52 protein-coding genes, 2 pseudogenes and 1 riboswitch (2 of these 55 only partly in view) are annotated in these 56,197 nt (G+C 65.7%); of the genes and pseudogenes, 22 read left to right on the forward strand and 32 right to left on the reverse strand.

From position 1 onward, the window contains the following. The 4 genes from F7R19_RS17305 to pdhA all read right to left on the reverse strand — a co-directional run. Positions 1–323: the start of a peroxiredoxin gene (locus tag F7R19_RS17305; RefSeq protein ID WP_061956963.1), read on the reverse strand. It extends 331 nt beyond the left edge of the window; 323 of the gene's 654 nt are visible here — the first part of the coding sequence; its start codon is at positions 321–323; the stop codon falls past the left edge of the window. A gap of 144 nt (positions 324–467) precedes the next feature. Beyond that, positions 468–1,601 carry a dihydrolipoamide acetyltransferase family protein gene (locus tag F7R19_RS17310; RefSeq protein ID WP_150981404.1) on the reverse strand — a complete coding sequence of 378 codons (1,134 nt, stop codon included), beginning with the start codon at positions 1,599–1,601 and terminating at the stop codon, positions 468–470. Positions 1,602–1,664: 63 nt separating this feature from the next. After that, positions 1,665–2,645: an alpha-ketoacid dehydrogenase subunit beta gene (locus F7R19_RS17315; RefSeq protein WP_061956961.1), complete on the reverse strand. Its 981-nt coding sequence runs from the start codon at positions 2,643–2,645 to the stop codon at positions 1,665–1,667. Further along, positions 2,638–3,729 (reverse strand): pyruvate dehydrogenase (acetyl-transferring) E1 component subunit alpha, encoded by a 1,092-nt coding sequence (pdhA, locus tag F7R19_RS17320; RefSeq protein ID WP_061957020.1) that lies wholly within the window; start codon positions 3,727–3,729, stop codon positions 2,638–2,640. Before pdhA ends, F7R19_RS17315 begins: the two co-directional genes overlap by 8 nt. A 240-nt stretch (positions 3,730–3,969) precedes the next feature. Here pdhA and F7R19_RS17325 point away from each other — a divergent pair, with 240 nt between their 5' ends. From F7R19_RS17325 to F7R19_RS17345, 5 genes are all read left to right on the forward strand, one after another. Then, positions 3,970–4,848 (forward strand): TauD/TfdA dioxygenase family protein, encoded by an 879-nt coding sequence (locus F7R19_RS17325; protein WP_223506197.1) that lies wholly within the window; start codon positions 3,970–3,972, stop codon positions 4,846–4,848. 66 nt (positions 4,849–4,914) lie between these two features. Further along, a complete protein-coding gene (locus F7R19_RS17330; RefSeq protein WP_223506195.1) occupies positions 4,915–5,949 on the forward strand; it encodes an ABC transporter substrate-binding protein in 1,035 nt (344 codons plus the stop codon). 1 nt (position 5,950) lies between these two features. After that, positions 5,951–6,838, forward strand: coding sequence for an ABC transporter ATP-binding protein (locus F7R19_RS17335; protein ID WP_150981406.1), 888 nt, complete (start codon positions 5,951–5,953; stop codon positions 6,836–6,838). Further along, positions 6,835–7,704, forward strand: a complete 870-nt coding sequence (locus F7R19_RS17340; RefSeq protein WP_061956957.1) for an ABC transporter permease — start codon at positions 6,835–6,837, stop codon at positions 7,702–7,704. Before F7R19_RS17335 ends, F7R19_RS17340 begins: the two co-directional genes overlap by 4 nt. A 72-nt stretch (positions 7,705–7,776) precedes the next feature. Further along, entirely contained in the window at positions 7,777–8,544 is a 768-nt protein-coding gene (locus F7R19_RS17345) for a class I SAM-dependent methyltransferase (RefSeq protein ID WP_150981407.1), read from the forward strand. A 16-nt stretch (positions 8,545–8,560) separates the two neighbouring features. Here the strand turns inward: F7R19_RS17345 and F7R19_RS17350 are convergent, their stop codons facing one another. Next, complete coding sequence (locus tag F7R19_RS17350) at positions 8,561–9,787, reverse strand: MFS transporter (RefSeq protein ID WP_061957102.1); 1,227 nt, start codon at positions 9,785–9,787, stop codon at positions 8,561–8,563. 207 nt (positions 9,788–9,994) lie between these two features. Here F7R19_RS17350 and F7R19_RS17355 point away from each other — a divergent pair, with 207 nt between their 5' ends. Both F7R19_RS17355 and F7R19_RS17360 read left to right on the forward strand, forming a co-directional pair. After that, positions 9,995–10,801 carry an IclR family transcriptional regulator gene (locus tag F7R19_RS17355; protein WP_061957101.1) on the forward strand — a complete coding sequence of 269 codons (807 nt, stop codon included), beginning with the start codon at positions 9,995–9,997 and terminating at the stop codon, positions 10,799–10,801. A gap of 255 nt (positions 10,802–11,056) precedes the next feature. After that, a complete protein-coding gene (locus F7R19_RS17360; RefSeq protein WP_061957100.1) occupies positions 11,057–12,283 on the forward strand; it encodes a GGDEF domain-containing protein in 1,227 nt (408 codons plus the stop codon). Between the two features lie 43 nt (positions 12,284–12,326). Here the strand turns inward: F7R19_RS17360 and F7R19_RS17365 are convergent, their stop codons facing one another. Continuing rightward, positions 12,327–13,748, reverse strand: coding sequence for an aldehyde dehydrogenase family protein (locus tag F7R19_RS17365; protein WP_150981408.1), 1,422 nt, complete (start codon positions 13,746–13,748; stop codon positions 12,327–12,329). A 111-nt stretch (positions 13,749–13,859) separates the two neighbouring features. Between F7R19_RS17365 and F7R19_RS17370 the strand changes: the two genes are divergently transcribed. Continuing rightward, complete coding sequence (locus F7R19_RS17370) at positions 13,860–14,819, forward strand: LysR family transcriptional regulator (RefSeq protein WP_150981409.1); 960 nt, start codon at positions 13,860–13,862, stop codon at positions 14,817–14,819. Positions 14,820–14,874: 55 nt separating this feature from the next. On the opposite strand, the gene F7R19_RS17375 is transcribed toward F7R19_RS17370, so the two are convergent. Together F7R19_RS17375 and F7R19_RS17380 are read right to left on the reverse strand one after the other, a co-directional pair. Next, positions 14,875–17,217, reverse strand: coding sequence for a cytochrome P450/oxidoreductase (locus F7R19_RS17375; protein WP_150981410.1), 2,343 nt, complete (start codon positions 17,215–17,217; stop codon positions 14,875–14,877). A 68-nt stretch (positions 17,218–17,285) separates the two neighbouring features. Then, positions 17,286–18,266: a Bug family tripartite tricarboxylate transporter substrate binding protein gene (locus F7R19_RS17380; RefSeq protein ID WP_150981411.1), complete on the reverse strand. Its 981-nt coding sequence runs from the start codon at positions 18,264–18,266 to the stop codon at positions 17,286–17,288. Positions 18,267–18,367: 101 nt separating this feature from the next. Here F7R19_RS17380 and F7R19_RS17385 point away from each other — a divergent pair, with 101 nt between their 5' ends. After that, on the forward strand, positions 18,368–19,189 hold the full coding sequence (locus F7R19_RS17385) for an IclR family transcriptional regulator (protein ID WP_150981412.1): 822 nt from the start codon (positions 18,368–18,370) through the stop codon (positions 19,187–19,189). 38 nt (positions 19,190–19,227) lie between these two features. On the opposite strand, the gene F7R19_RS17390 is transcribed toward F7R19_RS17385, so the two are convergent. Beyond that, a complete protein-coding gene (locus F7R19_RS17390) occupies positions 19,228–19,935 on the reverse strand; it encodes a glutathione S-transferase N-terminal domain-containing protein (RefSeq protein ID WP_150981413.1) in 708 nt (235 codons plus the stop codon). Positions 19,936–20,110: 175 nt separating this feature from the next. Between F7R19_RS17390 and F7R19_RS17395 the strand changes: the two are divergent. Next, positions 20,111–20,993: pseudogene (locus F7R19_RS17395) on the forward strand (isocitrate lyase/PEP mutase family protein). A 76-nt stretch (positions 20,994–21,069) separates the two neighbouring features. Here the strand turns inward: F7R19_RS17395 and F7R19_RS17400 are convergent. After that, entirely contained in the window at positions 21,070–21,549 is a 480-nt protein-coding gene (locus tag F7R19_RS17400) for a VOC family protein (protein WP_061957093.1), read from the reverse strand. 276 nt (positions 21,550–21,825) lie between these two features. On the opposite strand from F7R19_RS17400, the gene F7R19_RS29785 reads away from it, so the two are divergent. After that, positions 21,826–22,002, forward strand: a complete 177-nt coding sequence (locus tag F7R19_RS29785) for a hypothetical protein (RefSeq protein ID WP_167585461.1) — start codon at positions 21,826–21,828, stop codon at positions 22,000–22,002. A 19-nt stretch (positions 22,003–22,021) separates the two neighbouring features. On the opposite strand, the gene cobW is transcribed toward F7R19_RS29785, so the two are convergent. The 3 genes from cobW to F7R19_RS17415 all read right to left on the reverse strand — a co-directional run bounded on the left by cobW (position 22,022) and on the right by F7R19_RS17415 (position 26,556). Beyond that, entirely contained in the window at positions 22,022–23,086 is a 1,065-nt protein-coding gene (gene cobW, locus F7R19_RS17405; RefSeq protein WP_150981414.1) for a cobalamin biosynthesis protein CobW, read from the reverse strand. A gap of 64 nt (positions 23,087–23,150) precedes the next feature. Then, on the reverse strand, positions 23,151–25,364 hold the full coding sequence (locus F7R19_RS17410; RefSeq protein ID WP_150981415.1) for a TonB-dependent receptor: 2,214 nt from the start codon (positions 25,362–25,364) through the stop codon (positions 23,151–23,153). 33 nt (positions 25,365–25,397) lie between these two features. After that, a riboswitch (cobalamin riboswitch) is annotated at positions 25,398–25,637 on the reverse strand. An 82-nt stretch (positions 25,638–25,719) separates the two neighbouring features. After that, entirely contained in the window at positions 25,720–26,556 is an 837-nt protein-coding gene (locus F7R19_RS17415; protein ID WP_150981416.1) for an amidohydrolase family protein, read from the reverse strand. 101 nt (positions 26,557–26,657) lie between these two features. On the opposite strand from F7R19_RS17415, the gene F7R19_RS17420 reads away from it, so the two are divergent. From F7R19_RS17420 to F7R19_RS17430, 3 genes are all read left to right on the forward strand, one after another. Next, positions 26,658–27,419, forward strand: a complete 762-nt coding sequence (locus F7R19_RS17420; RefSeq protein WP_061957090.1) for a GntR family transcriptional regulator — start codon at positions 26,658–26,660, stop codon at positions 27,417–27,419. Between the two features lie 45 nt (positions 27,420–27,464). Then, a complete protein-coding gene (locus tag F7R19_RS17425) occupies positions 27,465–28,439 on the forward strand; it encodes a tripartite tricarboxylate transporter substrate binding protein (protein WP_150981417.1) in 975 nt (324 codons plus the stop codon). Between the two features lie 191 nt (positions 28,440–28,630). Next, on the forward strand, positions 28,631–29,629 hold the full coding sequence (locus tag F7R19_RS17430; protein WP_150981418.1) for a Bug family tripartite tricarboxylate transporter substrate binding protein: 999 nt from the start codon (positions 28,631–28,633) through the stop codon (positions 29,627–29,629). Between the two features lie 118 nt (positions 29,630–29,747). Here F7R19_RS17430 and F7R19_RS17435 read toward each other — a convergent pair whose 3' ends face one another. After that, positions 29,748–30,212, reverse strand: a complete 465-nt coding sequence (locus tag F7R19_RS17435) for a type II 3-dehydroquinate dehydratase (protein ID WP_150981419.1) — start codon at positions 30,210–30,212, stop codon at positions 29,748–29,750. A 35-nt stretch (positions 30,213–30,247) separates the two neighbouring features. After that, positions 30,248–31,537 carry an MFS transporter gene (locus tag F7R19_RS17440; RefSeq protein ID WP_150981448.1) on the reverse strand — a complete coding sequence of 430 codons (1,290 nt, stop codon included), beginning with the start codon at positions 31,535–31,537 and terminating at the stop codon, positions 30,248–30,250. Between the two features lie 181 nt (positions 31,538–31,718). Between F7R19_RS17440 and F7R19_RS17445 the strand changes: the two genes are divergently transcribed. Continuing rightward, positions 31,719–32,504 (forward strand): IclR family transcriptional regulator, encoded by a 786-nt coding sequence (locus F7R19_RS17445; RefSeq protein ID WP_150981420.1) that lies wholly within the window; start codon positions 31,719–31,721, stop codon positions 32,502–32,504. A 192-nt stretch (positions 32,505–32,696) separates the two neighbouring features. On the opposite strand, the gene F7R19_RS17450 is transcribed toward F7R19_RS17445, so the two are convergent. The 3 genes from F7R19_RS17450 to hppD form a co-directional block, all read right to left on the reverse strand. After that, the gene (locus tag F7R19_RS17450; protein WP_061957085.1) at positions 32,697–33,893 is read right to left on the reverse strand and encodes an amino acid aminotransferase; all 1,197 of its coding nucleotides are present in this window, start codon (positions 33,891–33,893) and stop codon (positions 32,697–32,699) included. 98 nt (positions 33,894–33,991) lie between these two features. Next, positions 33,992–35,380, reverse strand: a complete 1,389-nt coding sequence (locus F7R19_RS17455) for an amino acid permease (RefSeq protein ID WP_150981421.1) — start codon at positions 35,378–35,380, stop codon at positions 33,992–33,994. A 199-nt stretch (positions 35,381–35,579) separates the two neighbouring features. Then, complete coding sequence (hppD, locus tag F7R19_RS17460) at positions 35,580–36,653, reverse strand: 4-hydroxyphenylpyruvate dioxygenase (RefSeq protein ID WP_061957105.1); 1,074 nt, start codon at positions 36,651–36,653, stop codon at positions 35,580–35,582. 203 nt (positions 36,654–36,856) lie between these two features. On the opposite strand from hppD, the gene F7R19_RS17465 reads away from it, so the two are divergent. Beyond that, positions 36,857–37,330, forward strand: a complete 474-nt coding sequence (locus F7R19_RS17465; protein ID WP_061957083.1) for an Lrp/AsnC family transcriptional regulator — start codon at positions 36,857–36,859, stop codon at positions 37,328–37,330. A gap of 99 nt (positions 37,331–37,429) precedes the next feature. Here F7R19_RS17465 and F7R19_RS17470 read toward each other — a convergent pair whose 3' ends face one another. Together F7R19_RS17470 and F7R19_RS17475 are read right to left on the reverse strand one after the other, a co-directional pair. Next, positions 37,430–37,756 (reverse strand): thioredoxin family protein, encoded by a 327-nt coding sequence (locus F7R19_RS17470; protein WP_061957082.1) that lies wholly within the window; start codon positions 37,754–37,756, stop codon positions 37,430–37,432. Between the two features lie 80 nt (positions 37,757–37,836). Next, positions 37,837–40,176, reverse strand: a complete 2,340-nt coding sequence (locus tag F7R19_RS17475; RefSeq protein ID WP_223506193.1) for an ATP-dependent DNA helicase — start codon at positions 40,174–40,176, stop codon at positions 37,837–37,839. A 115-nt stretch (positions 40,177–40,291) separates the two neighbouring features. Here F7R19_RS17475 and xth point away from each other — a divergent pair. Then, positions 40,292–41,071, forward strand: a pseudogene (gene xth / locus F7R19_RS17480) (exodeoxyribonuclease III); the annotation flags it as partial. Positions 41,072–41,412: 341 nt separating this feature from the next. Here xth and F7R19_RS17485 read toward each other — a convergent pair. The 4 genes from F7R19_RS17485 to F7R19_RS17500 all read right to left on the reverse strand — a co-directional run bounded on the left by F7R19_RS17485 (position 41,413) and on the right by F7R19_RS17500 (position 44,288). Continuing rightward, complete coding sequence (locus F7R19_RS17485; RefSeq protein WP_061957079.1) at positions 41,413–42,018, reverse strand: TetR/AcrR family transcriptional regulator; 606 nt, start codon at positions 42,016–42,018, stop codon at positions 41,413–41,415. A 219-nt stretch (positions 42,019–42,237) separates the two neighbouring features. Beyond that, the gene (locus F7R19_RS17490) at positions 42,238–42,699 is read right to left on the reverse strand and encodes a copper resistance protein CopQ (RefSeq protein ID WP_150981424.1); all 462 of its coding nucleotides are present in this window, start codon (positions 42,697–42,699) and stop codon (positions 42,238–42,240) included. Positions 42,700–43,121: 422 nt separating this feature from the next. Next, on the reverse strand, positions 43,122–43,817 hold the full coding sequence (locus F7R19_RS17495; protein ID WP_150981425.1) for a fumarylacetoacetate hydrolase family protein: 696 nt from the start codon (positions 43,815–43,817) through the stop codon (positions 43,122–43,124). Between the two features lie 48 nt (positions 43,818–43,865). Further along, entirely contained in the window at positions 43,866–44,288 is a 423-nt protein-coding gene (locus tag F7R19_RS17500) for a VOC family protein (protein WP_061957076.1), read from the reverse strand. A 183-nt stretch (positions 44,289–44,471) separates the two neighbouring features. Between F7R19_RS17500 and F7R19_RS17505 the strand changes: the two genes are divergently transcribed. Beyond that, positions 44,472–45,389 (forward strand): LysR family transcriptional regulator, encoded by a 918-nt coding sequence (locus tag F7R19_RS17505; protein WP_150981449.1) that lies wholly within the window; start codon positions 44,472–44,474, stop codon positions 45,387–45,389. Here F7R19_RS17505 and F7R19_RS17510 read toward each other — a convergent pair. Together F7R19_RS17510 and F7R19_RS17515 are read right to left on the reverse strand one after the other, a co-directional pair. Next, positions 45,340–46,659, reverse strand: a complete 1,320-nt coding sequence (locus tag F7R19_RS17510) for an MFS transporter (RefSeq protein ID WP_061957074.1) — start codon at positions 46,657–46,659, stop codon at positions 45,340–45,342. The genes F7R19_RS17505 and F7R19_RS17510 overlap by 50 nt on opposite strands. 53 nt (positions 46,660–46,712) lie before the next feature. After that, a complete protein-coding gene (locus tag F7R19_RS17515) occupies positions 46,713–47,372 on the reverse strand; it encodes a TetR/AcrR family transcriptional regulator (RefSeq protein WP_150981426.1) in 660 nt (219 codons plus the stop codon). A gap of 165 nt (positions 47,373–47,537) precedes the next feature. Here F7R19_RS17515 and F7R19_RS17520 point away from each other — a divergent pair, with 165 nt between their 5' ends. Both F7R19_RS17520 and F7R19_RS17525 read left to right on the forward strand, forming a co-directional pair. Beyond that, positions 47,538–48,302 carry an SDR family NAD(P)-dependent oxidoreductase gene (locus tag F7R19_RS17520; RefSeq protein ID WP_150981427.1) on the forward strand — a complete coding sequence of 255 codons (765 nt, stop codon included), beginning with the start codon at positions 47,538–47,540 and terminating at the stop codon, positions 48,300–48,302. A gap of 194 nt (positions 48,303–48,496) precedes the next feature. Then, the gene (locus F7R19_RS17525) at positions 48,497–50,440 is read left to right on the forward strand and encodes a methyl-accepting chemotaxis protein (RefSeq protein WP_223506191.1); all 1,944 of its coding nucleotides are present in this window, start codon (positions 48,497–48,499) and stop codon (positions 50,438–50,440) included. Between the two features lie 140 nt (positions 50,441–50,580). Here F7R19_RS17525 and F7R19_RS17530 read toward each other — a convergent pair whose 3' ends face one another. The 6 genes from F7R19_RS17530 to F7R19_RS17555 all read right to left on the reverse strand — a co-directional run bounded on the left by F7R19_RS17530 (position 50,581) and on the right by F7R19_RS17555 (position 55,290). Further along, positions 50,581–51,711 (reverse strand): BON domain-containing protein, encoded by a 1,131-nt coding sequence (locus tag F7R19_RS17530; RefSeq protein ID WP_150981428.1) that lies wholly within the window; start codon positions 51,709–51,711, stop codon positions 50,581–50,583. A 290-nt stretch (positions 51,712–52,001) separates the two neighbouring features. Next, positions 52,002–52,373: a hypothetical protein gene (locus F7R19_RS17535; RefSeq protein WP_150981429.1), complete on the reverse strand. Its 372-nt coding sequence runs from the start codon at positions 52,371–52,373 to the stop codon at positions 52,002–52,004. 267 nt (positions 52,374–52,640) lie between these two features. Continuing rightward, positions 52,641–53,594 (reverse strand): patatin-like phospholipase family protein, encoded by a 954-nt coding sequence (locus F7R19_RS17540; RefSeq protein ID WP_061957069.1) that lies wholly within the window; start codon positions 53,592–53,594, stop codon positions 52,641–52,643. Positions 53,595–53,724: 130 nt separating this feature from the next. Continuing rightward, entirely contained in the window at positions 53,725–53,964 is a 240-nt protein-coding gene (locus F7R19_RS17545) for a DUF2789 domain-containing protein (protein ID WP_061957068.1), read from the reverse strand. A 61-nt stretch (positions 53,965–54,025) separates the two neighbouring features. After that, positions 54,026–54,241 carry a hypothetical protein gene (locus tag F7R19_RS17550; protein ID WP_061957067.1) on the reverse strand — a complete coding sequence of 72 codons (216 nt, stop codon included), beginning with the start codon at positions 54,239–54,241 and terminating at the stop codon, positions 54,026–54,028. A gap of 158 nt (positions 54,242–54,399) precedes the next feature. Next, positions 54,400–55,290, reverse strand: a complete 891-nt coding sequence (locus F7R19_RS17555; RefSeq protein ID WP_061957066.1) for a LysR substrate-binding domain-containing protein — start codon at positions 55,288–55,290, stop codon at positions 54,400–54,402. Between the two features lie 89 nt (positions 55,291–55,379). On the opposite strand from F7R19_RS17555, the gene F7R19_RS17560 reads away from it, so the two are divergent. Then, positions 55,380–56,147: a sulfite exporter TauE/SafE family protein gene (locus tag F7R19_RS17560; protein WP_150981430.1), complete on the forward strand. Its 768-nt coding sequence runs from the start codon at positions 55,380–55,382 to the stop codon at positions 56,145–56,147. A 41-nt stretch (positions 56,148–56,188) separates the two neighbouring features. Then, a protein-coding gene (locus F7R19_RS30490; protein ID WP_263289909.1) for a hypothetical protein crosses the window boundary here: on the forward strand, positions 56,189–56,197 show its start. The gene runs 117 nt beyond the window's last position; 9 of the gene's 126 nt are visible here — the first part of the coding sequence; it begins with the start codon at positions 56,189–56,191; the stop codon falls past the right edge of the window.

A 56,197-nucleotide genomic window follows, 5' to 3' on the forward strand; every position in this document is an offset into this window, starting at 1 on the left:
TAGAGCTTGGCGACCTTGAGATCGGCGTCCCCAATCATCGGGTAGTTGATGGCGGTGCCCTGGGTTTCCTCGATGTCCTTGGCCCAGCGCGCGTGGTCGTCCACGGGGTCGATCGACAAGCCGATGATCTTGGTATTGCGCTTGTCGAACTCGGGCTTCAGCTTGGCCATGTAGCCAAGTTCGGTGGTGCACACGGGCGTGAAATCCTTCGGGTGCGAGAACAGGATGGCCCAGCTGTCGCCAATCCATTCATGAAAGTTGATCTTGCCCTCGGTGGTGTCCGCGGTGAAATCGGGGGCGGTTTCGCCAAGTCGAATGGCCATGGTCAGGCTCCTTCGGTAGGGTGCGTGGTGGTCGATCGGAGAGGTTCGGGTCTGGCGCATCCAGTATAGGAACGGAATGCGCGGGCGGTGGTTCATGCGCTTGGATGAGCCACGCGTCGATGCCGGTAGCGTGCGAATCACTTGCTAGTCCGGGCGCTCCAGATCCGCGATGACCGCGCGCAGGAAGCGAGCGGCCTCGCCGCCCGTAACCACGCGGTGATCGAATGTGAGCGATAGCGGCATGACGCGATGCACGGCTGGCGCACCGCCGAAGGCCACCACTTCGTCGCGAATGCGCCCCGCGCCCAGAATCGCAACGGTAGGCGGCACCACGATCGGCGCCGCGTAGCGCCCCGCGATCATGCCGAAGTTGGAAAGCGTGATGGTATTGCCGCGCATTTCCTCCGGCGCGATCGTGCGGGCCAGCACATCGGCGCGCATGCGGTCCAGCCCCGCGCGCAGGTCCGCCGCGTCGCGCTTGCCCACGTTTCGCAGCACGGGCACGAATAGTCCCTCGGGCAGGTCCGCGGCGATGCCCACGTCGATTCTCTCCAGCACATGACGCCGCCCGGTCTGGCCCTCGTACCACGCGTTGAGCACAGGCTCGGCGCGCACACCGGCCACCAGCGCGCGCACCAGGCGGATCGTGATGTCGTGGCCGCCTGCCGATGCGCCCACGGATTGCCAGGCGTGCAGGTCGGCGTCATCCATCACGGTGGCCGCGGCCACTTCGCTTTGCGCGCGCGCCATGTTCTGCGCCATCGCGCGACGCACGCCGCGAATGACTTCGGCCGGACCGTTTTCCGTAAGCGCGGTGGCCACGCGCTGCACGTCGGTCGCGGTGATCACGCCGTCGTGGCCCGATGGCGTCACCATCGCCAGATCCACGGACAGCTTGCGCGCCAGCGCGCGCACCGCAGGCGTGGCCTTGATGCCGTGCCCGCCCTGGATGCCCGATGCGCCGATGCGCGCTTGCTCATCCCTGATCACATGGGTGCCGACCGTGACCGAACCGACCACGGTACCCGCATCGTCAGAAGCGCCCGCCCCCTCGAAGCCGACCAGCGGCGCACCAAGATGCACGATATCGCCGGGCTGCGCGAACAGGCGCGCCACCTGGCCTGCGAACGGCGACGGGATCTCGACGATCGCCTTCGCGGTCTCTACCGACAGCAGCGGCTGGTCGGCGTCGATGCTGTCGCCAGGTTTGACATGCCACGTGACGATTTCCGCTTCCTGCAGGCCTTCGCCAAGGTCGGGCAGCTTGAAGATCCGCATCGTTGTCTCCTGTTGCCAGCAATCGCCAATCCTGTTTCGGGTGGGGTGGCGCGTGGCGAACCCTCACGACGCCGCCAGCGCCCGATGCGCCGCGTCGACGATGCGCGCCACCGATGGCAGGTAACTATGCTCCAGCCGCGCCAGCGGCACCACGGTGTCGTATCCGGTGACGCGCTGCACGGGCGCACTCAGCGAGTAGAGCCCGGCATCGGCCAGGTTGGCGGCGATCTCCGCGCCGACGCCTGCCGTGCGCGGCGCTTCGTGCACGATCACGCAGCGACCGCTCTGCGCCACTGATTCCAGGATCGTTTCCATATCGAGCGGCTTGAGCGTCGCCACATCGATCACGCTGGCGGACACGCCCTCGTCGGCCAACTGGTCCGCCGCGGCGAGCGTTTCCTGGATCATTGCGCCCCAGCTCACCAGCGTGATATCGGTGCCATCGCGCAGCGTGAAGCAGACGTCGAGCGGCAGGGCCTCACCGGTGTCCTCGACGGGCTGGCGGAACAAGCGGTACAGCCGTGTGGGTTCGAAGAAGATCACCGGATCGGGATCGCGGATCGCCGCGAGCAGCAGCCCGTAGGCGCGCGCCGGCGATGACGGCATGACCACGCGCAGTCCGGGGATATGCGCGAACAGTGCTTCGGGGCTGTCCGAATGATGTTCCGGAGCATGAATGCCGGCGCCGCTTGGCGCGCGCACCACCAGCGGACAGCCAAGTCGCCCGCGCGTGCGATGCCGCATATGGCCGGCGTGATTGAGGATGTTGTCGAGCGCCGGATAGATAAAACCGGCGAACTGGATCTCCGCCACCGGCTTGAGTCCCATCGCTGCCATGCCGATCGCCGCGCCGACGATGCCGCCTTCGGTCAGCGGCGTGTCGATGACGCGCGCTTCGCCAAAGCGCGCCTGCAGGCCGACCGTGGCGCGGAACACGCCACCGTTCACGCCGATGTCCTCGCCGAGCAGCAGCACGTCGGCGTCGTTGGCCAGCGCATGCGCCAGCGCCAGGTTGACCGCTTCCACCATGTGCAGTTCAGCCATGATGCGTCTCCGGTGCGCCGGCCGCATAGCGCTGCGCGGTGTCGAGCTGATCCGCCATGGCGGCGGGCAGCGTTTCATACAGGCAATCGAACATCGCCGACACGTTGGGCAGCGGCGTCTTGAGGTAAGCGTCCACCGCGGCGCCGACGGCCTGCTGGCATTCGCGCACCAGCGCTTCCTCGCGCGCGGCGTCCCACGCATCGAGGCTTGCCAGATAGCTGCGCAGCCGTGTGATCGGCTCGTGCCGCCAGGCTTCCTTCACGGCCGCTTCGTCGCGGTAGCGCGATGCATCGTCGGCCGTGGTGTGGTCGCTCAGCCGGTACGTGACCGCTTCGATCAGCGTGGGGCCTGAGCCGCTGCGCGCGCGCTCGATCGCCTCGCCCACGCGATGCCGCACCGCGACGATATCGTTGCCATCGACCTGTTCGCCCGGAATGCCTGCGGCGATGGCCTTCTGCGCGAGCGTGGGCGCGGCGGTCTGCCGCGCGCGCGGCATCGAGATCGCCCACTGGTTGTTGTTGACGACGATGACCAGCGGCACCTGCCACGCACCGGCCATGTTCATGCCTTCGTAGAAATCGCCGGTCGACGTGCCGCCATCGCCGAGGATGCACACGGCCACGCGCGCCTCGCCGCGCAGCTTGCAGGCATAGGCCACGCCCGCGGCGTGTCCTACCTGCGTGCCAATCGGCACGCAGTTGCCGAAGTCGTGCGGCGCTGCGGAAAAAGCGCTGCCGCGTTCGTCGCCGCCCCAGTACAGCAGGCTTTCGGTCATCGTGACGCCCCGCACAAATTGCGCGGCGTGGTCGCGGTACGACGGCACCAGCACATCTTCCGCGCGCATCGCGCTGGCCACGCCAACGCCGATCGCTTCTTGTCCCAATGCCGATGCGAACGTGCCGATCTGCCCGGTGCGCTGCATCGCAATTGCCTTGAGGTCGAATTGCCGCGTCAATACCATGGCGCGGTACAGCGGCAGCAGTGCGGCCGGATCGCGGGCAAATTCGGGGAGATCGGGCGCGGCGGCGCCCTCGGCGGACAGATAGCGGGTAAAGCCGATTTCAAAGCGCGCAACAGTGCCCATGTGGAAGTCCCCTTGTGGTTCGCTGTGTCCTGTGCGGCGCAGCATCTTGTGGACGCTGCTGCATGCAATATAGGGCACGCCAACGCGGAACGGGCGTGCGGTGCCGCACGCCGACGCGGGGCGCGGTGCACGCAGCCATATACGCACAGCGCATAACGGCGCGCGATTTGATTCGTTGCACGAGCGATGCGGCGTCCATACAGTGCAAGGCTTGTGCTTCCCCCAGAGCCTGTGACTGTCATGACTTTTGCCGCTGCAGATACCGTTCAGGATTTCGAGATCCGTCCATTCGACGCCGCGCTTGGCGCGGAAGTGGTCGGCCTCGATCTGAATCAGCCCCTTTCCTCCGCAGATTTCCAGCGCATTCATCGCGCGCATCTGGATCACCATGTGGTCGTGTTCCGCGACCAGCGCATCACGCCCGCGCAGCAGGTGGCGTTCAGCCGGCGCTTCGGGCCATTGCAGATTCACGTGCTGCACCAGTTCCAGCTGGCCAACCATCCGGAGATCCTGATCGTCTCCAACGTGGTCGAGAACGGCAAACCAATCGGGCTCGGCGATGCCGGACATTTCTGGCACTCGGATCTTTCGTACAAGGAAAAGCCGAGCCTGGGGTCGCTGCTGCACGCGATCGAACTGCCGGTGCAGGGCGGCGACACGTTGTTTGCCAACATGCACACCGCATGGGACACGCTGCCGCCGGCGCTGCAACGCAAGGTGGAAGGCTTGCGCGCCGAGCATACCTATCTGGCGCGCTACGCGGAGCTGCAAAAGCGCAGTCCGTGGCGTCCGAACCTGACGCCGGAGCAGATTGCGCAGGTCAAGCCAGTGGTGCATCCCGTGGTGCACACCCATCCGGAAACGGGCCGCAAGGCGCTGTTTGTCAGCGAGCATTTCACCACCCGCATCCTCGGCCTGCCCGACGATGAAAGCCGCGCGCTGCTGGACGAACTGTTTGCGCACAGCGTGAAGCCCGCGCACGTCTACCGGCATCAATGGCGCGAACACGATCTGGTGTTCTGGGACAACCGCTCGCTGCTGCATCTTGCCGGCGGCACACCCGATGATCTGCGCCGCGTGATGTACCGCACGACGATCGAGGGCGATACGCCGTTCTAAGGCCCGCCCTCGGCGGCCACGCCCGCAATTTTCTGCATACCGACTGATTCGCACCGGAGCTACTGCATGCCCCTGTTTTCGTTCGCCAACACGGCCAACACCTTTGCCCGCCGCGCCACGCTGGCAGTTCTGACCGCTGGCCTCGCGCTGAGCGGCGCCGCCCATGCCGAAGGCAGGCTGCGCATTGCCGAGCAGTTCGGCGTGGTCTATCTGCTGCTCAACGTGGCGCGCGACCAGCAACTGATCGAAAAGCACGGCAAGCAGCAGGGCGTCGATATTAAGGTGGAGTGGACGCAGCTGTCGGGCGGCGCGGCGGTCAACGATGCACTGCTGTCGGGCTCGATCGATATCGCCGGCGCCGGCGTCGGCCCGTTGCTCACGCTGTGGGACCGCACGCGCGGGCGTCAGAACGTCAAGGGCGTGGCGTCGCTTGGCAACTATCCGTACTACCTCGTCAGCAATAATCTCAAGGTGAAATCGATTGCCGATTTCACCGAGAAGGACCGCATCGCATTGCCGGCGGTCGGCGTGTCGGTGCAATCGCGCGTGCTCCAGCTGGCCGCCGCCAAGCAGTGGGGCGACAAGGAGTTCAATCGTCTCGACAAATGGACCGTGGCGGTGCCGCATCCCGACGCGGCGGCGGCAGTGATCGCGGGGGGCACGGAAATCACCGCGCATTTCGGTAATCCGCCGTTCCAGGAACAGGAGCTTGCGGGAAATCCGAACGCGCATATCGTGCTCAATTCTTACGATGTGCTTGGCGGTCCCAGCTCGGCAACGGTGCTCTACGCCACCGAGAAATTCCGCAATGACAATCCGAAGACGTACCGCGCATTCGTCGATGCGCTGGCCGAGGCCGCGCAATTTGCGAGCAAGAATCCCGAAGCGGCGGCCGATCTCTATATCCGCGTCAACCAGGCAAAAATCGATCGCACGTTGCTGGTGAAAGTGCTGAAGAATCCGCAGGTCCAGTTCAAGGTGGCGCCGCAGAACACCTATCCGCTCGCGGAATTCATGCATCGCGTCGGCGCGATCAAGAACCAGCCGAAATCCTGGCAGGACTATTTCTTCCAGGATCCCGTCACCGCGCAGGGGAGTTGAGATGGCCGACGGCAATCACGGCGGCGCGCATCTGCGTGTCGTGTCGCATCCGCAGCCGCTGCTGCAGGTTGACGAGGTGTCGCTGGAATATCGCACGCCGCAGCGCGTGGTGCGCGCCACGCATCGCGTCAGTTTCGATGTGCATGCGGCCGATCGCTTTGTGCTGCTGGGCCCGTCGGGCTGCGGCAAATCCACGCTGCTCAAGGCGGTGGCAGGATTTGTGACGCCGGCCGAAGGGCAGATTCGTCTCGAAGGGCAGCGTGTCGATGCGCCCGGTCCGGATCGCATCGTGGTGTTCCAGGAATTCGATCAACTGCCGCCGTGGAAAACCGTCAAGCAGAACGTCATGTTCCCGCTGCGACACGCGCGCGGATTGTCGAAGGCCGAAGCCGCCGACGTGGCGCTGCATTTTCTTGACAAGGTTGGCCTGTCCGCATTTGCCGACGCCTATCCGCACACGCTGTCCGGCGGCATGAAGCAACGCGTGGCGATTGCGCGCGCGTTGGCGATGCGGCCGAAGGTGCTGCTGATGGATGAACCGTTTGCCGCGCTCGACGCACTGACGCGCCGGCGCATGCAGGAGGAATTGCTGGCGCTTTGGGAGGACGCGGCGTTCACGCTGTTGTTCGTCACGCACTCGATCGAGGAAGCGCTGGTGGTAGGCAGCCGCATTTTGCTGCTGTCGCCGCATCCGGGCCGCGTGCGCGCGGAGCTCAACAGTCATCAGTATTCGCTGGCCAGCCAAGGCAGCGCCGATTTCCAGGCCGCCGCGCAGCGCATCCATCAGATGCTGTTCGAGCAGCGGGCCGAAGGCGTTTTGGCAGCGACGGAGACCGACGCCGCGCATGCGCCGCAACCTACCGTTCACGCCGCGGGGCAACGATCATGAGCACGATGCAAGCACCGTTGCGCGCCGAGTACGAGCGCGCACTGGAACCGTTCACCGCACAGCCGCTGTCGCAGGCGTTGCCGTGGCATCGGCGGCTGTGGGAGCTGGGCTGGCTACGCAAGGGCGCGCTGCTGATCGTGCTGGCGCTGATCTGGGAGATTGCCGCGCGCGTGCAGGACAACGATTTGCTGCTGCCGACGTTCATGGCCACGGCGCGCGCGTTTGTCGATGCCATCGTCGACGGAGAATTGCCGGGCAAGGCCGTGGTGTCGCTATCGGTATTGCTGCAGGGCTATGCCGCCGGGATCGTGCTGGCATTCGTGCTGACCACGCTGGCCGTGTCCACGCGCATCGGCCGCGACCTGCTCGAAACGCTGACCGCGATGTTCAACCCATTGCCCGCGATCGCGCTGTTGCCGCTGGCGTTGCTCTGGTTCGGCCTGGGCAGCAAGAGCCTGATTTTCGTGCTGGTGCACGCGGTGCTGTGGCCGTTGGCATTGAACACCTATGCGGGGTTTCGCGGCGTGCCTGAAACGCTGCGCATGGCGGGCCGCAACTACGGGCTGCGCGGGCTGCGCTACGTCGTGCTGATTCTCGTGCCGGCGGCGCTGCCGGCGATCGTTTCCGGACTCAAGATCGGCTGGGCGTTTGCCTGGCGCACGCTGATCGCGGCCGAACTGGTGTTTGGCGCTTCGTCGGGCAAGGGCGGTTTGGGCTGGTACATCTTCCAGAATCGCAATGAGCTTTACACCGATCGGGTCTTTGCCGGGCTGGCCACGGTGATCCTGATCGGACTTGCCGTGGAAGGGCTGGTGTTCACCACGCTGGAACGCCTGACCGTGCGGCGCTGGGGCGTGCAGCACTGAGTCATCGAACTGCCGAGCGATTGCGGCGGCGTGGCTTGCCGCAGTCATGAAGCCGGCGTATCGTGACGGGCCATGACGACAATCCATCATGCCGCGGCCCAGGGCTTCTCCGCCCAGGCCGATACGTACGCCCGCGGGCGTCCCGATTATCCCGCCGAGATCGGCGACTGGCTGCGCGATACGCTGGGCCTGGCCGAGGGCCGGAGCGTGGTCGACCTGGGCGCCGGCACCGGCAAGTTCACGCGCCTGCTGTTGCCCACCGGCACCAGCGTTATCGCCGTGGAACCGGTCGACGCCATGCGCGCGCAACTCTCATCCCGACTGCCTGACGTGACGGTGCTGGCGGGCAGCGCGGAATCGATGCCGCTGCCCGATGCCAGCGTCGATGCAGTGGTGTGCGCGCAGGCGTTCCACTGGTTTGCCAACGCCGCGGCGATGCAGGAAATCCGCCGCGTGCTGAAGCCGGGCGGACGGCTGGGGCTGGTCTGGAATGTCCGCGACGAATCGTATCCGTGGGTGGCCAAGCTCACCGCAATCATGACGCCGTACGAGGGCGATGCGCCGCGCTTCTACAAGGGCGACTGGAAGAAGGTGTTCCCGGCCGAAGGGTTCGGGCCACTCGCGCTGACGCGCCTGCCCTATACCCACAACGGCTCGCCCGAGCATGTGATCGTCGACCGCGTGATGTCGGTGAGCTTTATCGCGTCGTTGCCGCAGGCCGAGCAGGATGCGGTGCGTGCGCGGCTGCGCGAAGTGATCGCCACCGATCCGGCGCTGCAGGGCCGCGACGAGGTGTCGTTCCCGTACAGCACCGAAGCCTACTGTTGCCAGCGCCTGTAGCCGCCAACGCCATCGCTCAGGCGGCAGGCGCCAACTGGGCGCGGTAGCGCACGGCCAGCACCTGGCTCAATCCCAACGCGGCCAGCGCGCTGAGCGCGGCAAACAGGTACACGGCCGGATAGCCGCCGTGTTTGGCGATCAGGCCGGCCACCGGGCCGGTCAGGCCCAGCGCGAAATCGAGGAACAGTGCGTAAGCGCCGAGCGCCGAGCCGCGGTTGGTCGCGGGCACGCGCTTGACCGCTTCCATGCCCAGTGCGGGAAACACCAGCGAGAAGCCGAACCCGACCACCGCGGCGCCGGCCAGCGCCTGCCATGGCGCATGAGCCATCCAGATGATGGCAAGCCCGGCCGCTTCCACGGCAAACGACACCAGCGCGACCGCATAGCCGCCAAATCGTCCGATCGCATCGGCCATCACCAGTCGCGTCAGCACGAAGCAGGTGCCCAGCGCCGTCAGCGCCAGCGCGGCGTGGTCCCAGCCATGGTTGGCGTAATAGAGCGTAATAAATGCGGTGATCACGCCAAAGCCGACCGACCCCAGCGCCAGGCAAAGCCCGAACGGGGTCATGGCGCGAAACACGCGGCGAAACGGCAGGCGCTCGCCCTTGAGGATCGGCACGGGCGGGCGGCGGCGCGCCAGCAGCAACGCCACGCCAGCGATCACGGCCGTCACCACGCCAATCGTGCCGAGCCCGCCGAATCCGGCCAACACCACACCCACCGGCGCACCCACGGCCAGCGCGCCATAGGTGGTGATGCCGTTCCACGAGATCACCTTGGCGGTGTGCCGCGCCCCGGCGCTGCTGATGCCCCACGCGATCGTGCCGGTGGTGACCAGGCTTTCGCCGGCGCCCAGCATCAGCCGCGCCGCCAGCAGCCACGTCAGTCCCAGCCAGTGGCTGCCGGCAAACAACGCGGCGATCAGCGTCAGCACGCCGCTGCCGGTGCAAAGCATCAGGCCGGTGAGCACGGACCGCTTGGGCCCCTGCGTATCGCACAGCGTGCCGGCCCACGGGCGGCTCAGCAGCGTGGCCAGATACTGGATGCTGACGGCAAGTCCGGCCAGCACCGCGCTGTAGCCGAGATCGCCGTGCACGAAGCCGGGCACCACCGCCAGCGGCAGACCCACCGCGAGATACGCGATGAAGTTGAAGGCGACCACGGCAAGGATACGGCGGGTCACATTATCAGTGGCGGATTCGCCATGCGGCGGCGACGCCGGGGAAAGGCTTGGGGAAGACATCGTGATTTGGGGGCGCGCAAGTGGCCGGACTTTCGCATTCAGGAATGAAAACCTAGGGAAAACCCGGAAGGCGACATCATACCGGCAATGTCCGCGGCGCGTGCGCCGGGCGTGCCGTTGCCGTTCCATTGACAACCCCCAGGCCGTTCTATACGGTGAGTGCCCGTTCCGATTGCCCAACTGCCGCCGATTTGCGGCCATGTCTCGATGCCCCGCAAAGCCGCCCAGATCTCCGAAGCCGACAAGCACGCCGCAGAAGGGGGCGCCGTCGCCGTCGATCGGGCGCTGTTCGTGCTGTCGGTGTTCCGGATCGGCGATGCCGCGCTGGGCCTGGCCGAACTGGCACAGCGCAGCGGCCTGTACAAGAGCACGCTGCTGCGGCTGCTGGCATCGCTGGAACATGCGCGGCTGATCCAGCGCCTGCCCGACGGACGCTATGCGTTGGGCTCCGAGATTGCGCGGCTGAACGCGGTGTACGCGGCGGCGTTTTCGCTGGAGCAGGTGGTGATGCCGGCGCTGCGCGAACTGGTGCGCGTCACGCGCGAATCGGCGGCGTTTCATGTCGAACAGGGCGAACATCGGCTGTGCCTGTATCGCGTGGATTCGCCGCAGCCGGTGCGCGACCATATCCGCGCCGGCGACCTGCTGCCGCGCAACCGCGGCGCGGGCGGCCGCGTGCTGCGCGCATTTGCCGGCGCGCGCGGAGAGATCTACCAGCGCATCCGCGATGAAGGCGTGATTGCGCTGGTCGGCGATCGCAGTCCGGACATCGCCGGCGTGTCGTCGCCGGTGTTCGGCCCCGGCGGCGAACTGAAGGGGGCGCTGACGCTGACGTGTCCCACGCCGCGTTTTTCCCCGGCATTTCGCCAGCAGGTGCTCGACGCCGCGCGCGCGCTCACGCTTGAGTTGGGCGGCAGCTTTCCCGACGTGGCGCCCGCGCCGGCCGGGGCTCGCGCAACGCACGACGCCACGCGCGATCCTGCCCAGCCGTTCGCGCTGCCGCACGACGACTGAGCTGGTAGCGGCGGCCAGCGGCGTCCGCCGTGCGATGCCCGCCGCGCTTTTTGTCGCCGCCGCGCTTTTCCTTCTATTTCAATCTGTTACGGCGCGTGTGTACCCGGCTTGTCGGGGGTGCCCGCACCCACGGACGCGGGCTATGATGCGAGCTTTCGCGCCGATCAAACAGCCGTTGCCCCGTTGGGTCGCCCGTTAAGGGTTAACGTGGATAACGGCAGCCGCCTCCGGTAGCTTTAGAGGATTTCAATTCCCGTGCACCTGGCTCAGCAGACCATTCTGGTCGTCATGATGGTGGTTTTCTCCAGCACCCTGGTCATGGCCGCGGGGCTGGTCCTTGCGCTGCGCGCAAGCGACGCGGGTCGCCTGTGGGCCACCGGCCATGTGGTGGCGTCCGGCGCCGGTCTGGTGGTGGCCGCCGGCGCCGCCGACGGATCGCTGCAGCTTGCCGCGCTGGGGGCCGGTTTCTATCTGATCGGCCGCCTGACGATCTATCGCGGCGTGCGCGCCTACTACGGTCTGCCCGATCGCGCCGCGCTGCTGCGCGGCATCGGTATTGTGGCGTTCGTGCTGATGGTGCTGATGGCGGGCGTGTCCGATGGCCGGCTGCTGGTGCACGGCGTGGCCTACGGCATGCTGGCGATGATCTCGTTTGCCACCATTGTCACCATGCTGGGCAGCAAGCGCGGGCGCACCAGCATCGGCGGACCGCTGGTGCTGGCGTCGCATCTGGTGCTGCTTGGCTCGCAGGTGGCCGCGCTCAGCTATGGAGCGGCGTTCAAGGGCATTGCCATCACGCCGTTCTTCCTGCAGACCAGCTCCAGCATCTGGCCGCTGGCGCCAATGGTGGCGGTGTTGCTGGGCCTGTTCGGCTTCAGCCTGATGGCGATGGAGCAGATCATCGCGCAGAACGAAAACGGTGCGCGCCTGGATGCGCTGACTGGCCTGCTCAATCGTGGCGCGCTGGACATGACGGCGGTGGCGATGGTGGCGCGCTGGCAGCGCGACGGTGACGCGCTGTCGTGCCTGGTGATCGACGTCGATCATTTCAAGCTGGTGAACGACCGCCACGGCCATCACGCTGGCGACAGCGTGCTGCGCGAGATTGCCACCGCGCTCGATAATTCACGGCGGGCGTCCGATATCGCCGCCCGCTACGGCGGCGAGGAGTTCTGCATTCTCTGCCCTCATACCGACGAGCACCAGGCGACCGCACTGGCCAACCGCATCCTGCGCAAGGTGCGCGCCATCCAGTTGCCGGGCGGGGGCGGCCACGCCAGCGTCAGCATCGGCATCGCGCAGTTGCATGGCGGGCCGCCCAGCCGCGAAGGGCTTTGGCGCAACCTGTTCGCCGATGCCGACCGCGCGCTCTACCTGGCCAAGCAGCGCGGTCGCGACCAATTCGTGCTCGGCTCCAGCATGGCCGAAGCGGTCGAGACGGACGAGTTGCAGGCACAGATCGACTGCGTCGGCGCGGTCTAGCGGCGCCCACGCGCGCAACGCACCGCCGTCGCGCCCGGCCGTCTCAGGCCACGCCGAGCAACGACTTCGGCTCCATGAACGCCTCCAGGCCGAAGGTCCCGTATTCGCGGCCGATGCCCGATTGCTTGAATCCGCCGAACGGTGCCGCGGGTTCATGACGCAGCGTGTTGACCAGCACGCGCCCGGCTTCGATCTGCAATGCCACCTCGCGCGCCCGCGCGGTGTTCGACGACAACACATAGGCCTGCAGGCCATAGGCAGTGTCGTTGGCCATCCGTATCGCGTCCTCCGTGTCGTGATAGGCGATGATCGACAGCACCGGGCCAAAGATTTCCTCGCGTGCGATGGTCATGTCGTTGGTGACGTCGCTGAACACGGTCGGCCGCACGAACCATCCTGCATCGATGCCGTCGGGGCGTCCCACGCCGCCAGCGATCAGACGCGCGCCTTCTTCCAGCCCGATGCGGATATAGCGCTGCACGCGATCCCATTGTTTCTGGCTGACCATCGGGCCGATGCTGGTTGCCGCATCACGCGGATCACCCGAACGAAACTCGGCGACGGCTTTCACCACGTGCGCTTCGAACGCGCGCAGCGACGCCGCGGGCACCAGGATGCGCGTGCCGGCAATGCAAGCCTGTCCGCTGTTCATGAAGCCGGCCTGCAGCGCCAGCGGCACGGCCTCGTCGAAATTTGCATCGTCGAGCACGATGACTGGTGACTTGCCGCCCAGCTCCAGCGTGGTGCGCTTCAAGGTTTCGGCTGCGCCGCGCAGGATCGCTTTGCCCACCGCGGTGGAGCCCGTGAAAGACAGCTTGGCGACGTCGGGATGGGTGGCGATGGCGGCGCCCACGGTTTCGCCGCGGCCCGTGACGATATTGAACACGCCGGCCGGTAATTCCGCCGCGTGCAGCGCCTCCGTGACGATGCGCGTCTGCATGGCGCTCATCTCGCTGGGCTTGATCACGGCCGTGCAGCCTGCGGCCAGCGCCACCGCCAGCTTGCCTGCGATGAAACCCGCATCGTTGTTCCACGGCGTGATCAGCCCCGCCACGCCGAGCGGCTGCATGATGACTTCCGCACTGCCGGCGCGCCGGGTGAACGGAAAATCCTGCAGCACGTTGGCAGCGTCCAGTAGCACGTCGCTGGCGTGCCGCGCCATCCATCGCGCGCGTGATGCGGGCGCGCCATATTCCTCGACGATCGCCTCGATCAGGTCCGCTTCCCTGGCCGCCAGCGCGCGATGCATGCGCTGCAGCATGTCCAGACGGTCCTGGCGGGAACTGCGGGAAAACGTCGTGAAAGCGCGCCGGGCAGCGTCCACGGCGCGCGCCGCGTCCACGGCGTCGGCCAGTCGCACGCGGCCTGTCACCTGCTCGGTGGCCGGATTGAACAGGTCGAACCATTCGGTGCCGTGCGGTTCGACAAAGGCGCCGTCGAGGTAGATCTTGTCGATGATTTGCATGATGTGCCCGGCGATGCGCCGGTATCTGGTGGTCTCGATGACAAGATAGGCCGCGCCGATTGCGTTGACTAGACGTACAATTCGGGACGTTCTATTGAGCAATATCGGACAATGAAAACCTCGGGTCTGGCTGAACTTGAATCGGTGCTGGCGGTGGCGCGCCATCGCAGTTTTCGGGCGGCGGCGAATGAACTGAGCGTGTCCACCTCGGCGCGCAGCCATGCCGTGGCCGCGCTGGAAGCGCGTCTTGGCGTGCGGCTGTTCCATCGCACCACGCGCAGCGTGGCGCTCACGGAAGCCGGCAGTGCGTTTGTGGGCAGCGTGGCGCCCGCGCTGGCCTCGATCCGCGAGGCCATGGCGCAGGCCGGCGACTTTCGCGATACGCCGTCGGGCACGCTGCGCATCAATACGTCGCTAGGCGCCGCGCATCAGGTGATGCCGGTGTTCGCGGCGTTCCTGCAACGCTATCCCGACATGAAGCTGGACATCGTTACCGAAAACAAGCTGGTCGATATCGTCGTGGAAGGATTCGATGCCGGCATCCGCCTGGCAGGCACCGTGCCGCAGGACATGATCGCGGTGCCGTTTGGCGATCGCCAGCGCTTTGCCGTGGTCGGCAGCCCGGCATATTTTGCGGACCATCGCAAGCCGCGCACGCCGGCCGATCTCAAGGCGCATCGCTGCATCCGCAGCCGCATGCCGAGCGGCGCGATCTACCACTGGGAATTCGAACGGCATGGGGAGGTCATGCGCTTTGACGGCGATGGCGCGCTGACGCTGGACGATGCAGGCCTGATGTTGAAAGCGGTGCGCGCCGGCCTTGGGCTGGCCTATCTGACCGAATGGAACGTTGACGCCGATGTGCGGGCCGGCACGCTCGTGCGCGTGCTGGAGGACTGGACACCGCCGCTGGACGGGCTGTGTCTCTACTATCCCAGCCGTCGCCATGCTTCGGCCGGGATGCGCGCGCTGGTGGAACTGATCCGCGAATTTGCCGATGCACAACGCAAACGCCCGGTGCGCGCGGTTCCCGCAATTCGCAAGCGCGCAAGCAAGGCGCGCAAATCGTGAGGCGTTGCGCCGTCTGTGCGGCGGCGCGGCGCCTCGCCGCTTGCCGCCGCGCTTGCTAGAGCGCCAGCACGATCTTGCCGCCGCGCATCGCGCGCGAGCAGCATGACATCATGCGGTCGTTGGCGTCGCGCTCGGCGCGCGTCAGTACCACGTCGCGATGATCAACGTCGCCGGCCAGGACGCGCACCTCGCACGACCCGCACAGCCCTTCCTCGCAGTCGCTTTGCACGTCGATATTCGCGCAGCGCAGCGCCTGCAGTAGTGTCTGCGTGGCAGGGACATCCAGCGTCAGGCCCGAATCCTTCAGTTCCACCGTAAATGGCTGTTCGCGGTCGGGATCGAGTGCGCCCAGCGTCGAGCTGAAGTGCTCGACGCGCAAGCTGTCTTCGGGCCATTGCGCGCAGCACGCCTGCAGCGCGTCGATCATGCGCGCCGGGCCGCATGCATAGATCTGCGTGTTGCCGTCAGGCGTGCCGAGGATTTGCGCGAAGTCGGCGCGCTGGCCCTCGTCGCGTACATGCGCCTGCAAGCGCGCACCGTGCAGCGCGGCGAGTTCGTCGAGCAGCGCCATCGCCGTGCGCGAGCGGCCGCAGTAATGAATCACGTAATCGATGCCGAGCGCTTTCGCTCGCCGCGCCATGGCGCTGATCGGCGTGACGCCGATGCCTCCGGCAATGAAGATCGCCTTGCGGCAGGTTTCGTCGAGCCGGAAGTGGTTGCGCGGGCCCCGCACCTTAACGCGATCGCCCACGCGCAGGCCGCCGTGAATCCACGTGGACCCGCCGCGGCTTTGCGCTTCGCGCAGCACGGCGATCTCGAATACGCCGAGATCGTCAGGATTGCCGCATAGCGAATATTGCCGCGAGATGCCGCTATTGCCGCATTCGACATCGATATGCGACCCGGCGCTCCAGCGCGGCAGCGCGCGGCCATCCGGCGCGGCGAGCCGGATCCTCAGCACATCGTCGGCTGCGCGCTCCAGCGCCTGCACGACCAGCGTGCGGCCCATCGACGCGCCGGACGGTTCGCCGATGCGCACCGCGTCGCGCGGCGCCAGGACGGCGGTATTTACGCGCTCCGGATTCTGCGCCGGATCCCATTCGACCCAGAGATGCTCGGGACCGCGGAACGACGTGTTGGGCACATAGGTGAAGCGCTGCTCGGCCAGTCGCAGATGCGGCAGCCGGCTGGTCAGCTCCTCAAGGAAAATCTGCATTTCCATGCGCGCGAGGTTCTTGCCCATGCACTGGTGCGCGCCGTAGCCAAAGGTGAGCTGATCGCTGGCGTTGTCGCGGTGGATATCGAACAGGTCCGCATCGGCGAAATGGCGCTCATCATGGTTGGCCGACGAGGTCACGATCAGCAGCTTGCTGCCCGCCGTCAGCGCAATGCCGCCGACAATGGTGTCGCGCGTGACGACGCGTCGCCAGGCGGCCACGGAGCCGTTGTGGCGCAGGCATTCCTCCACCGCGTTGGGGATCAGCGCGGGATCCTCGCAGATCTCGCGCCACACGTCGGGATGTTGCAGTAGTAGCTTGATCGCGTTGGCCGATGCATTGGCAGTGGTTTCGTGCGCGGCCACGATGCCAGCCATCATCATCGAATGCAGGTACGAGTCGGTCACCACCTCGGGCAGTTCGCGCTGCTTGCGCAGGCCGTACTGCATCCAGCCAGGCCCGGAAGGGTCCTCGCGCATCTTGTCGAGAATGCGCCCCGCCAGTTGCCAGAAATTGCCGACCGCGTGCGCCACGGCCACCTGTTCCTCGGGTTTCGGGCGGCCCCAGGTGTTCACCGTATGCGCGATGGAATACTGGCGCAGCAGATCCATGTCTTCTTCGGGCACGCCAAGAAAATGCAGCGCCACGGTCAGCGGCACTTCCCAAAGCAACTGATCCACCAGATCGGCGCGCCCATCGTCGATAAAGCGATTCACGTATTCGCGCGTCAGGCGCCGCACCATCGGTTCGTGATGCGCCAGTTCGGCAGGGGTGAACGGTTCCATCAACGCGCGGCGGCGCGGCATGTGCGCCGGTTCGTCCTCGTTGACCAGCGTGCGGTTCATCGCGTAGCCGTACGACGCCAGCACCGCATTTGCCTCTTTACCGGTCGGGGTGATTTTTTCGAGTGCGATGGCGGGGCTGAACGTGATGTTGTCGCGAAAGATCGCTTTGATGTCGTCGTAGCGCGTGACCACCCAATAGCCGAGCTTCGGGCTGTAGAACACGGGCTCCTGCTCGCGCGACCAGCGCACGTAGTCGGGCGGATCCTGCTGGTAGCCGTCCTCGAATGGATCGAACGCCGCCGCATTGTGGCTGACCGGACAGCCATTGGGCGCGCGCAGGCCCGAGTGGTCGACGGGACAGCCCGCGCGCTGCGCAGGCGGGAAAGCTTGGGACATACGGAACTCCAACAGCGGAACAGCAAAGCGGCGCGGCAGCAGGGCGGCGCCGCGCGCGGCATGTCATGTCAGTCGAGCGAAATCTTCAGGTTGGCAATCAGCCGGGTCCAGCGTGCCGTTTCCGCGCGCAGCAGTTCGCTGAACTGCGCCGGCGAATTGCCAACCGGTTCCACGCCGAAGTCGACCAGCTTCTTGTTGATGGCCGGATCCTTCAGCGATGCCACCACCTGGCGGTTCAGCGTGTCGATCACGTCGGGCGGCGTCGCGGCGGGCGCCACCATGCCGACCAGCGCGGCCGCTTGCACGTTCTTGTAGCCAAGTTCGGCGAAGGTCGGCACGTCCGGCAACTGCGGCAGGCGCGTGGCGTTGGCCACGGCCAGAGGACGCACCTTGCCGCCCTTGATGAAGCCCGCGCCCGCGGCGTAGTCGACCATCATGGCCGGGATCTGGCCCGCCGCCACATCGGACAACGCCGGCGCCGCGCCGCGGTACGGCGCGTGCGTCATGGTCAGATGGGCTTCCACCTTGAGCAGTTCCATGGCCAGATGGTGCGGGCTGCCCGCGCCGGCCGAACCGTAATTGACGCCGCCCGGCGTGGCCTTCACTTGCGCGATGAATTCCTGCGCGGTCTTGGCCTGCGTGCCCGGGCCCACCACCAGGATCATCGGAAAGCGGCCCAGCAATGTCACGGGCGCCAGATCGCGCGTCGGGTTGTACGAAAGCGACTTGTACAGCGCGGGATTGAACACCAGTGTGCCGTTGTCGGCCGACAGCACGGTGTAGCCGTCAGCGCTCGCGCGAGCGGTTTCCGACGCGCCAATCGCGGTGTTGCCGCCCGGCTTGTTGTCGACCACCACCGGCTGGCCGACGCGGCTCGACAGCCCCTGGCCGATCGTGCGCGCCAGAAAGTCCGAGCCGCCGCCGGCCGCATACGGCACGATCCAGCGGATCGGTTTCGATGGATAGGCGTCGGCGGCATGTGCCGTGGCGGCGCTCAGCGCCATGGCAAACGACACGGCTAGCAGCGCAGCGGGCTGGAAGCGGGGCATTGGATTGTCTCCTTGGTATTTGGCCGGATGGTGTTTGGCGCGTTTTGCGTAAATCATATACGCATTGCGTAATCGTTGAATGAGGGTTAACCTCAGCGCCCATGACGACTCCATCCGACCCGGCCGACGCCCCTGGCCTCGCGCGTCCGCGCGAACGACGTCAACGCGTGCAGGCCGCCGAAACCGGCATGTCCGTGCTCAAGGCGCTGGCGCGCCTGGGCGGCCGCGCCAGCCTGACCGCCATCGCCGCGCAGATCGATGAAAGCCCGGCAAAGATGCATCGCTATCTGGTCAGCCTGATCGAAGCGGGATTTGTCGCGCAGGAGGCCGGCACGCAGCAGTACCACCTGGGCATCGAGGCCTTGCAGATCGGTCTGGCGGCGATGCGGCAGGCCGACCCGATCCGGCTGGCGGAAGCGTCGCTGGTGCGGCTGCGCGAGCGCCTGGAAGTGACCTGTTTTATTGCGGTGATGGGCAACAAGGGCCCGACCATCGTGCGGATCGAGGAACCGGGTTTGCCGGTGATCGTGAATGCGCGCGTGGGATCGGTGATGCCGCTGCTGTGGTCGGCCACGGGACGCGTCTTTCTGGGCTTGCTAGACGATTCGACGGTGCAGGCGCTGGCTCAGGCGGAACTCGATGCGCTGACGCCGGAGCAGCGCACCGGCCTCGATCGAGACGATCCGCTGGGCAAGCTGCGCGACGTGGTGCGTGCGCACGGCTGCGCCGCGGTGCGCGATACCAATTTGAAGGGCATCAGCGCGGTAGCCGCGCCGGTGCGCGATTACACGGGGCGCGTTTGCGCCGTGCTGACCGCGCTGGGCGCCACGGGCGGCTTCGATGCCGCGCTGGACGGCCCGATTGCCAACGCGGTACGCGACGAAGCCGGCACCATCAGCGCGCTGCTCGGCTTCTCCGCATAGATGCGTGGTATTGCAGCTGGAAAATGCGGACCGGCGGCTTACTCGGGCCGCTTGGGAATATCCACCGCGCGTTGCACGGCCGGGCGCGCTACGAATGCGGCGAGCACACGCTGCACCTCGGGGAAGTTGTCGATGCCCACCAGATCGCCGGCCTCATAGAAGCCCAGCAGATTGCGCACCCACGGGAGGGTCGCGATATCGGCGATGGTGTAGTCGTCACCCATGATCCACTGGCGGCCCTTGAGCCGCTCGTTCAGCACCTTCAGCAGGCGTTTGGCTTCGGCGACGTAGCGGTCGCGCGGACGCTTGTCCTCGTAGTCCTTGCCGGCGAACTTGTGGAAGAAGCCCACCTGGCCAAACATCGGGCCGATGCTGCCCATCTGGAACATGACCCACTGGATCGTCTCGTAACGCAAGGCGGGATCGGCGGACATGAATTTGCCGGTCTTTTCGGCCAGATAGATCAGAATCGCGCCCGATTCCCACAGCGCCAGCGGCTTGCCGCCCGGGCCGTTGGGATCGATGATCGTGGGAATCTTGTTGGTCGGATTCAGCGACAGGAATTCCGGCGAGGTCTGGTCGTTCCGGTCGAATCTGACCAGGTGCGGCTCGTACGGCAGACCGGTTTCTTCCAGCATCAGCGACACCTTGATGCCGTTGGGCGTGTTCAGCGAGTACAACTGCAGGCGGTCCGGATGCTGTGCCGGCCATTTGCGGGTGATCGGAAACGAGGACAGGGCGCTCATGGGGTTCGTCGGTCTCTTGTGGCGAAAGCGCTCATGTTAATGAATCCGTCGTCATCGTGCTTGGCGTTGTCACGTCGAGGGCGCGGATCGGGTGTACTCTTCGACGACGGCACGCCGCCGCCGGGCGGGATCTTCCACGCAAACTCGCGGCGAATTCCGCCGTACAGGAGCCCCCATGACTTCCCTTGCATCTTCCCGCCGTCAGGCGTTTCGGCAGCGGATTGCCGCGAAGCAGGCGCTGCTGGTGCCCGGCGCGTTTAATGCGATGAGCGCGCGCGTGATCGAGGACCTGGGTTTTCAAGCGGTGTATCTGACCGGCGCGGGCGTCACCAACATGTCGTTTGGACTGCCCGATCTGGGCTTTGTCGGCCTGAGCGACATGGCCGAGCATACGGCGCGCGTGCGCGACGCCGTGACGCTGCCCTTGATCGTCGACGCCGATACGGGCTTCGGCAATGCCTTGAATGTGCATCACGCGGTGCGCACGCTGGAACGCGCGGGCGCCGACGCGATTCAGCTCGAAGATCAGGTGATGCCGAAAAAATGCGGCCATTTTTCAGGCAAGCAGGTGGTGAGCGCCGGCGAGATGGTCGGCAAGATCCACGCGGCCACCGACGCGCGAGGACGCCAATTTCCAGATCATCGCGCGCACCGATGCGGCGGCCGTGCATCGTATCGAGGACGCGATCGAACGCGGCTACCGATTTGCCGAGGCGGGCGCAGATATCCTGTTCCTTGAAGCGATCGAGGATGTGGCCGATATCGAGCGGCTGCCCAACCTGTTTAATGCGCCGTTGCTGATCAATATCGTGATCGGCGGCAAGACGCCGGTACAGAACCGCGATGCGCTCGAGCAACTGGGCTATGGCCTGGTGCTCTATGCCAACGCCGCACTGCAAGGCGCGGTGCGTGGCATGCAGACGGCGCTGGACCTGCTGCAGGCAAATGGCCAGATGGACGAGGATCCCGCAATCGTCGCGCCATTTGGTGAGCGTCAGCGGCTGGTCGGCAAACCGAAGTACGACGAGCTGGACGCGCGCTACCGCAGCGACGACTGAGGCTCCGTCACCGCCGTGCGCATGGCCTGGGGCGTGCCACGCGGCGGCGCGACGTCATGCGGACAAGCGGCTGGCGTCAGCCCCGCACCGCGGCCTCGATGGTGGCAATGTCGATCTTCTTCATCGTCATCATTGCGTTGAACGCGCGTTTGGCGGCCGCGGGGTCCGGACCCATCACGGCGTCGGTCAGCGCACGCGGCGTAATCTGCCATGACAGTCCCCAGCGGTCCTTGCACCATCCGCAAGCGTTCTCCTGGCCGCCGTTGCTGACGATGGCATCCCACAAACGGTCCGTTTCGGCCTGGTCGTCGGTGGCGATCTGGAACGAGAACGCCTCGCTGTGCTTGAAATGCGGGCCGCCGTTCAGTCCGACGCACGGAATGCCGACGACCGTGAATTCCACCGTCAACACATCGCCTTCCTTGCCGTCGGGATAATCGCCGGGCGCGCGATGCACGGCGCCGACCGAACTGTCCGGAAATGTCTTGGCGTAGAAATTCGCGGCGTCCAGGGCGTTTCGCTCAAACCACAGGCAGATCGTGTTCTTGCTGGTCATTCCTGTCTCCTGAAAAGTTGCTCACACGGCATGCATCGCAGTACCGGCGACGCTGCTGTCCACATTGCGGGACATCGTTAGATAAGCCAGAACCGCAAATACGATCCGGCTCCGACAAATATAGCGAAGCTTCGCGGCAGCGGCGGATCGATATCGATGCTGCGCGCATGGGCGGGCGTTGGTTGTCGCCAATCATGCAACTAACGCGCCGGCCGCGGCTCCAAGCGCAATCAGGAAACGTCAGGGAATGTTATGCGTAATGCGATGTGTAGGATCATGCGTCATGCCACACGGCGAGCGGTGGTGGGAAAAGCCGCACTCGTCGGCGTCGCTTTTCTTGTGCTGGGCGCCGTTGCCGGATGCGCCACGGCGCCCGGCCCGGACGGCCGGGAATCGAGCGTGACCGTCTACGGCACGGTCGATGCCGGCGTCAGCGTCACGCGCGACAGATAGCGCGCCGGGTCGCTGCGGATCAACCGCGCAGCGCCTGCTCCAGCGCAGCCTGCAGCAACGCGCCATCGAGATCCTGACCGATCAGCACCACGCGCGTGCCGCGCGCTTCGTCGGCGCGCCAGGCGCGGTCAAAATAGCTGTCGAAGCGCTGGCCCACACCGTGCAGCACCAGCCGCATCGGCTTGCCCGGCAGCTCGGCAAAACCCTTTACGCGATAGATCGTGTGCTGTGCCACCAGCGCCTGCAGCGCGGCGATCAACGTGTCGCGCTCGACCGTGCCCGCCTGTACCACCACCGAATCGAATTCGTCGTGATGGTGATCGGCGTGGTCCGGGTCGTCGGCGCTGCCATGATGATCGATGCGCAGGTGAATCGTCTCTTCCGATGCGCGGTTAAGGCCCAACAGGCTGTTGACATCGAGCGAGCCGGCCCGCGCGGGGACGATCTTCACTTCGGCCGGGATCTCGGGCCGCACCAGGGCTTCCACCGCTGCGATCTGCGCGGTGTCCATCAGGTCGGTCTTGTTCAGGATCACCAGGTCCGCGCTGGCCAGTTGATCCTCGAACAGTTCATGCAGGGGCGATTCGTGATCGAGGTTCGGATCCGCGCGGCGCTGCGCATCGACGGCCAGCGGATTGGCGGCGAACTGTCCGGCAGCAGCGGCGGGGCCGTCGACCACGGTCACCACGGCATCGACGGTGAACGCATTGCGGATGCTGGGCCAGTGAAACGCCTGCACCAGCGGCTTGGGTAGCGCCAGGCCGGAGGTCTCGATCAGCACGTGATCGATCTGGTCGCGGCGTTCGAGCAGTTGCTCCATCACCGGGAAAAACTCTTCCTGCACCGTGCAGCACAGGCATCCATTGGCCAGCTCGTACAGTTGTCCGGTGGGCTCGCCCTGGTCATCGCAGCCGATGCCGCAACCCTTGAGAATCTCGCCATCGATGCCAAGCTCGCCAAATTCATTGACGATGACCGCAATGCGACGCCCATTGGCATTGTCGAGAATATGGCGCAGCAGGGTGGTCTTGCCGCTGCCGAGAAAGCCGGTAACGATGGTCGCTGGGATCTTTGCGGTTTGCATGGAATCGTCTTTTTCGAGGAATGGAGGATAGTGGGGCAACAAGCGTTGGCCCGGCAATGCGGCTTCAGAAGTATAGGTTCGCCGACAGCTCCGCGGCACGCGGTCTGCCCAGCAGCCATTGCTGGCCGCCGTTGGAGACCGATTCGGCGTAGTCGCGATTGAACAGGTTGTACACGCGCAGCGTCAGCGCCGCCTGCTTCGATACGCGCCACGACAGCGCGGTATCGACGGTCGTATAGCTCGGCACGCGCACCTTGTTGGCGGTGTCCGCATATCGGCCGCCCACGTAGCGCAGGCCCGCGGCGAAGGTCCACTGCGGCATGAAGTTCCAGCTCAGCCACGCGTTGGCGGCCTGCTGTGGCACGCTGGTCGGCACATTGCCGGCGCGCGACACCGCAGCGCCGCCGACCGATTCGGTGAAGTCGTCATAGCGGGCGCGCAGCACGGTGCCATTCACGTCGACGCGCAGTCCGCGCAGTATCTCGACGCTGGCCGATGCCTCCAGCCCGCGCGACGATTGCTGGCCGACCTGCTGCGTGATGGTGGGATTCACTGGATCACGCGACAGCAGATCGTTCTTGCGGATCTCGTAGGCCGCCAACGTCCATTCGCCGCGCTTGCCCCAGAATGTCTGCTTGACGCCCACTTCCAACTGCTTGCCCGTGGCGAGATCGAAGCCGCGTTGCGCGTCCGACGTCGTGACCAGCGCGCCCAGCGGATCGGTGGCCGTCGCGTACTGCGCGTAGACCGACAGGTTCGGCGTGAACTGGTACACCGTGCCCAAGCGCCACGTGGTGTTGGCGAAGGTCTTCTCCCAGCCCGTGTTGGCCACCAGGTCGGTCCGGTACAGCACCGCGTGGTCGAAGCGCACGCCGCCGATCACCGACCACTGCGGTGTAAAGGCGATGCGATGCTCGCCGAATAGCGCGTACTGCGTGGTGTTGGTGCGCAGGCGCGGCGACGTGACGACGCCCGGCGGGCTGAAGAACAGGCCAGGGTCGAAGTCGTACGCATTGACCGTGGACGATCCGCCATACGGCGAGTTGTTCGAGTGCGTGAAGTTGATCTTGTTGATGTCGAAACCGACTGTCGTGGCGTTGTCCATGCCGAACAACCTGCTCTTGACCGTCATGTCGGCGCGATTGCCGACCTGTTCCTGGTCGTGCAGGATTTCCAGATAGTCGGTGCGGCGCACCTGCGATGTCGCCGGCAGAAAGGTATAGGTCTCGCTGTCGCGCCAGTGCCGATGGCTGGTCAGGTAGTAAAACTGGTTGCGCACCGTGACGCGCTCGTTGGGCGTCCATTCGGCGTTCAGGCGCGTCCAGCGGTCGCGGTAGCTGGTCTGCGCATCGCCGACGTTGTAGTTCTTTTTGCGCAGCGACGTGTCCAGGCTGCCGTTGACCAGCGGCGTGCCCAGATACTGCTGCGGATGCTGCGTGCCATCGTCATACGACAGCGTCAGGTTGAAATCACGATTGACATCGAGCCGCACCGACGCCGACACCATCAGGTTGTTCGAATCGCCCCGATCGACCCAACCGGCCGAGCGGTTGTAGGCGGTGGCAAATCGATACGACAGGTTGTCGTTGACCTTGCCGCCGCTGTCGAACGCCACGCGCGCGGTCTTCTCGGTGCCGCCAGTGATCTGCAGTTCGTTCTCGATCGGGCCGCGGATCGGCTTCTTCTGCACGACGTTGACCACGCCGCCGATCGCGCCTTCGCCGTACATCACCGATGCGGGCCCGCGCAGCACCTCGATGCGGTCCACCGACCAGGTGTCGAACGGGAACGTGACGGTGCCCGAAGCCACGTACATGCGCGTGCCGTCGAGCAACTGCATGACCGATCCCTGGCCCGAGAAACCGCGTGCGGTCAGCGAAGTGCCGCCATTGCCTGGCGCCGGATTGCCAGTGATGCCGGTGGCGCGCGTCACCGCTTCGCGCACGCTTTGATCGCCACGCGCGCGAATCGTCTCGCCGTCCAGCACTTCCACGCTGGCTGGCGTTTCCAGGGGCGTCAGGCCCAGCCGGCTGCCGGTGAACGCCGGCGTGGAAAGCGCCAGGCCCGGCGCGCTGGCTGTTTCGCTGACCACCACGGGCGGTAGCGCTTTGTTTTTCGATTCGGAGAGTTCCTCCGCAATCGCGCAAGGTGCATTGAGACTTGCGACGGTGCCGAGCGATGCGGCAAACAGGCGCGGTCGGCGTGCGCGCGCGGCGCGCGTCGATGGGTTGGCTGGGCGCGGGCGGCCAGTGGAATGCGCAGACGAGTTGTGTTTCATCGTGAAGCCGGACGACCCCGCCCGGGCATGAAGTGGCGATGATGACAACAGGCCGGTATCCGGGCTGGCAGGCTGAAGCACGAGGGCTTTCGGGAACGTTGTCGCCTTCCCACGCCGATGCTGCGGGCGCAGTGGCCGCCGATCCGATGGACCGGCATGACAGTTCCAACCTGCTTACCGTTGCGGGGGCAGCACAGGCATTGCCGTCGGGCGGCGCACCTGTTTCCCGTTTAACCGGCGATAGTCGCCGGCACCTGCAATCACGGTTGGCGCGCCAGGGCGCGCCGCGCTGCGCATTCTACCCGCACACAAAACGATCCGGCGATTTGCCGCCGGGGCTTGCCGTGCCCGCGGCTCAGCCCGAGATCGCAAATCCGTAGAGTGCGGCGGCATTGCGCCAGCGCACGGCTTCATCGAGTTCCGGTTGTTGCGCCAGCCACGCCATCGCCGCGCGGCATTCGTCGGCGCGCGCCGCGCCCTCGTGGTTGGTCCACGGCCAGTCGCTGCCCCAGAGCAGATGATCGGTGCCGGCCACCTGCGCCCACTGCAACGTCAGTGCTGGCCACTGGGCCGGGCTGGCCAGCCGGTATGGCGCGCTGATCTTGACCCACAGCGGGCGTCGCGCGCCCACGGCGCGGGCCGTGTCGAAGATCGGGTCATCGACGCCCAGCGGGCCAGGGCGGCCGAAATGATCGAGCACGACCGGCACCGGTGTGCTGCCGAGCGCGCCATCGAGAATGGCCAGCACGGTTGCACCATCGCCGTCGTTGGTATGGATCTCGATATGCCAGCCCAACGTGGCGATGCGCTGGAACAACGTGCGCCATGGCGCGGTGTCGATACGGCGCCAGCCGGCGTCGCCGAAGAGGTTCAGGCGGATGCCGCACACGCCGGCCGCATCGAGCGCGGCCAGTTCGGTGGGCGGCGCGGACGGATCGACCACCGCCACGCCGCGCAGCCGCTCCGGCATGCGCCGCAGCGCGGCCAGCATCGCCGAGTTGTCGGTGCCCAGAAAGCTGGTCTGCACCACCACGCCATAGGGATCGGCCGCCGGGCCGCGCACCGTGCCGGCCATCGACAGCCAGCCCTCCAGCGGCGCGTCGTACGGCGGGCGATAACGCGCCGACGCCACGGCAACGCCGGCATCGAACACATGAAAGTGGCAATCCACCAGCGTCTCGGTTGTCGTCATCGACACGATTCTCCTGTGTGCGGGTTAGCCCCGATATGGCGGCCTGTGCGTGTCCGGGTACTCTAGTCCTCTATAGGAGTGCAATCTAACACGGACACGAGATGCCAGACAATGCCATCGCCCAATCGGTCGCCGCCGCGCCAGGCATGAGCCGCTACGGGCAGATTGCCGCGCAATTGCAGCACAAGGTCGTCATTGGCGAATGGTCGCCGGGCAGCGCCATTCCGGCCGAAAGCACGCTGGCGGCAGAGTTCGGTATCGCGCTTGGCACGATCCGGCAGGCGATTGCGGTGCTGGTGCGGCAGGGTCTGCTGGAACGGGTGCAGGGCAAGGGAACGTACGTGCGCACCGGGCTCTCGGGCGCGAGCATGATGCGTTTTTTCCGCTTCCGTTCCGAGGCCGATGCCGACGCTGCGCCCACGGCGGTGCCGCGCTCGGAGATCCTGTCGTGCCGCAGCGTGCGCCTGGACAAGGCGATGGCAGCGCGCTTCGGGCTTGAAGCAGGCGCACGCGGTCTCGCCATCAGCCGGCGTCGTTGGGTGGCGGACACCCCGCGTCTGCTCGAATCGATCTGGCTGCCGCTGCCGCGTTGTGCCGCTCTGCAGGACACGCCGCCGGCCGAGTGGGGCGCACTGCTCTATCCGCTGTTGAGCCAGCGTTGCGGCATCACGGTGCACCGTGCGATGGACGAGGTGACCTTCCGGCTGCTCGATGCCGACGAGGCCGACCTGCTGGCGCTGCCCGCATCCCACCCCTGCGCACTGGTCACGCGCCAGGCGTTCGATATCCAGGGCCATTGCGTCGAATACCGGCTGACCCGGGGCGATGCCTATGCCTTCCGCTACACGGCCGAGATCCGCTGATCTTTGCCCGCCCCAACAGAATTCGATTCGACGGAGACTTTTTCGATGCGCTACCTGATTTCCCTCACTCTGGCTGCCGTGGCCGCGCAGCCGGCCGTGCTGCACGCCGCCGATGCGGCGCAGCCCTGGCCCACGCGCCCGGTGACGATCGTCGTCACCTATCCGCCCGGGGGCGGCGCCGACCTGATGGCGCGCCTGATCGCGCCGGGCCTGGGGCGCGAACTCGGCCAGACCGTGATCGTGGAAAACCGGCCCGGCGCGGGCGGACAGATTGGCGCGTCGTACGTGGCCAAGGCCGCGCCCGATGGTTACACGCTGATGGTCGATGCGTCGTCCTACGCGGTGAATCCGAGCCTCTATCCGCGCCTGCCCTACGACCCCGCCAAGGCGTTTCGCGCGGTCGGCGTGCTGGCGCGCTATCCCAATGTGCTGGTGGCCAATCCCGGCTTCCCGGTGGCCAACGTCCAGGACGTGCTGGCGCTGGCGCGGCAGAAGCCGGGTACGGTGGCATTCGCGTCGTCGGGCAACGGGTCGGCGCAGCATCTTTCCGGCGTGCTGTTCGAGCAGCGCGCCCATGTCGATCTGCTCCACGTGCCCTACAAGGGCGGCGGCCCGGCCATGACCGATGTGATCGCCGGACAGGTGCCGCTGTTCTTCGCCAACGTCGCGTCCAGCCTGCAGCACATCAAGGCGGGCAAGCTGCGGCCGCTGGCGGTGACCAGCCATACGCGCACATCGGCGCTGCCCAATGTGCCGACCATGCAGGAGGCGGGCGTGGCGGGCTACGAAGTCTATGAGTGGAACGCCGCGTTTCTGCCCGCCGCCACGCCGGAAGCGGTGGTGACGCGGCTGTCGGACGCCCTGCAGAAGGTGATGGCCAGCGCGGAAATCCGCCAGCGTGTGGCCGAACTGGGCGGCGAAGTGGTGGCCGCCCCGCCGGCCGAGGCCGCGCGCTTTATCGACACCCAGACGCGGCTGTGGGCCAAGGTGATCAAGGACGGCAACGTCAAGCCGGAATAGGTGAGACCGGGGCCGATCACCGCGTCGGCAGGTGAGCGGCTGCCGCAGGCATCACGCCAAGGCGCACCACTGGACGTGGCAACACCGTACCTCGCCACCGACCGCAATTTCGCAAGCACGACATCGAAAAACACAACGTTTGCGCGCACCGCACTGGCGCGCGCGGAGCATTCGAACCAGAGAGGAGACCCATGTCCACAGATCGACCCCATGACACCTATCGCCGCCACCTGCTGGGCATGATGGCCGCGCTCGGCGGCGGGGCGCTTGTCCCCACGCTGGCGCGTGCGCAGGCCTGGCCGTCCAAGACTATCCGGCTGGTGGTGCCGTTCGCACCGGGCGGCAGTTCCGAAATCGTGGCGCGGTCCACCGCGGCGGAATTGACCAGGCTGCTGGGCGTATCGGTATTCGTGGAAAACAAGCCGGGCGGCGCGGGCAATATCGCCATGGGCGAAGTGGCGCGCGCTGACGACAACCACACGCTGATCCTTGGCCACATCGGCACGCTGGCAGTCAACCCGTACATCTTTCCGAAACTGCCATACGATCCGAACAAGGATTTCAGGCCTATCTCGCTGCTTTCCAAGGTGCCGAGCCTGTATGTGGTGCACCCGGACGTGCCGGCAAAGAATCTCAAGGAATTCGTGGCGCTGGCCAAGAGCAAGCCGGGCAAGCTCAACTACGGGTCGGCCGGAAACGGCAGCGCCGGGCATCTGGCCTTCGAATACCTGAAGGCGAGCACCGGCACCTTCATCACCCATGTGCCGTATCGCGGCAGCGGCCCGCAGATTACCGACCTGCTGTCCGGCCGGCTCGATGCCGCCGCAATCGGCGCGCCCGCCATTCTGCAGTTCATCAGGACGGGCAAGGTGCGCTGCATCGCCACAGGCACCGCGCAACGCATCGCGCAACTGCCGGATGTGCCGACGGTGGCCGAGCAGGGCTATCCGGGCTTCGAGATGACGCAGTGGTACGGCCTGCTGGCGCCGGCATCGCTGCCGCAGCCGGCCGCCGCGAAACTGGCGGAGGCCACCGTCAAGGCGGTAAAGAGTCCCGCGTCGGTCGAGCGCCTCAGTGCGGACGCGGCGCTTGTGGTGGGCAGCACGCCGGAAGAATTCGCGCGCTTCATCGTCGCGGAACAGCAGCGCTGGAAGCCGATCGTGGCGCGCGCCGGCATCAAGCCGGACTAGACGCCGCGACGCTGCAACGGGTCGCCGTGCCACTGACGGGCCAGCTCAGCGCGCAGGCCGAACGGGAAACAGTGACGCGGCGAGTGCGAGAGCCGTGCGCCCGCGGTTCCTGCGGTGACTATTCAGCCTGCTGCGTCCGTTCGGCTGCGGCCCACAGGTCGTCGATCGCGCGGATGCTCAGCAGATAGCCATGGGCGCCCGCGCCGCAGATCACGGCGGTGGCCGCCACGGAGATCGTCGAGTGGCGATATTCCTCCGAGCGCCGGTGGATATTGCTGATGTGCACCTCGACCACCGGGCGGCGGATCAGCTTGACCGCGTCGAGCACGGGAATGCGTCCGAACGAAAAGCCCGCCGGATTGATGATCAGCGCGGCATCCTCGAAATACGCTTCCTGGATCCAGCCGATCAGCTCACTTTCGCTGTTGGTCTGCCGGAACACGCAGTCGAACTTGAACGTGTCGGCCATCGCCATGCATTGCCGCTCGATATCGCCGAGCGTGGTGCTGCCGTAGATGTGCGGCTCGCGGATACCGAGCATGTTCAGGTTCGAACCATTGAGGATGTAGAGTTTTCGCTTCATGGAGAGGACTTGGTGACGGTGGCGGCGCCTGCCGTTTAGTGGCTGCTTTCCAGGCTGGTGCCGCGGGTCTCGCGGGAGGTGGCGATCATGACGAACGACAGCAGATTGAGCGACCCGCACACTGCCACGATGGCCCACGGCGAGCCGTGAAATGCCTGCAGCAAGGCCACCGCGACGATCGGCATCGGGCCGCCGGTCAGCAGGTTGGCGCCCGAATAGGACAGTGCCGATCCGGTATAGCGTGCCTCGGTGGGAAACGACTCGGCAAACCACACCGGCTGGATGCCGCTCTGGAACTGCGTGAAGCCGAGGAACGCGCCCATCACTGCCATGGTCATCCCCAGCGATCCCTGGTTCAGCACTGGGAAATAGATCAGGCAGCAGACCAGCGTGCAGAACGATCCGACCAGCAGCGCGCGCTTGCGACCGATGCGGTCGCTGAGATAGCCGCCGGCCAGTGCGCCGACGATGGCGCACGCATTGGCCACCATCAACAGCATGAAGCCGGTCTGCTTGGGCACGCCAAGGTTCTTGGTCAGGTAGCTCAGCGAGAACACCACGATCAGGTAGAACAACGCCGCCGGGCCGCAGAAGAACAGCGTGAGCCGCAGCGCGGTCTTCCAGTGGTGGCGCAGCACCACGCCCAGCGGATTGCCGCCGCGCACGCGCTGGCCCTGCTGGCGCGCCTGCTTGCGCAGCGCTTCGAACGCAGGCGTTTCGCTGACCCGCATGCGGATGTAGATGCCAAGGATGACCAGCAGGAAGCTGGCCAGGAATGGAATTCTCCAGCCGTAGGTTTCGAAGTCCTCTGCCGACAGCATGGCGGCCAGCGCGAACAGCGCCATATTGGCCAGGATCTGGCTGAGCGGCGAACAGATGCCGAGCAGGCCGGAATAAATGCCGCGGCGTGCGGGCGACGCGTGTTCGACGGCCATCAACTGCGCGCCCGTGGATTCGCCGCCGAGCGCAAAGCCCTGGACGATGCGCAGGCTGACCAGCAGGATCGGCGCGACGATGCCCACCTGCTGATAGGTGGGCAGCAGGCCCATCAGGAACGACGACACGCCCATCACCGACACCGTAATCAGCATCAGGTTGCGGCGTCCCCACCGGTCGCCCAGAATGCCGCACACGATGGCACCCAGCGGGCGCGCGGCCAGGCCGGCCCAGAAGCTTGCCAGCGAGGCCAGCAGCGATGCGGTGGGATCGAGCGTCGGAAAGAACAGCTTCGGAAAGATCGTTGCGGCGACCACGCCGTACAGCGCGAAATCGAACCACTCCAGCGCGGTGCCGATGGTGGCCCCGGCAACGGCGCGCCGGGCCATGGCGTGCCGCGGATCGGCCGCATCGGCCGTAGCGATGTTGGAGTCAGTAATGACTGACATGGTGTCTCCCCCTTTCTTTTGTGGATATCGTTCCCGATTGCTCCGGGTTACGTGCACTGCTATTGTTCGACCGCTCGCGAAGCGGCGTTCCAGACCGGAATAACATTCCATATTGTGAAATATGTCGTTGAAGACCGGATTGAAGATTCTCGATTTCCTGGCGTCCCAAGGCGAGGGCGCCGCGCTTGCGGTCATTGCCGACGCGCTGGAGGTCCCGCGCAGCACCTGCCACCGGGTGCTGGGCGAACTCGCGGAGAGCGGCTACGTGCGGCAGATTCCCGATCACAGCCGCTACATTCTCACCATGCGCATGACATCGAACGGGCTGGAATTCCTGAGCCTGACCGGTATTGCCGACATCGCCCAGCCGATCATCGAAAGGATTGCCGCGCAGACCGGTGAGCTGGCGCGGCTGGCGCTGGTGGATGGCGACGCGATCATCTGGGTGGCGAAAGCCGATGGACAGCGCACCGGCTTTCGCTACGACCCCGACATGGGACTTGCGGCGCGGCTTTCGTGTACGTCCACGGGGCATGCGTGGCTGATGACGATGTCGGACGAGGAAGCCGTGGCGCTGGTGATGAAGCAGGGTTTCGGCCAGCCAAACGAGTATGGCCCCAACGCGCCGACCTCGTTGAAGGCGTTGCTTGGTTTTCTGCACGCGGCGCGTGTGCGCGGCTACGCCATGATCGACGAGGTGTTTGCAGCGCGCATGGCAGCCGTGGCGGTGCCGGTCAGACGCGGCAGCCGATGTGTCGGCGTGATCAGCCTGGCGGGCCCGCGCACGCGCCTGACCGCCGCGAAAGTCCACGAATATTCGGCTCTGTTGTGCGAGGCGGCCGATGAACTTGGCCAGCTGTGCAATATGGCGGGCTACCTGTCGCGGCCGCCATTGGGCAAGGCGTGAAGCAGGCTCACGCTATCCAAGGCGTGTCGAAGCGCATCGGAATCAAAGTGACGTACCGCGGATGCCGGCAGCGCAGCGCAACGTCCCTGGGCCAGCCCGTGGCACGTCCCGCGCGTTGACGCGACTTTCCCCGGGCAACAAAAAACCGCCCCGGTGGGGCGGTTCTTCGCGTGCGGATCCGTCGGGGCGGAATCAGGCTTTCAATACCTGGCCGATCGCATTGGCCACCACGCCTACATTGCGCTCGTTCAGTCCGGCCACGCACATGCGGCCCGAGCGCAGCACGTACACGCCGTGTTCGTTCCTGAGGCGATCGACCTGATCGGCCGACAGTCCGGTGTACGTGAACATGCCGCGCTGCGTGATGTAGCGCGACAGCTTTTCGCCGCTGACGTGCGCGCGCAGTTGGTCGTGGATGGCGTGGCGCATGCGGGCGATGCGCTGGCACATCGCGGCCAGTTCTTCTTCCCAGCTCTTGCGCAGCGCCGGCGTGGTCAGCACGCGGGCCACCACGCGTGCGCCGTGCGTGGGCGGGTTGCTGTAGTTGGCGCGCACGGCACCGGTCAACTGGCCCAGCACGCGGCCGGCTTCATCGGCGCTCTGGCACACCACGCTCAGACCGCCGCAGCGTTCGCCGTACAGCGAAAAATTCTTCGAGAACGAATTAGCCACCAGGCACGGCACGTTCTGGCGCGCCAGTTCGCGCACGGCAAAGGCGTCATCGTCCAGGCCCGTGCCGAAGCCCTGGTAGGCCATGTCGACGAAAGGCAGCAGCTTGCGTGCCTTGAGCACGCCAATCACCTGGCGCCACTGGTCTTCGTTCAGGTCCACGCCGGTCGGGTTGTGGCAGCAGGCGTGCAATAGCACGACGTCACCTTGCGGAATGGCTTCGATCGCGGCGAGCATCGCGTCGAACTTGAGTCCGCCGGTGGCGGCGTCGTAGTACGGATAGGTGTTGACCTTGAACCCGGCACGTTCGAACACCACGCGATGGTTTTCCCAGCTTGGGTCGCTAATCCACATTTCGGCGCGGGGGAAATAGCGCTTGAGGAAGTCGGCGCCCACGCGCAGCGCGCCCGATCCGCCCAGCGTCTGCAGCGTGGCGATGCGGCCTTCGGCGCGCGCGGCGCAGTCCTCGCCGAACACCAGCGCCTGCACGGCCTGGCGGTAGGCGGCGATGCCGGCCATCGGCAGATAGGGGCGCGGGCCCATGTCGGACAGCAGCGCGGCCTCGGCTTCGGCCACGGCCTGCATCACCGGCAGGCGGCCTTCGTCGTCAAAGTAGATGCCGATGCTGAGGTTGACCTTGTTGGTACGCGGATCTTGCTGGAAGTCCTCGTTCAGCGAGAGGATCGGATCACCGGGGAAGGCTTCGATGTGTTCGAACATGAGTGCGTGGGGGCTTCGAGAGTTCAAGGGGGCGGCGGCCCGTCATGCTGGCGGGCCGCGCTGTGCAGAGGCGCAGGATTGGCCGATGCGAGCGACGCTTACCGCGCCTGCACGCTGGCGGCCGGCTGCGCCGCACCGGCGTTTTTCTGCCGCAGGCCGTAGCTTACGCCAAGTACCGCCAGCCAGACCGGAATCAGGTAGACCGAAACGCGCAGTCCCGGTGTCAGGAACATCACCACCAAAATGCCCGCCAGGAAGGTCAGCGTCAGGTAGTTGGTCAGCGGATAGCCGAGGCTGCGGAATGCCGTGGTCTGGCCCGCGGCGCGCTTGGCGCGGCGGAACATCAGGTGGATGATGCTGATCATCGCCCAGTTGATGATCAGCGCCGATACCACCAGGCCCATCAGCAATTCGAACGCTTCGCCGGGCATGAAATAGTTGACCAGCACGCAGATGCCGGTGGCCAGGGCCGATACGCCCAGCGCGGTCAGCGGAATGCCGCGGCGGTTCACATGCATCAGCGCGCGCGGGGCGTTGCCTTGCTGGGCCAGGCCCAGCAGCATGCGGCTGTTGCAGTAGACGCCGCTGTTGTACACCGACAGCGCGGCGGTCAACACCACGATGTTCAGCACCGTCGCCACCACATCGCTGTTCATCGCGTGGAAGATCAGCACGAACGGGCTGCCGCCGGTCACGACGTTCTGCCACGGATACAGCGACAGCAGCACGGCCAGCGCGCCGACATAGAAAATCAGGATGCGGTAGATCACCTGATTGGTCGCCTTGGGAATGCTCTTGCCCGGGTTGTCGGCTTCCGCCGCCGTGATGCCCACCAGTTCGAGCCCGCCGAACGAGAACATGATCACCGCCATCGCCATCACCAGGCCGCCGAACCCGTTCGGGAAGAAGCCGCCGTGCTGCCACAGGTTGGCGATGCTGGCCTGCGGCCCGGCCGACCCGGACGCCAGCAGATAGCCGCCAAAGGCGATCATGCCGACGATCGCCGCCACCTTGATGATCGAGAACCAGAATTCCATCTCGCCAAACGACTTCACGCTGGCCAGGTTGATGCCGTTGATGATCACAAAGAAGGCCAGCGCCGACATCCACGTCGGGATGTTGGGCCACCAGTACTGGACGTACAGGCCGACGGCCGACAGCTCGGCCATGCTGACCAGGATGTAGAGCACCCAGTAGTTCCAGCCGGACATGAAGCCGGCGAAGTGGCCGCAGTATTTGTCGGCGAAGTAGCTGAACGATCCGGCTACCGGTTCGTCCACCACCATCTCGCCCAGTTGCCGCATGATGAAGAACGCGAAGATGCCGGCCACCGCGTAGCCGAGCAGCACGGCAGGACCCGCAAGCTTGATGGTTTGGGCGATGCCCAGGAACAGCCCGGTGCCGATGGCGCCGCCGAGCGCAATCAGCTGGATGTGACGATTCTTGAGGCCACGCTGAAGCGTGCCTTTATGGTCGGAAGTATGCATGGAGTGTGTCTGTCCTCTACCCATTCTCGTGGAATGGCTACGCGCCTCTACAGCCTCTGCAGGGTGGGCGCTTTGAAAATGCGCCAGCGCGGGTAGCGCCGGCAGCAGGGGTTTGCGCCGGCAACCCGAAAGGATACCGGCTCAACCAGGGGAAAGCGGAAGAATCTGCTGGCCTGAGGAAAATTTCAGGCCGTTGCGGTCATACCTTTAGCGTGCCGCGCTCGATTTGGTCGCGTTCGAGTGATTCGAACAGCGCCTTGAAGTTGCCTTCGCCAAAGCCATCGTCGCCGGCGCGCTGGATGAATTCGAAGAACACCGGGCCGAGCACGCCCTTCGAGAAAATCTGCAGCAACAGGCGGGGCTTGCCGTTCTCGGTGGTGCCGTCGAGCAGGATGCCGCGCGACTTCAGTTGGTCCACCGGCTGGCCGTGGCCGGGCAGGCGGGTGTCCAGCGCCTGGTAGTAGTAGTCGTTCGGCGCGGTCATCAGCTCGACACCGGCCATCTGCAGGTTGTCGATGACTTCGATCAGGTTGTCGACCAGGAAGGCAATGTGCTGGATGCCTTCCCCGTTGAAGGCCATCAGGAATTCCTCGATCTGACCCGCGCCCTTGGACGACTCCTCGTTCAGCGGAATGCGGATCTTGCCGTCCGGCGCGGTCATCGCCTTCGAGGTCAGGCCCGTGTACTCGCCCTGGATGTCGAAGTAGCGGATTTCACGGAAATTGAACAGGCGTTCGTAGAAGTTGGCCCAGTACGCCATGCGGCCACGGTAGACGTTGTGCGTCAGGTGGTCGATCACCTTCAGGCCGTGGCCCTTCGGACGGCGGTCCGCGCCTTCGACGAATTCGAAATCGATGTCATAGATCGACTTGCCGTCTTCGAAGCGGTCGATCAGATACAGCGGCGCACCGCCGATACCCTTGATCGCAGGCAGGCGCAGTTCCATCGGACCGGTTGCAATCTCGATCGGCTGGGCGCCCAGCATCAGGGCGCGGTTGTAGGCCTTGTGCGAATCCTTGACGCGGAAAGCCATGCCGCAGGCGCTGGGGCCGTGTTCGGCGGCGAAATAAGCGGCTTCGCTGTGCGGCTCGTTGTTCACGATGAAGTTGATGTCACCCTGGCGATACAGCACCACGTCCTTTGAACGATGGCGTGCCACCAGCGAGAAGCCCATTTTTTCGAACAGCGGCTCGAGAACGTTGGGCGTGGGCGAAGCGAATTCCACAAATTCGAAGCCCATCAATTGCATCGGGTTTTCAAACAGATCGGCCATGGTCAGTGCGCGCGGGGGCGAGTAGCAATAGAAATAATATTTCGGCGGGGCCGGGGCGGATGTGGCGAGGTAGACGCTTGCGCCGCGGCTCATCGTGGGGAAATTGTAGAACCCGCGCCGCTAAATAGGATTTCGTAAGGCACGCAGGGAAACCCTTGGATATGAGATAAAATTTCGCAGAATCGCTATTCAAGGAAATCAGGATGCATCAAACCGAGCTGGACCGTACGGACCGCCGCTTGCTGGGCGTGCTGCAGGAACATGGCCGTGCGTCCAATCTGGAGCTGGCCGAGGCGATCAACCTGTCGCCCGCGCAGACGCTGCGGCGGCACCGGCGCCTGGAGGAGGGCGGCATCATCAAGCGCTACGAGGCGCGGCTCGACAGCACTGCACTGGGGTTTGGGGTGACGGCCTTCATTCACGTGACGATGGAGCGCGGCCACATCCGCGACCTGTCCAAATTCAAGAGCCTGGTGGCAGAACTGGCGCAGATCCAGGAATGCTTTTCCGTAACCGGCGATATCGATTACGTGCTGAAGGTGGTGGCGAAGGACTTGAAGTCGCTATCGGACTTCCTGCTCGACACCCTGATGCGCATCCCGGGCGTGAGCGGCGTGAAATCGAGCGTCTGCCTGGACGAAATCAAGTGCACCAGCGCGATGCCGCTGGAGCCGTGACTGGCGCAGCCTTCGTCGCTTGCATCCACCATCGGCGCGGGCCGGAGCGAATCGCGTGGATTACGCAACCGGCAGCGCGCCATGGCGCTGCGCCGGCGCTCAGGCGGCGATGCCTTGCATCGCGTCGACGATTTCGCGGCTGTCGTTCGGGCGAACCACGCGCGCCACTTCCTGGCCATCGCGCAGGAAAATCAGCGTAGGCCAGAGCTTCACGCGGAACGACCGTCCCAGCGGCCGGCCGCTGCCGTCTTCGACCTTGATGTGATCGATCTCGGGATGCTCGGCAAACGCCGTTTCGATCAATGGCTGCGCGCGCTGGCAAAAGCCGCACCACGGCGTCCCGAATTCCAGCACGGTGGCGCCACGCAGGCTATCGATCTCGCTGCGCGTGGGTTCGGTTGCGGCAAAGGTATGGGTCATGCTCATGGCTTGGCGGCTCCGTCGATATGGGATGCGCGGATGTCTGATGGGCTGGCACGCGAATGCCGTGCCAGCGGCCCGAGGCGTCATTCTGCCAGTGCCAGCGGATTGGCGTGGCGCGGCGGCATGGCAGAAATTTCCCACCATGCCGGCAAAAGCGCCTGAACCTCGGCGCGCGCGTAGCGGTCGTCGATCAGCCACACCACGCCGCGATCCTGCTGCGTGCGGATCACGCGGCCGGCCGCCTGCACCACCTTGCGCAGCCCCGGATACAGATATGCATAGTCGTAGCCCTGGCCGAACACGGCCTCCATGCGCTCGCGCAGCCGTTCGTTGACCGGATTGATCTGCGGTAGCCCCAGCGTGGCCACGAACGCGCCGATCAGGCGATCGCCCGGCAGGTCGACGCCTTCGGAGAACACGCCGCCCAGCACCGCAAAACCGATGCCGCGTCCACCCGGTGCGAACGCGTCGAGAAACGCCGCCTGCCCCGCTTCGGTCATGCCGCGCGCCTGAAGCCATAGCGGGATGTCGGGTCGATGCGCCGCCAGCTGCGCCGCCGCCTGTTGCAGGTAGTCGTGGCTGCTGAAGAACGCTAGGTAGTTGCCAGGCCGGCGCGCGTACTGTTCGGCCATCAGTCCCACCAGCGCCGGCAGCGAACGTTGCCGCTGGCCGTAGCGCGTGGAAATATGGCGCGCCACATGCACGTCGAGCTGATCGGCGCGGAACGGCGATGGCACTTCGATCCACACCGTGTTGGCGGGCAGCCCGAGCAGGTTGCGGTAGTAGTCGGTGGGATGCAGCGTGGCAGAAAACAGCGTGGTCGAATGCGCGCCCGCGAAGCGCGGCGCGAGATACGGCGCGGGCAGCAGGTTGCGCACGCACAGCGCAGCATCGACGCCCGCGCGCGTACGCGGCGTGCGCGTGATGTCGAAGATCGAGTGCTTGCCGCCGTATTCGGTCAGTTGTTCGGCGAGCCGCAGAAAATGCATGGCGTCGAAATAGAAGCGCTCCAGCGCGGCGTCATGCCGTTGCGGATGTTCGCTCATGTCATCGACGATGGCGCTGCACAGCTGCGTCAGCGTCTCGACAAAGGCGGGCGGCTCTTCGTCGCGCGTTTCGTAGGCGTCGTCGCTCGCCTTGGCCAGCGCGTTCCACTGGCGGTAGAGCTTGTCCATGGGCCGCTTGAGCGCAGCGGGCGCGCCGCGCCGCACGTCCCGAAACGCGGCGTGATCGAGCGTGACCGTGTACATCGCGCGTCCCCGCTCGACCAGGTTGTGCGCTTCGTCGACCAGCACGCTGACGCGCCATTCGTTCATGGCCGTCAGCGCAAACAGCATCGCACTACGATCGAAATAGTAGTTGTAGTCGGCCACCACCAGATCGCTCCAGCGGATCATTTCCTGTGCCAGGTAATAGGGGCAGATCTGGTGCGCGGCGGCGATCTCGCGCAGCGTGCCGCGGTCCAGCAGTGGCGCGGCGCTGGCCGCATCGCGCGCGGCGGGCAGGCGGTCGTAGAAGCCGCGCGCCAGCGGACATGATTCGCCATGGCAGGCAAGGTCCGGGTGTTCGCACGCCTTGTCGCGGGCGATCAGCTCGATCACGCGCAGCGGCGTGCGCGCGGCATCGCCGCGCAATTGCGCGGTGGCATGCAGGGCGACGGCGCGGCCGGTCGAGCGCGCCGAGAGAAAGAACAGCTTGTCGATGCGTTGCGCCGGCATGGCCTTGAGCGCCGGAAACACGGTGCCGATCGATTTCCCGATGCCGGTGGGCGCCTGCGCCAGCAAGGTGCGCGCCGACGCGTTGGCCTTGTAGACCGATTCGGCCAGCAGGCGCTGTCCGTCGCGAAACGTGGCATGCGGAAACGCCAGCGTCTGCAGCGCCGCGTCGCGGCCGGTGCGATGCGCGAGTTCGCGTTCGGCCCATTGCATGAAGCGTTGGCAACTGTCCTCGAAGAACGCGCGCAGCGCCGGCGCGTCAAAGCGCTCCTTGAGCACGCGCTCGCGCTGGCTGACGATATCGAAATACACCACGGCGATGTCGATCTGCGCGAGGCCGCGGGCATCGCACAGCAGCCAACCGTAGATCTTTGCCTGCGCCCAGTGCAGCGCCTGATGGTTGGCCGGCACCGCCACCTTCTCGCCGCGCACGGTCTTGATTTCCTCTAGCCGGTTGGTCACGGGGTTGTAGCCGTCGGCGCGGCCGCGTACGCGCAATCCATTGAAATCGCCGCTCAACGCAACCTCCGCCTCGTAGCCCGGACCGCGCCGGCTGGTGACCACGCCGTGCCCGGCGACGCCTTCCTGGCCGGTCGGCGACGGCGTGAAACGCAGGTCGAGATCCCCCGCCTTGGCGGTGAATTCGCAAAGCGTTCGCACGGCAACCGTGTAGCGCGGCGTGGGAAGGGAGACGGAGGTGGCGGACAAGTCGCAAAAATGGAGCGGGCGGCGGAACTGTATAAATATACAGTGATCGGACACCGACAGGAAATCCCCGCGCAGATATTTAAGATGGATACCGACGCGACCCCGGAGCCATGCCATGCAGTCACTGAAGATCGCCACATTCAATATCAATGGTGTGCGCACGCGCTTGCAGGCACTGCTGACGTGGCTGGCGCGCGAATCGCCCGACGTCGCGTGTCTTCAGGAGTTGAAGGCGGTGGACGAAGGCTTTCCGATCGACGAGATCCGTGCGGCCGGTTACGGCGCCATCTGGCACGGCCAGAAGTCGTGGAATGGCGTGGCGATTCTGGCCAAAGGCGCCGACCCAGTGGAAGTTCGGCGCGGCCTGCCGGGCGCCGACGACGATTCGCAGAGCCGCTATCTGGAGGCGGCGGTCGAAGGCGTGCTGGTGGCCTGCCTGTACCTGCCCAATGGCAATCCCCAGCCGGGCCCCAAGTTCGACTACAAGCTGGCGTGGTTCGAGCGCTTGATCGCCCATGCGGCGACGCTGCGCGATAGCGGCCATCCGGTGGTGATCGCGGGCGATTTCAATGTGGTGCCGACCGACGACGACATCTACAACACGCGATCGTGGCTCAAGGATGCGCTGCTGCAGCCCGAAAGCCGCGAATGTTATCGGCGTCTGCTGGCGCAGGGCTGGACGGACGCGTTGCGCGCGCGCTATCCGGACGAGCGCATCTACACGTTCTGGGATTATTTTCGCCAGCATTGGCAGACCAATTCGGGACTGCGCATCGACCATTTGCTGCTGGGACCGCAGGTGCGCCTGATTGATGCCGGCGTCGACAAATGGGTGCGCGGCGAGGAACGAGCCAGCGATCACGCGCCGGCGTGGGTCCGCATCGAGGTGGACGCCTCAGGCGCGGGGCAGGGCGAAGCGGGGCGGAAAGCGGCGACGAAAGCGCCGACGAAAGCGGCGACGAAAGCGGCGACGAAAGCGCCGACGAAAGCGCCGACGAAAACAGCGGCATCGAGAAAACCCGCAGCAAAGAAACCCGCAGCGAAGAAAACCGCAGCGAAGAAAACCGCAGCGAAGAAAACCGCGGCCAAAAAAGTCTCTGCCAGGAAATTCGCCGCCACATGAACCGGGCAAAAAAAGCGCCGGGAATGATCCCGGCGTCGGAGAAATCAGGGACGTCCGCCGCGAGAGCGGTACGACGGACGTCGGGCGCCTGAACCGGGGCGCCGCAAAAATCTTCAGGCTGCCACGGCTTCGCTTTCGCGGCTCAGGCAATATTTGCCGCTTACCGCGCCCACCAGCATGTCCGCAGCTGCGTCGAGACGGTCAGTCGATCCAGACATGCGCGCGGTGATGATGCCGTTCTGGATCGCGCCGTACAGCACCTTGGCCAGCGCTGGCGGCGGCACCGGATACGGCTGCCCACGCGCGATTTCGGCACGGTGCAGCAGTCCGGCGATCCACACTTCATTCATCTGGAAGTGCCCCTGCAGCAGGCTGCGGATCGAATCGGGCAAGGCCAGCACTTCGGCGGACAGCATGCCGGCCAGACAGATCTGGTTCAGCTCGATGCCGTTGCGCAGCGGATCGACATACCGATGCGCCTGTTCGACCAGCGGCAGGCTGGTGTCGATGGCAGCGAGGCGCGTCTGCGCGCGTTCGCGGTACAGACGCACCACTTCCAGCACCAGATCGTCCTTGGCCGGGAAGTAGTAGTGAATGCTCGAGGTCTTCACGCCCACCAGCTCCGCCAGATCGCGGTAGCTGAAGCCGTTGTAACCACGTTGTCGAATCAGCACGGAGGCGTGCTCAAGCAGTTGATCGCGTACGGTATGCGTTTTCATGGCAACTATCTCTCGCCTTGTGGCGGAGATCCTCCGGTTTTTGGCCGTACGCCCCTTACAGGGACGACGACTGCGCAACGAGCGAGAGCACTGCCCCGCTAGTCAGGCAGAGCACGAGCCAGCCGCCCAGTATCAGGGCACTGTCACGCAAGGTCATGATGAAACTCCAGGTGTCGTTGGGGTTGCGGCCCGTATGCAATGGGTCGCAACCTGTCGGCCTCAGGCGTTGGCGCCGTCGGTGTACGGATCGAACTTGCGCGACGGTTCTGCCGACACGCCGGTGCGGTCCATGCCGGCCACGATGCGGGCGCCGTCGGTGTAAGGGTCAGCCTTGCCGACCTTCGCGCCGTCGGTGTAGGGATCGGCCTTGCGCGACGGTTCTGCCGACACGCCGGTGCGGTCCAGACCGGCCACGATGCGGGCGCCGTCGGTGTACGGATCAAACTTGCCGACCTTCGCGCCGTCGGTGTAGGGATCGGCCTTGCCGACGCGTGCGCCTTCGCTGAAGGCGTCGAACTTGCCTTGGCGTGCGCCGTCGGTGAAGGCGTTGCGCTGGTCATTCACGCGGTAGCTGTAGCCGTAGACTTCGCCGGACTTCTGGGCGGCGGGAGCGGCTTGGGCGGCGCCCGTCACGAAAGCGGCGGCGAGGGCGGCGGCGGTGAGGATGTTCTTGGCGTTCATGATGCTCTCCTTATGGGCCTGGCGATCTCGGTTCTGTATGGATCGCGGGGCCGATGTCTGTGCTGCGTTTCAGGCGTCTTTCCGATGCTGCTATCTACTGCTAGATAGATAGTCGGGGCTAAAAAAAAGACCGCCTACCGGTACTGACAAACAACTTGTATTGCATGGTTCTGTTGCGTGGATCAACGTCTGCCGCGTCTTGCTGTTTGCTGCATGTCGCTGTCCATGGCCTGAATATTATCTACTACTAGATAGATAGGCAAGGGGAATTTGGAGAAATTTCGATGTGCAAGGGTGGAGCAAGGTGCTACGCGCGCCTCAGATCCCTCGCAAGTTTCTGAATTTATTGAAAAAAAAGCGCTGGCACCGACAGGGGCGCGCAGCGCTTTTTAGGGATACGCGGATACCGTAAAAGTCGGAATCTAGCGCTTGCCGATCGTGAAGGTGATCTCTCCGACACCTTCAACGCCGCTGGACACGGTGTCTCCCGGATTCAACGCGCCCACTCCGGCCGGCGTGCCCGTGAAGATCAGGTCGCCCGGCTGCAAGGTCATGGCTTCGGAGATATAGGCGATGACATCGGCCACGGGCCAGATCAGCTCGTCGAGATCGCCCTTCTGGCGTGTTTCGCCGTTCACGTTAAGCCAGATTGCGCCCTTCGACGGATGGCCGACCGCCGACACCGGCTGCAGCGGTCCGCATGGGCCCGAAGCGTCGAACGACTTCGACCAGTCCCAGGGGCGGCTCATTTTCTTGGCCACGTCCTGCAGGTCACGGCGCGTCAGGTCCACGCCGACGCCATAGCCCCACACCAGATCCAGCGCCTGTGCCGCACTGACATTGGCGCCGCCCTTGCCGATGGCCACCACCAGTTCGATCTCGTGATGGAGGTTTTCCGTAAGCGGCGGGTAGGGCACGGTGCCCTCGGCCGGCACCACCGCATCGGCGGGCTTGGTGAAAAAGAACGGCGGCTCGCGATCCGGGTCCTTGCCCATCTCGCGCGCATGCGCGGCGTAGTTGCGTCCGACGCAGAATACGCGGCGAATCGGAAAGCGGGCGGTGCTGCCGGCAACGGCGACGCTGGGCTGCGCGGGCGGGTCGATCACGAAATCGGTCATGTCTTGCTCTGGTTTTCAGTGGAACGGTGGGGCGGTGAAACCTGCGGATTATTTGGCGAAGACCTGGCTCAGGTCGCCAAACGCCTTGAATTCGAGGGCGTTGCCCGATGGGTCGAGAAAGAACATGGTGGCCTGCTCGCCTACCTGGCCCTTGAAACGCACATGCGGTTCGATCACGAATTGCGTGCCGGCGGCGCGCAGCTTGTCAGCCAGACGTTCCCATTCGGCCATCGACAGGATCGCGCCGAAATGCCGCACCGGCACGTTGTCACCGTCCACCGCACTGGTGGCGCGATGGCCGCACTCGTCCGGCGACAGATGCGCCACGACCTGATGGCCGTAGAAGTCGAAATCGACCCAGGCGTCGGAACTTCGGCCCTCGGGGCAGCCCAGCAGGTCGCCGTAGAACTGGCGCGCGGCGGCAAGATCGTGAACGGGGAAGGCGAGGTGGAACAGTGGGGTGGCGCTCATGGCTTCAGGGTCTCTCGTGAAAGCAGTCAAACACGGTGTCGTTGATTGTAATCAGCAGAACTCGTAATATGAAACGAATCATTTTTTGACTGAGCATCGAAAATTTCGATGCTTGCGCCTCTGGCGCTTGGCGCGGAGCCAGGGATACCCTTCTGGCGCCGCGACCCGTCCCTTGCCCCTACCGTGATCCGCTATTTCAAGACTTTTCTGATTGCCGCCGAGACCAGCTCGTTTTCTGCCGCCGGTGCGCGGCTGGGGCTGACCCAGTCCGCCGTCAGCACGCAGATTCGCCGGCTCGAGGACGATCTGGGTTGCACGCTGTTCGAGCGCTCCGGCAAATCGGTAACGCTGAGCGAAGAGGGCCGCCAGATGCTGGCCGACGCCACGCGCATCGTGTCGATCTACGAAGCAATGAAGGGATCGCGCGAGCGGGATACGGCGCCGCTGGACCTGGGCGCGGTGTCGACGGTGCAGGCCAGCCTGCTGCCGCGCGCGATGCAGCGCTTTCGCGTCGCGTATCCCGATACGCACGTCAATATCGTTCCGGGCATGTCGACGCAATTGCTGACCCAGGTGGACGCACGCGAACTGGACATCGCGGTTCTGGTGAAGCCGCGCCTGGGCATCCCAACCGACCTGAAGTGGGTGCCGCTGCTTCAGGAGCGCTTTGTGGCGGTGGCACCGACAGGCGCGCCGTCCGACCTGAAAACGCTGCTGCAGAGCGTGCCGTTTATCCGCTACAACCGCCATTCCACCGGCGGCCAACTGGTCGATCGCTACCTGCGCCGGCACCGCTTGTGGGTGCGCGAGGGCATGGAACTGGACGAGCCCGCGGTGATCCTGCAAATGGTTGGCGAGGGATTGGGCTGCGCGATCATTCCATCGGCGCTGGTGCCGTTGCGGCAGACGCCCAATATCCAGGAGGTGCCGATGCCCGGCGCGCCGCTCTATCGAGAGATTGGCGCGCTGGTGCGGCAGTCGGCGCTCAAGCGGGCCCCGACCGCCGCGCTGATCGACGCATTCCTGGCGGAAAGCCGGGAACGCCAGTGGATCACGCCTGCGGCTTCGGCTGCGGACCTTGCGGCGCCCCCGCCGGGCTGACGCGGCGCACCATCAGCGCCAGCAGCGCGGCCACCAGGCACGCGGCGCCGGCCACGTACAGCGCGGGCGAATAGGTCAGCCAGAACGTGCGCGAAAGCCCCGCGCCAAACGCCGCAGTCGCCGCGCCGATCTGGTGTGCGGCGAAGATCCAGCCAAACACCATTGGCGCGCGCTCGCGTCCGAAGGTGCTGCCCGCCAGCTTGATCGTTGGCGGCACGGTGGCGATCCAGTCCAGTCCATAGAACATCGCGAACAACGACAGGCCGTAAAGCGTGAATTCCGAGTGCGGCAGCCAGAACAGCGAAAGCCCGCGCAGCGCGTAGTACCAGAACAGCAGCTTGCGGCTGTCGTAGCGGTCCGACAGCCAGCCCGACAGGATGGTGCCGATGAAGTCGAATGCGCCCATCATCGCCAGCGCCGACGCAGCCGGTACGGCCGACATGCCGAAATCGGCGCACAGCGATATGAAGTGCGTCTGGATCAGGCCGTTGGTAGAGAGCCCGCAGATGAAGAAGGTGCCCGCCAGAATCCAGAACGTCTGCGTGCGCGCGGCATCGCGCAACACCACGAACGGGCCGCGCCAGGACAGCGGCGCTGGCGCGGCAGCCGGCGGCTGCGGGGCCGATGCCAGCGGTGGCAACTCGCCAAACGGCGCCAGGCCCACGTCGGACGGCCGGTTGCGCATCCACCCCAGCACCACCAGCGCCAATGCGCCACACGCGGCAAGCACCGGCAGCACGGCCACGCGCCACCCCATATGTTCGATCAGCCACGCAGCCACCGGCAGGAAGGCCAGTTGTCCCGTAGCGGAACTGGCGGTCAGTAGCCCGATCACCAGACCGCGACGCGCGGTGAACCACCGATTGGCGACCACTGCGGCCAGCACCAGCGCGGTCAGGCCCGAGCCGACGCCAAGCATCAGTCCCCACGCGATGAACAACTGCCAGAGCTGCGTGGACACGGTGGCCAGCGCCATGCCGCCCGCAATCAGCGCCAGCGCCGCGCACACGACATGGCGCACGCCGAAGCGCTCCATCAGGATCGCCGAGAACGGCGCCATCAGGCCGAACAGCGCAAAACGGAACGCCAGGATCGACGACACCTGATCGGTGCTCCAGCCCATTTCTGTGGTCATTGGCTTGAGGAACGCGCCGGGCAGGCCGAGCGCGGCCGCGGTGGTCAGCATCACGCAGAACGTGATGGCTGCGACGATCCACGCGTAATGGACGCCGCGCCGGTCGAGCCGGCTCGATAGGGCTTGGGCAAACATGGGGCTTGTGGTGGAAGTGGTCAGAGGTTTGTGAGGGCCCGATTTTCGGTCGATCAGGCGGGTGTGGATGGGGTGACGGCGCGGCTGTCCGTGGTGCCGTCGGTGGCGCGGTCGCCCTCGCGCCCGTCGCGCTCCAGCAGCCAGCCGCGCGCGACAGCGAGAATGTCGTCGGAAATCGCATCGCCAGCCGTGGCGCGCGCCAGCGTGATGGCGCCGACCAGCGTCGCCATCTCCAGCAATGCGGCACGGTCGGTTTCGTCGCTTGGGCCTTCGGTCGCGGTGGTTTTCCAGGTCGACAGCAACTGCTTGACACCGTCCAGATACGCTTGCCGCACCGGCTTGCCGGCAGGTTCGCGCGCGATATCGGCGACCAGCGCCGACGCCGGGCAGCCATGTCCCGCGGCGTCGCGATGCGCTTCGTTCAGATACAGATCGACCAGATTGCGTCGCGCGGCGTGCGGGTCGCCATCGGCCTTCGCCACCAGATGCTGCCAGCGCGCATTCGAACTGGAAAACGCCCGCGCGCACGCCACCGCTGCCAGGTCGTCCTTGGATGCGAAGTGCCCATAGAAACCGCCGTGGGTGAGTCCCGCATCGGCCATGATCTGGGCCACCGACACGCCATGCAGCCCATGCTGCCGGAACAGCCGCGCCGACGCTTCCTCGATGGCCGTCCTGTGCTGCTCGGCAACTGCCCGTGATGCGCGCGCCATTCCGATTTCTCCTGCTGATCTGCTGATTCGTCCTTGACCGGAGTTTAGATGACATCCATACTTTATTCAATAGATGTTGTCTGTCATATAAAAACAGGCCGCATCATGGGCCGCCTCCGTTGCCCGATGTTCCGCTGCTATCCCAATCTCGATGGAGAACCTGTCATGTTTCAACTCTTCGATCTGTCCGGCCGCGTGGCCGTGGTAACCGGCTCCACCAAAGGCATGGGCCTGGAAATGGCGCGCGCGCTTGGCCAGGCGGGCGCGCGCGTGGTGGTGTCCGGGCGCGACGCTGCGGTGTCCGAATCCGTCGCCGCCAAGCTGCGCGACGCCGACATCGACGCCACCGGCATTGCCTGCGACATCGCCAGCACGGAGAGCGTGCGCGCGTTTGCCGCGCAGGTGCTGGAGAAGTTCGGGCGTGTCGATGCGCTGGTGCTGAATGCCGCGGGCAGCGGCGTGGCCGGTTCGATGTTGGAGCAGGGGCCCGAGGTGTTCGACGACGTCATGGCGGGCAACGTGCGCGGCAATCTGGTGCTGGTCAACGCGCTGGCGCCGCAAATGATCGAACGTCAGGATGGCTCCATCATCTTCATGTCGAGCATTGCCGCGCGACGCGGCTCGGCGCGGCTGGCGCTCTACAGTATTTCGAAGGGCGCGACCGATCTGGCAATGCGCAATCTCGCGCAGACGCTGGGCCCGTACAACATCAACGTGAACAGCATCAACCCTGGGCCGGTGCGCACCGATTTCTCTCGCGACGCACTGTGGGGCGATCCGGAACGCGAAAAGGCGCTTGCCGCCGGCATTCCAATGCGACGCATCGCTGAAGCCGTGGACGTGGCCGGCGTCGCGGTGTTGCTCGCGTCGCCGGCGGGGCGCTACATCTCGGGCCAGACGATCGGCGTCGATGGCGGCGCCACTGCATAAGGGGCTTGCGACGCGCGCGCGCAAAGGTGCATTGCGCGCGCGATCGCTGTGCGCCGCGCACCGGTGCTGTGCAACTTGCGCACCGCGTTTGTGCGCAAGAAAAAATAGCGGGAAATAGCGGGGAAAACGGCTTCATTTCGCGGAATCGACGCCGTTACAGCGGGCATTGAGACTCCCTGAAACAAAGGAATATCGTGGCCGCATTGTTGAATCCCGCAGTCCGTCTGATGGCTCGGCTGACCATCACGCGCAAGCTGTTGCTGTTGTCCGTGCTGTTCCTGGTCCCGTTGTGCGGCGCGCTTTACGCCGTCTTCAACCAGTCGGTGCAGTCGATCCGTGACACCCGCGATGAAGAGCGCGGTCTGACGCTGGTCAGCCGCGCGCTCGATTTCATGCGGGAAACGCAGGTGCGCCGCGGCGCCGCCAATGGCGTGCTGCTCGGCAACGCGGCGTTCCGTCCGACCTTCGATGCGGCCGACGGCAAGGCCGCGCAGCATCTGGGCGCGTTGCTTGCCGAAGCGTCCGCGGTGACCACGTTCGACGTCGCGCCCGACGCGCGCAAGCTCGACGATGCGTGGCAGCAGATCCGCAAGCTCGGCCTCGATACGCCGGCTGCCCCGCTGTTCGACCGCCATACGGCATTGGTCAAGCAGACGCGGCTGTTCATTGGCGATGTGGCCGACCGTTCGTCGCTGGCGCTCGATCCCGAAGCGGGCTCGTACTATCTGGTCAGCCTGATGGTCGGGCCGATGCCGAAACTTGCGGAAGTCAGCGCGCTGGCGCGCGGACGCGGCGCCGGCATCATTGCCCAGGGCGGATTTTCCGACGCGGCGCAACAGGCGGAGCTGGCGGCGCTGGCCGAGCAGATCCAGGATGGGCTGGAAACGGTGCGCCGCGACATCGCGCGCGTTGCGCACAGTACACCTGCCCAGCGCGACCGCTTGCAGGCTGCCGCCAGGCAACTGGGCGCCATCGACAATTTTTATCGCACGCTCAAGGTCAGCATGCTCGGTTCGAGTGGCATCACGATCGACGCCAAGTCCTATTTTGCCGAAGGCACCGCGGCAATCGAGGCGGTGTCCACGGTCAGCCGCGAGTTCACCGATATGGCGCGCCTGATGCTCGATGAGCGTGTCACGCGCGAGGAGCACAAGCTGCTGGCACTGGCGGTCGTTGCGCTGCTGATGGTCGGCGGGGCGCTGTACCTGTTCGCGGGCTTCAGCCGCGGCATGCGTGAAGACGTGCGCGACGTGGCGCAACTGGTGGCGCGCATCAATGACGGCGATCTGAGCGTCCAGATCGAGGCTCGCGGCCGGGACGAACTGGCCGACATCAAGCGTCACCTGATGTCGATGGTGCAGGCATGGCGCGACGTGATCGGCAACACGCGCGATAGCGCGCAAAGCGTGCTGGTGGCAGCCGGACAGATTGCGCAGGGCAATGTCGACCTGTCGCAGCGCACCGAGGAGCAGGCGTCATCGCTGGAGCAGACCGCGGCGAGCATGGAGCAACTGACGGCGATCGTGCAGCAGAACGCCGGCAACGCCAGCCAGGCCAGCACGCTAGCCGGGGAGGCCGCCTCGATTGCGGTGGCTGGCGGTCATTCGGTGGTGCGCATGCGCGAGACGATGAGCGAGATCGAAGCTGATTCGCGCCGTATCGTCGATATCATCGCCGTGATCGACAGCATCGCGTTTCAGACCAACATCCTCGCGCTCAATGCGGCCGTGGAGGCCGCGCGCGCCGGCGAACTGGGCCGCGGCTTTGCGGTAGTAGCCGGAGAAGTGCGCACGCTGGCGCAGCGCGCGGCCAACTCGGCCAAGGAGATTCGCGTGCTGATTTCGCAGTCGGCCGGCCGCGTGACCAGTGGCGCGGCGCTGGCATCCGAGGCCGCGTTGACGATGGATAGCCTGGTGGCTGCGGTACAGCGTGTGACGTCGATGATGGAGGACATCAGCCGCGCATCGCACGAGCAAAGCGGCGGCATCGCGCAGGTCAATCAGGCCGTGACGCAGATGGATCAGGTGACACAGCAGAACGCCGCGCTGGTGGAGCAGGCCGCGGCCGCGGCACAGGCGCTGCAGGAGCAGGCCGAGCGCATGGAGCAGACGGTCAGCGTGTACCGCGTGGCCGCATGATCGAAGCATGAAAATGCCGAGCGCCCACGGGTCCGCAGGACCCGGGGCGCTCGTCGAGGGATGGAGTTTTTGCCAGCCACCGCCGCACGGTCATCGTGCGATGACCGGCGAGACTGAAGCGTCAAGTCGATGGCGGGCGGTTACCAGCCGTTGAAGCCGCCCGCGTCCTTGGCCGCGGCATCGACGTCCGGGCGCTGGACGCGGATGTTGTTTTCCACGTCGGTCACGCCAAAGGTGTTGTCGACCATGTCCTCGATGTCGTACTTCTGGCTGCGCATGCGCACGGTGCCGCCCAGCGTGACCTTGCCCTTTTCGACCTCGACCGTGACGTCGCGCACATCGACGCCGGAGGTAAAGGTCAGGCGCTCGCAGATTTCGTCGCGTATGCGTTCGTCGGTGCGCGTATAGCCGCGCGGACCGCTGCGTCTTTCGTGCGAGTCCGAGTCCGAACCGAACCATTCGCTCATAGCCTGGCCGATACGGTGGCCGATGTTGTACAGCATGCCGTGATCTTCATCGCGATCGTCGCGGTCGTCGCGCCAGCGTTCGGTGCGCGCCGATTGTCCATAGCGAGGCGAATAACCCAGTTCTTCGTCGTATCCGCGCCCGCCCAGATAGTCGCGGCCATAGCTCTGCGCATAGTGCGGACGAGATTCGCCCCATTCGTCGCGCGGCTCGGTCCAGTAACGTGTGTCGCTGCGCAGGTCGTTGAAGTAGGCGTTGTGCCCGCTGTGGCGCGGCTCGCGCTGCGCGGCGCTGCGCAACCATGCCTGATCGGCATTGCCGAAGCCTTGGCCGCCGTCGCGGCCCGCGTTGCGCGATTGCTGCGCGCCGCGGCGATAACCGCCCAGATCGCCATAGTCTCCATACTCGCTCGCGTACTGGCGGCTGCGATATTGCTCGCGCACGCGCCAGTCCTCGTCACGCTCGGGCGATGCGTCGTCGCCGCCGTTCAGGCCGTAGCGCAGGTCGCTGCCCGTGCGCTGCTCGCGTTGACTCCGCTGCCAGCCGTTTCCGCGATCGTCATCGTGCTCGCGGCGATAGCCGCCGGGCGCGGGACCGCCCTCGCTCAACTGTCCCGGGGTCAGGCGCTGGCGGCGCTGGGCATCGTCCCATTCGTCGCCGTACGATTCGGGTTGCCAATCGTCCGAATCTAGCCAACGCGACCCACGGTCGTCATCCCATGGATCGCCAAGATCGTCATTGCGCCGGCTCTCATCGGCCCGCCAGGGAGTGTCCCGGCGATAGCGCTCGCTGTGGTAGTCACCCATGTTGCGCTCCTGATGCTTGCTGCTGAGGTTGAAGATTTGCCAGACGCGCGGAATGCGGCGATATCGGCAGTTCGATAGCGCCATGCACGCAAATGCCGGCAAGTTCAAAGTCAGCGCAAATTCCATACCGTGGGCGCAATCCCTTGCCAGACGGCGATTGCGGGGGATTCCGACGCGCCGACGCCATGCAAGCGTTGCGCGGCTGCATGTAAAGACTGCATCGCGCTCAAGCCGGCGCGGGCGGCGCGTCCGGCACGTCGGCCGGCATCGACAGACGGCTGGCCGTCATGTCACGGCGCGTTCACGCGGCGGATGGTCGCCTGCACTGGCGCGACGGCGCCCACCGATGCGGGTGCTGGCCGGGCTGGCTCGGGCGCGGGACGCATGCCGCGCGCTTCGCGCAGCGGTGCAATGCCCTCGACGGCGTGAAACGGATGGCTGTTGGCAAAGTCCGTCGCGGCGGTTTCCAAAAAGCTGGGCGCAGGGCGCTGCGCATCGGGTGGTTGGGGCAGCGCCTTGTCGGCGTGCGCCGCGGTATGAAAACAGAGCAACAGCACGCGCAACAGCAGCACAAAACCGCGAATGCGGTGGCGGATGACGCGGGTTTGCGAGGGACACGGCGGCGCAACGACGCCCGGCCGCAATTGGGGCGGGATCAACATGGCAGTTCTCCGGGATGAAGCCGGGAAGATGGGCTTCGGGTATCAAGACGAGCATCGCGGCGCCGCGCTCGATGCGTCTATTTGCAGAGAACATGCCACGGCAGAAATGGCGGCCGGCGCGCGGCGACGGTCACTTCCGGAGCGGAAAACGGCGGGTGGGCGCCGGTCGGGGCCAACACCGGCCGGCGAGTGGTTGGGTCCCGGCCAACAGGCAGGGACGATGGCGATTGGCGAGGACCGCGCCGGCCGATGCGCGAAGTCGAACGTTCAGCGCATGCCGCTGTGTGCGCCGTGGTCGTGGCCCGGATGCGTGTGCGCGGCGCCTGTCTGCGGCAGCGCGATATCGGCGCTGCAGGCCGGATGCTCGGCATCGTGATCGTGCGGTTCCAGTGCACCGGGCACGCGGCGGCTGGATAGGCCGTCAGCACGCAGCCACGCCACCGTCGCCGCCGCCGCGCGATCGATCAGTTCGCCGCAGCGGCTGTAGTCGTAGGGCGAGATATCGAGCGGACACAGCGGCGGCACCACCGCGATATGCGCATGATCCTGCCAGCGCTCCAGATCGTGCACCAGTTGCCGCGCCACCAGCAGCGACAGCGCATTAAAAGCGTGTTCCATCGCGCCGCGTGGCGGCCGACGCTCGGCGCAGGCGAAACCGGCGGGCAGCACGATGATGCGCGTGGCACCCATGCGCACGGCCGTGGAAACCGGTGTGTTATTGGCCACGCCGCCGTCGATCAGTTTGCGGCCATCCATTTCCACCGGCGGAAAGACGCCCGGAATGGCCGCGCTGGCCAGCACCGCGCTGACGATATTGCCCGACGACAGCACCACTTCTTCGCCGGTGTGCATGTCGGTGGCCACTACGTGCAAGGGGATCGATGCGTCCTCGACGCGTGATTCGCCGAAATGGCGGTTCAGCAGCCGCTTCAGCCCGAGCGATTCCACCAGATGGCCGCGATTGCCGGTGATCATGCCCAGCATGCTGCGCCACGACCATGGCAGCACTTCGGCGCGCGTGATGCTGCGCCAAAGGGATTCCAGCTTGGCCGTACCTTCGGGGTCGGGATGACAGGCAAAGTAGGCGCCATTGATGGCGCCGGCCGACGCGCCGATCACCATATCGGGCTTGAGGCCCCAACTCACCAGCTCGCGGAGCATGCCGACCTCGATGGCGCCCAGACTGCCGCCGCCGGCAAATACGAATGCGGTCTTTTCCATGGTTTCGTCACAGGGCGCTCGCCCGCCCGATCATCGATCAGTAGTGGTGCGAGAGAGCATAGGCCACTTCCGGCCCCGCAAAAAGGGGGAGCGAGCCGCTGTCGTGCCCTGTCGTGGCCCTGTGGCGACCTTAAGCCGGCGCGCGCAACGCCAGGTTCAACTGGTCCACTGCCTCGGCCCAGTCGGCGTCCTCGATGAATTCGTCGCGCAGCAATTGGGCCTGGGCGGGCGTCCAGAATGGCGCTTCCCACAATTCCACATCCTGGGGTAGCGGCGAATGCTTGCCGATAAACGCGCGGATGGCGGACTCGTCCGACGGCAGGCCAAGCTGGGCGAACAGGTCGGAAAATGGGTGAAAAGGGTTGTCCATCTGGCAATCTCCGGAATCGAAACAATCGGTGGCGCGGCATCGGGCGGGCCGCGGCCGGCCTTTACACCATAGCAGCCGCGGTCATCGCCGGGATGTCGCGACGCTTGGTCGTCGAGCGTGCCACCAGCGCGCAGACGGCCAGCGTGCCGGCCAGCAGCCCCAGCGATGACGAAGTATGCGCGTGGGCGGAAAAGCCGCTGACAAATGCGAAGGCGGCGGACTGGAAGTGCGCGCGGCGCGGGGTGAGGCGTGGGCGGCGGGATAGCGATTCAATCATTTTGATGTTCCGGGGCGATGGGCGCGCTGGTCTTTTCTCGCTGCGCCTTGGATGACCAAAAATATATCGCCCGCCGGTGCCGTGAAAGTGCGTCACGGCTGACATTAATATTCAAAATATTTGAATATGGGATGCCGCCCCTCGCCTTGGCGCAAACGTCAGACGTCGGCCATGTCGCCAGCCATCAGTTGACGCGCGAGCAAATCGGCGTGGGGCGTCAGAGCGGAGAAATCGCGCGCGCACAGGTAGAGCCGGCGTGCCGCCCAGGGCTCCGCCAGCGGCACGATGGCCAGGTCGCGGCGCAGCGAATGGCCCATGGCATGAGACAGGATCGAGATGCCGATGCCAGCCTCGACCAGCATCGCCACATGTTCGACGCTGCGAAACTGCACGCGGTAGTTCAACTGGCGGCCCAGCCGCGACGCGCGCTCGGCCAGGTGCGTTTCCAGCGCCGTGTCGGCCATGCCGACGATCGGCTCGTCGAGGATGTCGGCAAACGACACCGACTCCAGCGCGGCAATGCGGTGCGCGCGGCTGGCGACCACCACCAGCTGGTCCTGCGCGATCAGATGCGTCTGCAGGCTGCCCAGATCGGTGATGTCGGCCACGATGCCCAGGTCCGCGCGCCGGGTGACCAGCGCCTGCACGATCTCGCTGCTGGGCCGTTCTTCCAGATCCACCGACAAATCGGCGTGGCTGGCCAGAAAGCGGCACAACTGCGGCGGCACGAATGCGGCCATCGATGCGGTGTTCGATAGCAGCCGGATGCGTCCGCGCAGACCGGTGGCGTACGAGCGCAGCTCGCCGCGCATCTGCTCCACCTGCCCGAGGATGGCGCGCGCATGTCTTACCAGCGCATCGCCGGCGGCGGTGGTGCGCACTCCGCGCCGGTTGCGTTCGAGCAAGGGCGCACCAAGCGCCGACTCCATGCCGGCGATCCGTTCGCTGACCGATGCCAGCGCAAGGTGCATCGCCCGCGCGCCGTGCGTCAGGCTGCCGCATTCCACCACGCTCAGAAACAGTCGCAAGTCGGTCAGGTCGAAGCGCACGGCAGGGCTCTCTGGTTTCGGTTGTTCCGAACTCTAGCACCGGAAATGCCAGATTGTGAAACGCCAGGCGCGTGACTAGCATTTCGTCCATGGAACCGATTTCTCTCGTTTTTTCAGCGGGTTTGCTGGCTGGCGCGATGAATGCGCTGGCTGGCGGCGGCTCGTTTGTCAGCCTGCCGGCCCTGATTGCTGCCGGTGTGCCACCGGTTCTGGCGAATACGTCGAGCACCGTGGCGCTCTATCCGGGCGGGCTGGCCAGCGCGTGGGCCTATCGCGACGGACTCGGGCCGGTTGGCGCGGTGTCGCTGCGCGCGCTGCTGATCGCTACGCTGTGCGGCGGTCTGGTCGGCGCGGTGCTGCTGTTGCGCACCTCGTCGGCGGCGTTCTCGTTTGTCCTGCCATGGCTGTTGCTGATCGCGTCGCTGGCGCTGGCCTTCGGACGGCGGCTTGGCGAGGCCTTGCGTTCGCGCTGGCGCGTCGATGCCCGGGCAGTACTGGCGATCCAGTTCGCGCTTGGCATCTACGGCGGTTATTTTGGCGGCGCGGTGGGGATCATGATGATCGCGATGTGGGGCCTGCTCGATCGCCGCGATCTCAAGCATCTGAACGCGCCGCGCACGTTGCTGGTCAGTGCTGCCAACTCGGTGGCCGTGCTCGCCTTTATCGCTGCCGGCGCGGTGCGCTGGCCCGAAACGCTGGCGATGCTGGCGGGCGCCGTGATCGGCGGCTATGGCGGCGCGCATGTCGGGCGGCGCACGTCGCCGGCGATCATTCGCGCCATCACGCTGCTGGCGACGTCGGGCATCACGCTGGCGTTTTTTGTGAAGACCTACGCGCCGATGTGGCTGCACCGCTGAGCGGGGCAGGCACGTCGTGGTATCCATCGACGGAGACGTTCATGCTCTCG

The organism is Cupriavidus pauculus (genome assembly GCF_008801835.1).
Classification (GTDB): domain Bacteria; phylum Pseudomonadota; class Gammaproteobacteria; order Burkholderiales; family Burkholderiaceae; genus Cupriavidus; species Cupriavidus pauculus.

Coding starts and splice junctions, on each gene's coding strand:
- F7R19_RS17310 (WP_150981404.1), bottom strand. CDS start 1,601: ATGCGGATCTTCAAGCTGCCCGACCTTGGCGAAGGCCTGCAGGAAGCG.
- F7R19_RS17315 (WP_061956961.1), bottom strand. CDS start 2,645: ATGGCTGAACTGCACATGGTGGAAGCGGTCAACCTGGCGCTGGCGCAT.
- pdhA (WP_061957020.1), bottom strand. CDS start 3,729: ATGGGCACTGTTGCGCGCTTTGAAATCGGCTTTACCCGCTATCTGTCC.
- F7R19_RS17325 (WP_223506197.1), top strand. CDS start 3,970: ATGACTTTTGCCGCTGCAGATACCGTTCAGGATTTCGAGATCCGTCCA.
- F7R19_RS17330 (WP_223506195.1), top strand. CDS start 4,915: ATGCCCCTGTTTTCGTTCGCCAACACGGCCAACACCTTTGCCCGCCGC.
- F7R19_RS17335 (WP_150981406.1), top strand. CDS start 5,951: ATGGCCGACGGCAATCACGGCGGCGCGCATCTGCGTGTCGTGTCGCAT.
- F7R19_RS17340 (WP_061956957.1), top strand. CDS start 6,835: ATGAGCACGATGCAAGCACCGTTGCGCGCCGAGTACGAGCGCGCACTG.
- F7R19_RS17345 (WP_150981407.1), top strand. CDS start 7,777: ATGACGACAATCCATCATGCCGCGGCCCAGGGCTTCTCCGCCCAGGCC.
- F7R19_RS17350 (WP_061957102.1), bottom strand. CDS start 9,787: ATGTCTTCCCCAAGCCTTTCCCCGGCGTCGCCGCCGCATGGCGAATCC.
- F7R19_RS17355 (WP_061957101.1), top strand. CDS start 9,995: ATGCCCCGCAAAGCCGCCCAGATCTCCGAAGCCGACAAGCACGCCGCA.
- F7R19_RS17365 (WP_150981408.1), bottom strand. CDS start 13,748: ATGCAAATCATCGACAAGATCTACCTCGACGGCGCCTTTGTCGAACCG.
- F7R19_RS17370 (WP_150981409.1), top strand. CDS start 13,860: ATGAAAACCTCGGGTCTGGCTGAACTTGAATCGGTGCTGGCGGTGGCG.
- F7R19_RS17375 (WP_150981410.1), bottom strand. CDS start 17,217: ATGTCCCAAGCTTTCCCGCCTGCGCAGCGCGCGGGCTGTCCCGTCGAC.
- F7R19_RS17380 (WP_150981411.1), bottom strand. CDS start 18,266: ATGCCCCGCTTCCAGCCCGCTGCGCTGCTAGCCGTGTCGTTTGCCATG.
- F7R19_RS17385 (WP_150981412.1), top strand. CDS start 18,368: ATGACGACTCCATCCGACCCGGCCGACGCCCCTGGCCTCGCGCGTCCG.
- F7R19_RS17390 (WP_150981413.1), bottom strand. CDS start 19,935: ATGAGCGCCCTGTCCTCGTTTCCGATCACCCGCAAATGGCCGGCACAG.
- F7R19_RS17400 (WP_061957093.1), bottom strand. CDS start 21,549: ATGACCAGCAAGAACACGATCTGCCTGTGGTTTGAGCGAAACGCCCTG.
- F7R19_RS29785 (WP_167585461.1), top strand. CDS start 21,826: ATGCGTCATGCCACACGGCGAGCGGTGGTGGGAAAAGCCGCACTCGTC.
- cobW (WP_150981414.1), bottom strand. CDS start 23,086: ATGCAAACCGCAAAGATCCCAGCGACCATCGTTACCGGCTTTCTCGGC.
- F7R19_RS17410 (WP_150981415.1), bottom strand. CDS start 25,364: ATGAAACACAACTCGTCTGCGCATTCCACTGGCCGCCCGCGCCCAGCC.
- F7R19_RS17415 (WP_150981416.1), bottom strand. CDS start 26,556: ATGACGACAACCGAGACGCTGGTGGATTGCCACTTTCATGTGTTCGAT.
- F7R19_RS17420 (WP_061957090.1), top strand. CDS start 26,658: ATGCCAGACAATGCCATCGCCCAATCGGTCGCCGCCGCGCCAGGCATG.
- F7R19_RS17425 (WP_150981417.1), top strand. CDS start 27,465: ATGCGCTACCTGATTTCCCTCACTCTGGCTGCCGTGGCCGCGCAGCCG.
- F7R19_RS17430 (WP_150981418.1), top strand. CDS start 28,631: ATGTCCACAGATCGACCCCATGACACCTATCGCCGCCACCTGCTGGGC.
- F7R19_RS17435 (WP_150981419.1), bottom strand. CDS start 30,212: ATGAAGCGAAAACTCTACATCCTCAATGGTTCGAACCTGAACATGCTC.
- F7R19_RS17440 (WP_150981448.1), bottom strand. CDS start 31,537: ATGGCCCGGCGCGCCGTTGCCGGGGCCACCATCGGCACCGCGCTGGAG.
- F7R19_RS17445 (WP_150981420.1), top strand. CDS start 31,719: ATGTCGTTGAAGACCGGATTGAAGATTCTCGATTTCCTGGCGTCCCAA.
- F7R19_RS17450 (WP_061957085.1), bottom strand. CDS start 33,893: ATGTTCGAACACATCGAAGCCTTCCCCGGTGATCCGATCCTCTCGCTG.
- F7R19_RS17455 (WP_150981421.1), bottom strand. CDS start 35,380: ATGCATACTTCCGACCATAAAGGCACGCTTCAGCGTGGCCTCAAGAAT.
- hppD (WP_061957105.1), bottom strand. CDS start 36,653: ATGGCCGATCTGTTTGAAAACCCGATGCAATTGATGGGCTTCGAATTT.
- F7R19_RS17465 (WP_061957083.1), top strand. CDS start 36,857: ATGCATCAAACCGAGCTGGACCGTACGGACCGCCGCTTGCTGGGCGTG.
- F7R19_RS17470 (WP_061957082.1), bottom strand. CDS start 37,756: ATGAGCATGACCCATACCTTTGCCGCAACCGAACCCACGCGCAGCGAG.
- F7R19_RS17485 (WP_061957079.1), bottom strand. CDS start 42,018: ATGAAAACGCATACCGTACGCGATCAACTGCTTGAGCACGCCTCCGTG.
- F7R19_RS17490 (WP_150981424.1), bottom strand. CDS start 42,699: ATGAACGCCAAGAACATCCTCACCGCCGCCGCCCTCGCCGCCGCTTTC.
- F7R19_RS17495 (WP_150981425.1), bottom strand. CDS start 43,817: ATGACCGATTTCGTGATCGACCCGCCCGCGCAGCCCAGCGTCGCCGTT.
- F7R19_RS17500 (WP_061957076.1), bottom strand. CDS start 44,288: ATGAGCGCCACCCCACTGTTCCACCTCGCCTTCCCCGTTCACGATCTT.
- F7R19_RS17510 (WP_061957074.1), bottom strand. CDS start 46,659: ATGTTTGCCCAAGCCCTATCGAGCCGGCTCGACCGGCGCGGCGTCCAT.
- F7R19_RS17515 (WP_150981426.1), bottom strand. CDS start 47,372: ATGGCGCGCGCATCACGGGCAGTTGCCGAGCAGCACAGGACGGCCATC.
- F7R19_RS17520 (WP_150981427.1), top strand. CDS start 47,538: ATGTTTCAACTCTTCGATCTGTCCGGCCGCGTGGCCGTGGTAACCGGC.
- F7R19_RS17530 (WP_150981428.1), bottom strand. CDS start 51,711: ATGGGTGACTACCACAGCGAGCGCTATCGCCGGGACACTCCCTGGCGG.
- F7R19_RS17535 (WP_150981429.1), bottom strand. CDS start 52,373: ATGTTGATCCCGCCCCAATTGCGGCCGGGCGTCGTTGCGCCGCCGTGT.
- F7R19_RS17540 (WP_061957069.1), bottom strand. CDS start 53,594: ATGGAAAAGACCGCATTCGTATTTGCCGGCGGCGGCAGTCTGGGCGCC.
- F7R19_RS17545 (WP_061957068.1), bottom strand. CDS start 53,964: ATGGACAACCCTTTTCACCCATTTTCCGACCTGTTCGCCCAGCTTGGC.
- F7R19_RS17550 (WP_061957067.1), bottom strand. CDS start 54,241: ATGATTGAATCGCTATCCCGCCGCCCACGCCTCACCCCGCGCCGCGCG.
- F7R19_RS17560 (WP_150981430.1), top strand. CDS start 55,380: ATGGAACCGATTTCTCTCGTTTTTTCAGCGGGTTTGCTGGCTGGCGCG.